This window comes from Hydrogenophaga sp., assembly GCF_019635465.1.
Taxonomy (GTDB): Bacteria; Pseudomonadota; Gammaproteobacteria; order Burkholderiales; family Burkholderiaceae_C; genus Hydrogenophaga.
The window spans coordinates 1-57522 of the sequence record NZ_JAHBZK010000020.1 but is presented as its reverse complement, the minus strand read 5'-3'; the positions used below and the strand labels follow the sequence as shown (position 1 = coordinate 57522).

Genomic DNA, 57522 nt, shown 5'->3' with positions numbered 1-57522 from the left:
TCAATGGTATTGCCCTTGAATCCGCGTGCGCGCAGAGCCTCGATGTCGGATAGGTGCGACAGCCACTTCGGCGTCGATCTCAATCGATCTGGAAGTGTCAGCGATGTGATTGGGTGGCCCTCAAATGCTCGGTAAACGGCGAATGCTTTGATTACCTCCGCAGGCATATACGCATTGAGGTGGGTGAGTGCGCTCAGGTCCATATCGGAGGTGTCATCGCTGGCCTTTTTGCTGAGCCAACTCCTCATCTCAGGTGTCAGCCGGGGCGCGTCAAACAAGGACTGCTGAAATTTCGAAACCACGTCGAGTCGAGCGCGTCGAGTGGCAATTGTTGATTCGTCATTCGGTCCTTGCGCGGCGCGCGCCGAATTACGGGGTCCTCTGGATTTCCTTCCATAGATGGGTCCTGATGAGCGATTCATTGAGTTGTTGGGTACTTCGACAGGTGTTTGAACCTGTCAGTGGGAGGGCGTCCTCTCACTTCTTGTCGTTGCCGAATGAATGATGGTCGCTTGATGGCAAGGATGTCGAGCCGCAGCCAAGACACATTCGAGATCAGACGATGATGAAAGAACCAATAGATCGGTTCATCGTTTGCTCCGCGCACGGTCTCGCATCAATGAGCACCTCTGAAGGGCAAACCATGGGCGGTGGGGGCGGCGGTGAGTGCGTGTGGCCGACCGCCTGAGTGCTCTGACCGAGGAAAGGGGAGGGCCTACTCCAGCGCGAGTAGGTCATCCGTTCTTGCCCGTCTACCAGACGAATTAGGGCTCGGTACCTAAAAACTTTCGTGTCCTGCGACCCGATGGCTTGCACGTTTGATCCGAATCTGGCTCAAAATAGCACGACCGTTCGTTTCTTTCCTCGTTTGCACCGAACCGATCACACCCGCATGACCGAACCGCTTGCCCATCGCCGACGCTCCGCCGCCACGCGCACCGCGCCGGGCACCAGCGCTCGCCAGGCTCCCAAGGGCCAGCAGACCAAGGCCGCCATCGTGGACGCCGCTCTCGGCCTGGCCACGCAGATCGGACTTGAAGGCCTGTCCATCGGAGCGTTGGCCGAGGTGATGCAGATGAGCAAGTCGGGCGTGTTCGCCCACTTCGGTTCGCGCGAAGAACTGCAGATCTCGGTGGTGCGTGAGTACCACACGCGGTTCGAAGACGAGGTCTTCTACCCCGCCATGAGCGCACCGCGCGGCCTGCCCCGACTGCGCGCCATGTTCGACAACTGGATGAAGCGCACCTCGGTCGAGATCGATTCGGGCTGCATCTACATCAGCGGTGCGGTCGAGTTCGATGACCGCCCCGGGCCCGTGCGCGACGCCCTGGCCAGTTCGGTCACCACCTGGCAGGACGCTTTGCGCCGCGCCATCGAGATCACAGTGGAAGAAGGTCACCTGCACGCCGACACGGACGCGTCACAAGCGGCCTTCGAAATCCACGGATTGATTCTGGCCTTGCACTACGAGGCCCGCTTCCTGCGCAGCCCTGGCTGCATCCAGCGCGCCCTGCGCGGCTTCGACGCCATCCTCGAGCGCTGCGGCGCGCAGACGGCGGTGCCGCGCAAGCGCTGACCCCTTTCCCCCTCTTTGCCGAAACCACAGGAGAGCATCCATGCCCGTCTACAACCCCCCGCTGCGCGACATGCAGTTCGTCATGCACGAGGTCTTCAACGTCGTTGACGAGCTCAAGGCCTGCCCGAACCACGCCGACATCGATGCCGACACCATCAATGCGGTGCTCGAAGAGGGTGGCAAGTTCGCCGCAGGAGTGACCTTCCCGCTCAACATCAGCGGCGACGAAGCGGGTTGCACGCTGGACAAGACCACCCATGAAGTGACCGCGCCCAAAGGCTTCAAGGAAGCCTACGCGCAGTACGTGGAAGGCGGCTGGCCCGCACTCTCGTGCGACCCGGAATACGGTGGTCAGGGTCTGCCCTTCATCGTCAACCAGTGTTTCTACGAGATGCTCAATAGCGCCAACCAGGCCTGGACGATGTACCCCGGCCTGTCGCACGGCGCCTACGAATGCCTGCACGCGCACGGCTCGCCAGAGCAGAAAGCGCTGTACCTGCCCAGGCTCACCAGCGGCGAATGGACCGGCACCATGTGCCTGACCGAGCCGCACTGCGGCACCGACCTGGGCATGCTGCGCACCAAGGCCGAGCCGCAGGCCGACGGCACCTACAAACTCACGGGTCAGAAGATCTTCATCAGCGCCGGTGAGCACGACCTGGCCGCCAACATCGTCCACCTGGTGCTGGCCCGCCTGCCCGACGCGCCCGTGGGCAGCAAGGGCATCAGCCTGTTCCTGGTGCCCAAGTTCAACGTCAAGGCCGATGGCTCGCTGGGCGATCGCAACGGCATCTACTGCGGCGGCCTGGAGCACAAGATGGGCATCCACGCCAACGCGACTTGCCAGATGGTGCTCGACGGCGCCGTGGGCACGCTCGTGGGTGAACCCAACAAGGGCCTGAGCGCGATGTTCGTGATGATGAACGCCGCGCGCCTGGGCGTGGGCAACCAGAGCCTGGGCCTGACCGAGGTGGCGTTCCAGAACGCGCTGGCCTACGCCAAGGACCGCATCCAGATGCGCAGCCTCTCGGGCGTGAAGGCCAAGGACAAGCCGGCCGATCCGATCATCGTGCACCCCGACGTGCGCAAGATGCTCTTGACGGCCAAGGCCTACGCCGAAGGCGGCCGTGCGCTGCTGATGTTCTGCACCATCCTGCTCGACAAGGAACTCACGCACCCCGACGAGAAGGTGCGCAAGGACTGCGCCGACTTGGCCGCACTGCTCACGCCCATCGCCAAGGCCTTCCTGACCGACAACGGATTCGAGGCCACCAACCACGCCATGCAGGTGTTCGGTGGCCACGGCTACATCAAGGAATGGGGCATGGAGCAGTTCGTGCGCGATGCCCGCATCAACATGATTTACGAAGGCACCAACACGGTCCAGAGCCTGGACCTGCTGGGCCGCAAGGTGCTGGGCAACAACGGTGCATCGCTCAAGAAGTTCGGCAAGCTGGTCGCCAAGCTGGTGGAAGAAGAGGGCGTCAACGAACAGATGGCCGAGTTCATCAACCCGCTGGGCTACCTGGGCGAGCAGATGACCAAGTTCACCACCGAGTTGGGCTTCAAGGGGCTGCAGAACCCCGACGAAGTGGGCGCGGCAGCGGTGCCTTACCTGCGCGTGGCCGGCCACCTGGTGTTCTCGTATTTCTTCGCACGCATGGCGCAGGCCGCGCTGCGCGCCATCAACGCCGGCAGTGACGATCCGTTCTACACCGCCAAGCTGCAGACCGCGCGCTTCTACTTCGCCAAGCTCTACCCCGAGACGGCCACGCTCATGCGTCTGGCGCGCTCGGGCAGCAAGGTGCTGATGGACACCGAAGCAGCGCTGGCCTGAACGTTCCCACCTGTCTCCTGGAGACCACCATGTTGCTCAAGACGACGTTTGCGACTTCCCTGTTGGCGCTGGCGGGCCTGGCTCACGCGCAGATGACGCCCGCGGGCGTGTGGAAGACCATCGACGACGACTCGAAAAAGGAGAAGTCGCTGGTGCGCATCACCGAGAGTGGCGGGGTCTTCAGTGGTCGCATCGAGAAGCTGCTCGACCCGGCCAGCGACTCCAAGGGCGTGTGCGACAAATGCAGCGACGACCGCAAGGACAAGCCCGTTCTGGGCCTGGAGATCCTGCGTGGCATTCAGCAGAGTGAGAGCGACAAGGCTGTTTACGAGGGCGGCACCATCGTCGACCCGAACAATGGCAAGAGCTACCGCGCGCGCCTGAAGCCGGTCAACGGCGGCGCTCAGCTCGAGATGCGCGGCTATCTCGGCCCCTTCTACCGCACGCAGATCTGGCACCGTGTCGAATGACACCCCGCCAGCTATTCACGGAAAACACATGAACCGATTCAACGTCAGAAAAGTCGCCGTGCTCGGCGCCGGCGTGATGGGCGCGCAGATCGCGGCCCACCTCGTCAACGTCAAGGTGCCCGTCGTTTTGTTCGACCTCCCGGCCAAGGAAGGCCCGAAGAACGGCATCGTCACCCGCGCGATCGAGAACCTCAAGAAGCTCAAGCCTTCGCCCATCGGCGTGGCGGCCGACGCCGACCTCATCGCCGCGGCCAACTACGAAGAGCACATGGACCTGCTGGGCGAATGCGATCTCGTGATCGAGGCCATCGCCGAACGCATGGACTGGAAGCTCGACCTGTACGGCAAGATCGCGCCGCACGTGGCCGCGCACGCCATCGTCGCGTCCAACACCTCGGGGCTGTCGATCACGAAGCTGAGCGAGGCGCTGCCCGAATCCATCAAGCCGCGCTTTTGCGGCATCCACTTCTTCAACCCGCCGCGCTACATGACGCTGGTGGAGCTGATCCCCACGCCCACCACGCAGCCCGAGATCCTCGACCAGCTCGAAACCTTCGTGACCAGCGGCCTGGGCAAGGGCGTGGTGCGCGCCAAGGACACGCCCAACTTCATCGCCAACCGCATCGGCATCGCCGGCATGCTGGCCACGATGAAAGAGGTGGAGAACTTCGGCCTCACCTTCGACGTGGTGGACGACCTCACCGGCAAGCGACTGGGTCGCGCCAGCAGCGGCACCTTCCGCACCGCCGACGTGGTGGGCCTGGACACCATGGACCACGTCATCAAGACGCTGCAGGACAACCTCAGCGCCGAGACCGACCCGTTCTACGCCAGCTTCGGCACGCCGCCCGTGCTCAAGGCCCTGCTGGAGAAGGGCCACCTGGGTCAGAAGACCAAGGCCGGCTTCTACAAGAAGGTCGGCCGCGACGTGATGCGCTTCGAGCTGGAGAGCGGCGACTATGTGCCCGCCGGCCAGAAGGCCGACGAGGTGTACGGCCGCATGCTCAAAAAGCCCGCCGGCGAGCGGCTCAAGCTGCTGCGCAACAGCACCGGGGCGCAAGGGCAGTTCCTGTGGGCCATCCTGCGCAACAGCTTCCACTACGCCGCCGTGCACCTGGCCACCATCGCCGACACCGCGCGCGACGTCGATCAGGCCATGCGCTGGGGCTTTGGCATGAAGCAAGGTCCGTTCGAGCTCTGGCAGGAAGCGGGCTGGCTCGAGGTGGCGAAGATGATTCAAGAGGACATCGACGCCGGCAAGGCGCTGAGCAAGGCGCCGCTGCCCGAGTGGGTGTTCAAGGGCCCGGTGGTGGAATCGAATGGTGGTGCGGGCGGCGTGCACACCGCGCAGGGTTCGTGGAACCCGGCCAAGGGCGTGTTCGAGCCGCGCCGCGAACTGCCGGTGTACCAGCGGCAGGCATTCCCCGAGCTGCTGCTCGGCGAAGCCGGTCCGCGCTTTGCCGACGCCGGCACCACCATCGAGGAAACCGATTCCATCCGCCTCTGGACGCTGGACAACGAGGTGCTGATCGCCAGCATCAAGACCAAGATGCACGCCATCAGCCCCGAGGTGTGTGAAGGCCTGATGCAGGCGGTGGAACTGGCCGAATCGCAGTACCAGGGTCTGGTGATCTGGTCGGGCGACGAGCCTTTCAGCGTGGGCGCCGACCTGCAGGCCATGCTGCCGGCCTTCATGGCGGTGGGCGTGGTCGCCATCGAAGACGCCGAGGGCTTCATGCAGCAGACCATGCTGCGCCTGCGCTACGCCAGCGTGCCGGTGATCTCCGCGATCCGCGGCATGGCGCTGGGCGGTGGTTGCGAGCTCGCGGTCTACAGCAGCAAGCGCGTCGCCCACATGGAGAGCTACATCGGCCTGGTGGAAGTCGGCGTTGGCCTGATCCCTGGCGCCGGCGGCCTCACCTACATATCGCGCCGCGCGGCCGAGAACGCCGCCACGTCGACGGGCAAGGACCTGCTGCCCTTCCTCACCGAAGGCTTCACCGCCGCGGCCATGGCCAAGGTGGGCACCAGCGCCATCGAGTCGCGCAGCATCGGTTATCTGCTCGAGTCCGACCTGATCGTGCCGCACAAGGACGAGCTGCTGTTCGTGGCGCTCAACGAAGCCAAGGCCATGTTCCGCGCCGGCTACCGCCCGCCGCACAAGCGCCTGTTCCCGGTGGCCGGTCGCGACGGCAAGGCCACCGTCATGGGCCAGCTGGTCAACATGCGCGATGGCGGCTTCATCAGTCAGCACGACTTCCACATCGCCAGCCTGATCGCCAACGTGGTCACCGGTGGCGACGTCGACCCGGGCACCCTGGTCAACGAGGACTACCTGATGACGCTGGAGCGTCAGGCCTTCTGCGCGCTGATCACGCACCCGAAAACGCAGGAGCGCATCCTCGGCATGCTCAATACCGGCAAGCCCGTGCGCAACTGAGGAGCCTCACCATGAGCAAACAAATTCAAGACGCCTACATCGTTGCGGCCACGCGTACGCCCATCGGCCGTTCGCACAAGGGCTCGTTCAAACACCTGCGCCCCGACGATCTGCTGGCCATTGCGCTGCGCTCGGCGCTGGCGCAGGCGCCCGGGCTGGACCCGAAGGCCATCGAAGACGTGATCTGCGGTTGTGCGATCCCCGAAGCGCAGCAGGGCCTGAACGTGGCGCGCATCGGCGCCATCCTGGCCGGCCTGCCCAACAGCGTGGGCGGGATCACGGTCAACCGCTTCTGCGCCTCGGGTCTGTCGGCCGTGGCCATGGCGGCCGACCGCATCCGCGTGGGCGAAGCCGACGTGATGATCGCTGCCGGTACCGAGAGCATGAGCATGGTGCCCATGATGGGCAACTCGCCCAGCCTGTCGCCCGCCATCTTTGCCAACACGCAGGACGTCGAGCAGTACGGCATCGCCTACGGCATGGGCCTCACCGCCGAGAAGGTGGCGCAGCAGTGGAAGGTCTCGCGCGATGCGCAGGACGCCTTTGCTCTGCAGTCGCACCAGCGTGCCGTCATCGCCATGAAGAACGGCGAGTTCAGCAACGAGATCACGCCGGTGGAGGTCACCGAGCGCAGCGTCGACCTAGCCAGCGCCGAGGTGAGCACGAGCCAGCGCACCGTGAGCCTGGACGAAGGCGCGCGCCCCGACACCAGCATCGAAGGCCTGGCGAAGCTGCGCACCGTGTTCGCCGCGCGCGGTTCGGTCACCGCGGGCAACAGCTCGCAGACCAGCGATGGCGCGGGCGCGCTGATCCTGGCCAGCGAGGCTGCCGTCAAGCGCTTCGGCCTCAAACCGCTGGCGCGCTTCGTGAGCTACGCCAGCCGCGGCGTGCCGCCGCACATCATGGGCATTGGCCCGGTCGAGGCGATTCCCGCGGCGCTCAAGTACGCCGGCCTCAATCAGGACGACATGGACTGGATCGAGCTCAACGAGGCCTTCGCGGCGCAATCGCTGGCGGTCATGAACACGCTCGGCCTCGACCCCGCCAAGGTCAACCCCATGGGCGGCGCCATCGCGCTGGGGCACCCGCTGGGCGCCACGGGTGCCATCCGCTCGGCCACGGTGGTGCATGCACTGCAACGTCACCAGAAGAAGTACGGCATGGTCACCATGTGCGTCGGCATGGGGCAGGGCGCAGCGGGTATCTTCGAGCGCGTCTGAACACCTCGCCTTTACCGCCATGAGCCATCCCTTCGACCAGGCCGTCGCCCTGCATCCGCTGGGCGAACACCGTTACGGCGGCGCCACCTCGGCGGCCTACGCCAACATGGTGGGCCCGTTCGGCGGTGTCACCGCGGCGGCGGCCCTGCAAGGGGTGCTCGACCACCCGGCGCGCCTGGGCGATCCGGTGTCGCTCACGGTGAATTTCTGCGCGGCACTCAACGACGGCGCCTACGAGCTCACCGCGCGGCCCGTTCGCACCAACCGCTCGACCCAGCACTGGGTGCTCGAGATCGTGCAGGGCGGCGAGACGGTGCTCACCGGCACCGCTCTGACTGCTGTGCGACGCGACACCTGGGGTGCGCAGGACGATCCCGCCCCGCGCGTGCTCTCACCCAACGCGCTGGGCAAGCCCAACATGGCGGCACCGGTCGAGTGGGTCAGGCGCTACGACATCCGCATCACCGACGGCGCCATTCCGCGCGTGTGGGACGGCGCCGGCGAGCACAGCCGCACCACGCTGTGGGTGCGCGACGAGCCGCCGCGTGCGCTCGATTTCGCCAGCCTGGCGGCCTTGTGCGATGTGTTTTTTCCGCGGGTGTGGTTGCGCCGCGCCACACGCGTGCCCGCGGGCACGGTGTCCATGACTTCGTACTTCCATGTCGGCCAGGCCGAACTGGCCGCGGTGGGCGAGGGCTGGCTGGTGGGGCGTGCCGAGTCGAGCGTGATGCGCAACGGCTACTTCGACCAGCGCGGTCAGCTCTGGAGCCAGGCCGGCGCCTTGCTGGCCACGACGCACCAGGTCGTCTACTACAAGGAATGACGATCCTGCGGCGCCGCCGCTTCAGGGGCGCCCGAGGAACAGGTACAGACCGGTGTAGCCCCTGGGCGCACTCACCACGCTCAGGTAGAGCGGGCCGAGCCCGGTGTCTGCGCCAATGAACAGGCTGCTGCCGGCCAGCAGGTTCCCCAGCGAAATATCCTTGCGGTCCAGCCAGGCGTTGCCGGCTTCGATCGAGCCACCCACGAACATGGCGCGGGCAAATCCGGGGTCCCAGTCGAACTTGCGGTAGTAGGTGAGGCGACCGAACACCAGATAGCTGCCCACCACCTGCCCGGTGCGAAAGCCCGAGAGGTTCTGGAAACCTCCCAGCGAGTACTCGTCGATCGCGCCGACGGGAATGCGGTTGGCGTGCGCCAGCCGGGCGCCGACGTTGAAGGTGTGTTGGCCGAACGACTTCACGCCGGTGAAGCTGCCCTCGATCCGCGCAAAGCTGTCGCGCTCACCGCCACGAACTTCGCGTTGACCCACCACCACTTCGCCCAGGGCCCGGTAGCCACGCGAGGGGAAGTTGGCGTAGTCGAGCTGGTCGGTGATGACCGCCGAGCGCACCCCCACCTCGCTCCAGTGCACATCGAGCACACCGGTGTTCAGGTTGAAGCCCGGTTGCACCAGCTCCAGTTGCGAGCGACGCGAGCTGGCCACGACGCCCACCCGCAACTCGCCAATGGCACCACGCAGGCCAATGGGCCAGCCCAGGTCGGCGCCGGCGCGAATCGTTTCGCGGCGGATGCGCACCAAGGGGCGGGTGGCTTCGTCGTAGAGATCGACCTTGCGCACCGTCAGGTCGGCGTAGGCCGATGCGAAGGTGCTGCCGGCCAGGCCCAGCGGCTGGTAGATCTCTGAGAACAGGCCCAGGGTCTCGCCCAGCTGGATGCGGTTGCGCCACTCGGTGCCGCTGTCGGTGAGCCAGTGCCGGTTGTGGCTCAGCCGCAGATTGAACGCGCCTTCGCCCCGAAAGTCGGTGCGCAGGTCCAGACCCACGCGCAGGTAGTTGGGGCCCCAGTTGTTGTCGCGCAGACCGACCACCAGGTCTTCGCCGCCGCTGTCCGGGTCGCGCACCAGCCGGTAGTCGATGCGCTCGTAGTCGCCACTGGCCGCCAGGTGCTGCAGGCTGTCTTCGATGCGCGTGATGTCGGCGCGCTCACCTTCGAGCTTGTCCAGACCCACCGCCAGGCGCTCGGCGCGGCGCTCGTTCACGCCCTCGAAGCGGATGCTGGCGATCTTGCCGACGCGCGAGGCATTGAGCTCGGCCTGCGTGGTGCGCGCCTGGGTCCAGGCCTGGTACTGCGCCGCAGGCACGGTAAAGCGCGCCAGCGAGTTGCCGACGGTCCGTGCATAGGTGTTGCCCAGTCGCACCAGCTCGGGTGCCTGGGCGAAATCGGCCGAGGTCAGCTTGCCCAGCGGCGGTGTGAGCAGCAGATCGCGTGGGGTCAGGGTGGCGATGCTGGCCTGCACGTTCTGCTCGGTCAGGATGTTCACCATCTGGGTGGTGATGCCCAGCAGCGAGTCCAGGGTGTCGCGCTTGGCCAGCGGTGTGCCGATGTTGACCGCGATGATCACCTCGGCCCCCAGTTCGCGCGCCACGTTGACCGGCAGGTTGTTGACCAGGCCGCCGTCGCCCAGGATGCGCCCGTTGATCTCCAACGGCGAGAACACGCCCGGCACCGACATGCTGGCGCGCAGCGCCGCCGCCAGGTCGCCGCGGTCCATCACCACCGCCTGGCCGGTCTCCATGTCGGTGGCCACCGCCCGAAAGCGCGTGGGCAGGCCGTCGAAGCTGGGCAGGTGGCGCGTGGGCAGGGTGTAGCGGCGCAGCAGCATCTCCAGCGAGCGGCTGGACACCGCCCCGGTCGGCAGGCGGAACTCGCCGTCGCGAAAACCCAGCAGCAGCACCGGCGACAGCTCGAAGTCTTCTTCCTTGCGCCGCTGCGACAGCATCTGGCGCGGCTGGCGGGTGCTGAACAGGCCGTTCCAGTCGACCGCGAGGATCTCGCGTTCCAGCTCGTCGGCGGACATGCCGCTGGCGTAGAGCCCACCGACGATGGCGCCCATCGAGGTGCCCACGATCAGGTCGACCGGCACCCGGGCCGCTTCCAGCGCCTTGAGCACGCCCACGTGGGCAAAACCGCGCGCACCCCCCCCGGACAACACCAGCGCCACCCGCGGCCGTGGCTGGGCCGGCAAGGCGGGCGCGGCCGAGGGGTCGACCGCAACGGGTTGCTGCGCCGAAGCGGGCGCGATCAGCAGGCTCAGACAGAGCCACAGCAAGGGCAGACGACGGGCCATGAGAGGGGTGGGGGAGTGACGCCGGCAAGTGTAGGTGCCGATCGGCGTCACACAAGCCGCGAATGGGGGCGATACAGGCTGTCACGAACCGGTCAGTCCCTGGGGTGTCCACCCCAACGCCTGGCACGCGCTTCGTGATACCTTGCCCGGCTGTTTCCACCCTCACCGCGCCCCGCGCCCACCCCATGAGCGACATCCTCGTCCACACCGAAGCCGGCATCCGCACCATCACGCTCAACCGCGTCGACAAGAAGAACTCCATCACCGCCGCCATGTACGGCGCCATGGCCGATGCGCTGACCTCCGCGGTCGACGACGCGTCGGTGCGGGTGGTGTTGTTCCAGGGGCACGAAACGGTGTTCTCGGCCGGCAACGACATCGGCGACTTCCTCAACCAGCCGCCCGCGGGCATGGACTCACCGGTGTTTCGCTTTCTGCGCGGCATCGCCACCTTCCCCAAGCCCTTGCTGGCTGCGGTCTGCGGGCCAGCCGTGGGCGTGGGCACCACCCTGCTGTTCCACTGCGACCTGGTCTACGCGGGCGACAACGCCGCCTTCTCCATGCCCTTCGTGAACCTGGGTCTGTGCCCCGAGGCGGCCAGCAGCCTGCTGGTGCCGCAGATGCTGGGCTACCACCGCGCGGCCGAAGCGCTGCTGCTGGGCGAGCCCTTCATGGCCGAGGCCGCACTCGAAGTGGGCCTGGTCAACCGTGTGGTGCCGCCCACCGAGGCCAACGGCATTGCGCAAGGCGTGGCCAGGAAGCTCGCCGCCAAGCCGCTGAGCTCGCTGATCGAGACCAAGCGCCTCATGAAAAAGGGCCAGACCGAGCTGGTGCTGGCCACCATGGGCGAAGAGGGCGCCAGCTTCGGGCGCATGCTGCGCGAGCCGGCCGCCAAGGAGGCGTTCACCGCCTTCATGGAGCGCCGCAAGCCCGACTTCTCGGCGCTCTGAGGAGCGCGCCGTGGCCGACGCCGTCGAGCAAGCCAAAGCCCACTTCTTTGCGGGCAACGCGCATTTCGAGGCCGGTCGGTTCGACGCGGCGCGCACCGACTACGAAGCGGCGCTGGCCCATGTGCCGGGGCGGCCGTCGGTGCTGGCCAACCTGGGCATCACCCTGTGCCGCCTGGGCCACTGGCGCGAGGCCCTCGTGCAACTGCAAGCCGCCGTGCAGGCGGACGACGCCCACGTGGACGCCTGGGCCGCGCTGGGGCTGGCGCGCGAAGCGCTCGACGACTTCGCGGGCGCCGCTCAGGCCTTGCGTCGGGCCATGGCGCTGGGCGCGCCACAGGCCGGTCTTCGCCTGTCGCTGGCCATGTGTGAACTGCAGCTGGCGCATGCGCGCGAAGCCCTGCAGGCGCTGGACGAGGCCTTGCAGATCGATCCGGGGCTGGCCGAGGCCTGGACCCAGCGCGGCCACATGATGCGCCACGGCGGGCAGCTGGACGAAGCCGCGCGCTGCTTTCGCCAGGCCATGGCGCACGGCTCGGACGACGAACTGCACCGCTTCTTTCTGGCCGCGGTCAGCGATGTGCGCGAGCCGCCACCGCCGCCGGCCTTGTACGCGCGGGCGCTGTTCGACCGCTACGCCGACGATTTCCAGGACCACCTGCTCGCGCAACTGCGCTACACCGCACCGCAGACGCTGCTGAACCCGCTGGTGGCGGCGGGTGTGCGCTGGCAGCGCGTGCTCGACCTCGGCTGCGGCACCGGGCTGTGCGCGCGGGTGCTGGCGCCGAATGCCGATGCCATCGATGGCGTGGACGTGGCCGAGGAGATGGTGCAGCGCGCGCAGGACAGCGGGCTGTACCGGCAGGTGGTGCGCGCCGACCTGCTCGACGCCCTGCGCGATGCGAATGGGCACTTCGACCTGATCGTGGCGGCCGATGTGTTCATCTACGTGGGCGCGCTGGACGCGGTGTTTGCCGCGGTGACCGATCGGCTGGCGCCGGGGAGCACATTCGCCTTTTGCGTGGAACAGGCCGACGAAGGGCGCGCGCTGCAGCTGCGCCCCAGCCTTCGCTACGCCCACGGGCGTGCCGCCATTGAGGCCCTGGCGAAGGCCGGCGGACTGAACGTCGAGGCATTGTGGTCGGCCCCCATCCGCGAGGACCAGCGCCAGCCCGTGATGGGCTGGTACGTGCATCTGCGCCGGCCTCTGTCGCCTTGAGCGGTCGCCGCCGGGCTCAGTCCGCGTTCTTGCGCGCCACCCAGTACGCCGCACCCTGCGAGCCGTAGCGCTCGGCGTGCGGCACGTCTCGCGCCAGTGTGAAGGTGTCGCCGGGTCGCAGGTGCCGTGTGTGCGCATCCACGGTGAGCCACATCTCGCCCTCGGTGACCACGGCCTTCACCGAGAAGGGGTGGGTGTGGGTGTCCAGCACAGTGTCCGGGTTCCAGCGCCGCTCCAGCACCTCGTCAAAGCCCTCGATCAAGGCCTGATCGCGAAAGGTCTCGAAATGCAACGTGTCCATGGCATCGCATTCTCGGCCTACCATGCGCGCCTGTCATGCGAGTGTTCTGTCCCGCAAATAACGGGCATTTCGCTGCGCCAAATCGGGGCGCAGGCTAGGCGTGGGCGCAGGTCAAGCCTGGGCGGCTTGACCTGTGGCCGCAACGACGCATGCGCCCCGATTCGGCGCAGCCCGAAGGGTTCGGCGCCTGCGGGGCTCTCGCCGGGCGCCCAAAGGGGGTCAAGACATCCAGTCTTGACCCCCTTTGGGCACCCACCGATAGCTCCCCCATCCATCGAACGAAATGCCCGTTATTTGCGGGACAGAACACTAGGAGAACTTGTTGTGTCGTACATGCTGCTCATCGTCGAACCCGTCGGCCAGCGCGCCGAGCGCACCGAAGCCCAGGGCCGCGAGGCCTATGCCCGCATGAAGGCCTTTGGCGATCGTCTGCAGGCCGAAGGCAAGCTGCGTGCGGTGGAGTCGCTGGCCGGGCTGGGCGACGCGGTGCGGGTGAGTGCCGCGCCGGGCGCGCAGCGCCGCATCGACGGCCCCTTTGCCGAGGCCAAGGAAATGGTGGGCGGCTTCTACCTGCTCGATGGCGTCTCGCGCGACGAGGCCATCGCCCTGGCGCAGCAATGCCCGGCCGCGCAATGGGCCACGGTCGAGGTGCGTTCGCTCGCGCCCTGCTACGACGAAAGCCAGGCCTGAGGCGTCACCAACGCTCAAGCGACCAACGGTCTGTCGAAATCCGGGCAGTCCGTCCGTCGTGACAGGACAAGGCGACGGAATCGGCCGCCGCCCACAGGAGAACGCCGTGATGAATCCCGTCGTGCACTTCGAGATGCCCTACCGCGACCGCGACCGCGCCGCCCGCTTCTACGCCAGCGCGTTTGGCTGGAAGACCCAGGCGCTCGGCCCCGAGATGGGCGAATACCTCTTGCTCACCACCACCGAAACCGATGCCAAACCCGGCGCGCCGGCGGGTGCCATCGGTGGCGGCATGTTCCCCTTCAAGCCCGACTGGCCGGCGCAACACCCCTCGGTCGTGGTGGGCGTGGAAAGCGTCGATGCCGCCATGCAGCGTGTGCGCGCCGCCGGTGGCCAGGTTCTGGGCGAGCCCATGATGATCCCGGGCGTGGGGCGCTACGTGGTTTTCGTTGACACCGAAGGCAACCACAACAGCATGATCGAGCCGCTCATGGGCGAAGGGGGCTGACATGCGCTTCATGCTTATCGTGCGTTCACAGCCCGAGTTCGAGGCCGAGACCTCGCCCGATCCGGACCCGGCGGTGTTCGAGGCCATGGCGCGTTTTCACGAGGAACTCGCGCGTGCGGGTGTGTTGCTCGACGCGGCTGGCCTGCACCCCAGTCGCAAGGGCTGGCGTGTGGTGCACGGCGCGGGCGCGCCACGCATCGTCGACGGCCCGTTTGCCGAAGCCAAGGAACTGATCGCCGGCTACACGCTGATCCAGGCGCGCAGCCGCGACGAGGCCCTCGAATGGTCGCGGCGTTTTCCCAATCCGGCCAGCGCCGGGCGCGAAGCGGTGGTCGAGGTGCGTCAGCTGATCGACCTGGATGAATTCACGCCGGGCGACACGGTCGAGAGCTTTCGCCGCCTGCTGCAACCCTGAGTGCCCGACAAGGAATCACCATGCCTTCCAAACTCTTCGTCAACCTGCCCGTCGCTGACCTGCCGCGGTCGGTGGCCTTCTACACCGGGCTGGGCTTCACGCTCAACCCACGCTTCACCAACGAGCAGGCGGCCTGCATCGTGGTCAGCGAGCACATCTACGTGATGCTGCTGGTCAAACCGTTTTTTCAGGGCTTCACCCACCTGCCGGTGGCCGACCCCTCCAAGGCCACGGCGGTGCTCAACGCACTCGACTGCGCCAGCCGCGAGGAGGTGAAAGCCCTGGTGGCCAAGGCACTGGCCGCCGGCGGCACGACCCCCAACCCGGTGCAGGACCACGGCTTCATGCTGCAACACGGCTTTGCCGACCCCGATGGCCACCAGTGGGAGGTCTTCTACATGGACGAAGCCGCTGCGCCGCAGCAGTTCTGACCCGGCGCACACACCCAGGCACGCATGCACAGTGCGGTTCACCAACGCATCGCCGCCACCTGGCGGCTCGAATCGGCCGCCGTGGTGGCGGCCGTGGCGCGCCGCGTGCGCGACCTGGGGCTGGCCGAAGACATTGCGCAGGACGCGCTGGTGGCCGCGCTCGAACACTGGCCGGTGGACGGCATGCCCGACAAACCCGGCGCCTGGTTGATGCGCGTGGCGCTCAACCGCGCGCTGGACCACCTGCGCCAGCGCGCCACCCGCGAGGGGCACGAGGCCGACATCGCGGCCGACCTGCAGGCCATGGAAGCCGACCGCGTGCCCGATGTGGCCGACACGGTGGATGCCGCGCGCCAGAACGTCATCGGCGACGACATGCTGCGCCTGATGTTCACCGCCTGCCACCCGGTGCTGTCGGCCGATGCGCGCGTGGCGCTCACGCTCAAGCTGCTGGGGGGCCTCACCACCGGCGAGATCGCGCGCGCCATGCTGCAGACCGAGAGCACGGTGGCGCAGCGCATCGTGCGGGCGCAGCGCAGCCTGCGCGACGCGGGTGTGCCCTTCGAGGTGCCCCGTGGCGACGCCATGACCGAGCGCCTGGGCTCGGTGCTGGAGGTGATCTACCTCGTGTTCAACGAGGGCTACACCGCCACCCGCGGTGACGACTGGATGCGCCCTGCCTTGTGCGACGAAGCGCTGCGACTGGCGCGCCTTCTGGTGGGCCTGATGCCCGAGGAGCCCGAGGTGCTGGGCCTGCTGTCGCTGCTGGAAATCCAGGCCTCGCGCCAGGCAGCCCGCACCGACGCCGAGGGCCGGCCGGTGCTGCTGGAGCGGCAGGACCGCAGCCGTTGGGACCGCCTCCTGATCCGCCGTGGCCTGGCGGCCCTGGACCGCGCCGAGTCGATCGCACCGGCCCCCGGCCCCTACCAGTTGCAGGCCGCCATCGCTGCCTGCCACGCCCGCGCCGTGCGCGCCGAAGACACCGACTGGGCGCACATGGCGGCGTTGTACGCCGACCTTGCCCAGCGGCAGCCGTCGCCGGTGGTCGAGCTCAATCGGGCGGTGGCTGTGTCGCGGCACGCGGGCGCCGCCGCTGGCCTGCAAGTGCTCGCGCCGTTGCTGAACGAGCCCGCGCTGGCGCGTTACCCCTGGTTGGCCGCGGTGCATGGTGATCTGCTCGAACAGCTGGGCCAGCGCGCCGAAGCGCGCGCCGCTTTCGAGCGCGCCGCCGCACTCACCGAGAACGCGCAGGACCGCTTGCTCATGCAGGCGCGCGCCCAGGGGCTTGCCGCCAAGGGCTGAGCCGGCACCGGGGTGAGCACCGATGCGCGCGGCCCGCACGCTCGGCACACTCGGTGCCACCATGGCCGACCCCTCCACTTCCACCACCACCTCTGCCGCCACCACTCCCGTTCTCATCGTGGGCGCCGGCCCGGCCGGCCTGGCGGTGGCGGGTTGCCTGCAGCAGCGCGGCGTTCGCGCAACGGTGCTCGAACAGGCCTGCGGGGTGGGCAACGCCTGGCGCAACCACTACCAGCGTCTGCACCTGCACACGGTCAAGACGCATTCGGCCTTGCCGGGTCTGCCATTCCCGGACGACGCGCCGCGCTATGTGCCGCGCCAGGGGGTGGTGGACTACCTGGAGGCCTATGCAAAGCACCACGGCATCGAGCCGGTGTGTGGCGAGACCGTGGTGAGCGTTGAGCGCGAGGGTGGGCAGTGGTTGGCCCACACCGCAGGGGGTCGCCGATTCAGCGCGCCGGTGCTGGTCGTGGCCACCGGTGCCAACCGCGAGCCGGTGGCGCCCACCTTGCCCGGGCAGGACGCCTTCGCCGGCCGCGTGATGCACAGCCGCAGTTATCGCAATGCCGAGCCATTCGCCGGTCAACGCGTGCTGGTGGTGGGCATTGGCAACACCGGGGCCGAGATCGCGCTCGACCTGGCCGAACACGGCGTGGTAGTGGCCTTGTCGGTGCGCTCACCGGTCAACATCGTCAAGCGCGACGTGATGGGTCGGCCCACCCAGCTCTCCAGCATTGCGCTGAGCAAGCTGCCCGAGCCCCTGGGCAATGCCCTGGGTTCGCTGCTGCGCAACCTCACGGTCGGCGACCTTTCCCGCTGGGGCTTGAAGACGCCCTCCGTCTCGCCGTTGCACCAGCTGCGCCACGACGGCAAGACACCCATGATCGACATCGGCACCGTCGATCGCATCAAGCGGGGCGACATCGGCGTGTTCCCCGGCATCGCCATGCTCACGCGCGACGGTGCGCGCTTCACCGATGGCCGTGAACAGGCCTTTGACGTGGTGCTGCTGGCCACCGGCTACCAGGCCGCGCTGCAACCCCTGTTTGGCAGCGTGCCGCTGCCGCTGGACGCGCGCGGCCTGCCGACGGTGCTGCACGGCGACGGCGCATTGCAAGGCGTGCACTTCGTGGGCTTCGACATCCGCCAGGCCGGTGGCCTGCTGCGCACGATCGCGCAACAGGCCGAGCGGGTGGCCGCGCGCATCGCTGCCTGAGCCATCTTGCGTGCGTGTGACGCTCGCCGGTCGTCTGGCCATTTGCCCCTTCGGTTGCAGGGCGTAAGAAATCCGACCAGCATGCGACCCACGACGTGCACAACACACAGGAGACCGCATGAAGGCCATCTGGAACGGCGTGGTCATTGCCGAGAGCGATGACATCGTCCTGGTCGAGGGCAATTCGTACTTCCCGGCCAGCGCCTTGCGCGCCGAGTACCTGCAGCCCAGCAACCACCACACCTTCTGCCCCTGGAAGGGCGAAGCCAGCTACCACAGCCTGTTGATCGACGGCGAGCTCAACCGCGATGCCGTCTGGTACTACCCCGACCCCAAACCCGAGGCCGAGATGGTGCGCGATCGGGTGGCCTTCTGGCGCGGCGTGCAGGTGACGCCCTGATGCAGCGCGACGGCCCGGGCGAGCTCGCCCTGCGCTTTGCCGAAGTGCGCGCGCGCAGCGTGGCGCTGTGCGCACCCCTGACCATCGAAGACCATGTGGTGCAACCCGTGGTCGACGTCAGCCCGCCCAAGTGGCACCTGGCGCACACCACCTGGTTCTTCGAGGCCCTGCTGCTGGCACAGGCCGACAAGCATCACCGCCCGTTTCACCCCGCCTATGGCTACCTGTTCAACAGCTACTACGAAAGCGCGGGTGACCGGGTGCCCAGGGCGCAGCGCGGGCACCTGAGCCGGCCCACGGTGGCCGAGGTGATGGCCTACCGCACGCACGTGGACGCCGCGGTACAGGCCTGGCTGGGCACGCAGCCCGAGTCGCGCTGGCTTGAGCGGCTCGAATTGGGGCTGCAACACGAGCAGCAGCACCAGGAGCTGCTGCTCACCGACATCAAATACATCCTCGGCCACAACCCCTTGCGCCCGGCGTATGCCGACACCGACACCTCGGCCGTGGCGGTCGGGCACGAACACCCCCACGCGCACGCCGCGCAGGCGCAGCCCCTGGCGTGGCGTGCCCACGCCGGTGGTGTGGTGCGCATCGGCCACGCAGGTCAGGGCTTCGCGTTCGACAACGAAGGCGCACGCCACGAAGTGCTGCTGCAGCCGCACGCGCTCGCCGATCGCCTGGTCAGCAACGCCGAGTACCTGGCCTTCATGGTGGCGGGGGGCTACGACAGTGCGCGCCACTGGCATGCCGACGGCTGGGACTGGCGCCACAGCAGCGGCGCCTGTGCGCCCATGTACTGGTTTCTCGGCGACGACGGCCAGTGGTGGCACCAAACCCTGCGAGGGCCGCAAGCGCTGCCGATGTCCGCACCGGTCACGCACATCAATTGGTACGAGGCCAGCGCCTACGCCGACTGGGCCGGTGCGCGATTGCCGACCGAGGCCGAGTGGGAAACCGCGGCCGGCAACGGCATGGCCTGGGGCGAGCGCTGGGAATGGACCAGCAGCGCCTACACGCCGTACCCTGGCTTCGCGCGCGACGAAGGCGCGGTTGGCGAATACAACGGCAAGTTCATGGTGGGGCAGCAGGTGCTGCGCGGGGCTTCGTTTGCCACGCCGCCGGGCCACGCGCGCCTGACCTACCGCAATTTCTTCCAGCCGCCCCTGCGCTGGCAATACACCGGCATTCGCCTCGCACGATGAGCAAACGACGCCCCATGCTGGCCTGTGAGCCCGCACCCTCACCCGAAGAGGAACGACCCCAACCCGGCACCCTGGCCGGCGATGTGTTGGCGGGCCTGAGCGCCACGCCCAAGCGGCTGTCGTCCAAGTACTTCTATGACGCGCAGGGGTCGCGGTTGTTCGAGCGCATCATGCGCTTGCCCAGCTACTACCCAACGCGCGTCGAGGCCCGCATGCTGCGCCGCCATGCGCGCGATCTGTTGCACGCACTGGCCCCGACGGGTGCCGCCGTCGAGCTGCTCGAGCTTGGCAGTGGCGACGGGCGCAAGACGTTGGCGCTGTGCCGTGCCTGGCTCAAGGCCGGGGCGAGCCTGAGCTACCGGCCAATGGACATTTCGGCGCAGGCACTGGACCGGCTTGGCCAGCGCATGGCCAAGCAGCTGCCGGATCTGGCGGTGCATCCCTTGTGTGGCGACTACTTCCAGACCTGGCCGATTCCGCGCGCCGGGCGCCACCAGGTGGCGCTGTTTCTGGGCAGTAACCTCGGCAACTTCGCCGAGACCGAGGCGGTGCGGTTTCTGCGGCGCGTGCGCGCCCACCTGCGCGCGGGCGACAGCCTGCTGCTGGGCCTGGACCTGCGCAAAGACCCGCACACCGTGCTGGCTGCCTACAACGACCCCGAGGGCGTGACCGCGGCCTTCAACCTGAACCTGCTGCGCCGCCTCAACCGCGAGCTGGGCATGGACTTCGCGCTCGACGCCTTCCGGCACTACGCCAGCTACTGCCCCTTGCAGGGCGTGGCGCGCAGCTTTCTGGTGAGCCAGGCGGCACAGGCCGTGCACAGCACGGTGCTGGGCACCGGCTTTCACTTTGCGCGCGGCGAGGTGATCTACACCGAGCAGTCCCAGAAGTACGACCAGGCCGCGGTGCAGTCGCTCACCGCGCAGAGCGGCTTTGCCGTGCACAGCTGGTTCGAGGACCCTGAGCTGCCTTACGCCCTGGTGGCCTGCCGCGCCCTGGGCTGAGGCCTGCCCCCGGCGTTGTCGCACCCGCTACAGGCGGTCTGATAATTTCACCAAGCAACCGCTTGCTATAAATAGCCGCCACTGCTAAGGTCGCGCGCATGCACGCCATCGCCGACCCCGCCACCGCCGCGCCCGAGCGGCGCACCCGTGGCCGCCCCCGCAAGACCGCCGACGAACGCGACGACGGCAACCGCCGCCAGGCGCTGCTGCGCGCGGCGGCGCGGCTGTTTCGCCAACAGGGCTTTGCGGCCACCAGCACGCGCGACATTGCGGCGGCGGTGGGCATGCGCTCGGGCTCGCCCTTCTATCACTTCGACAACAAAGAGGCGCTGCTGGCCGCGGTCATGGAAGAGGGCATGGCGCGCGCGCTGCAACACCAGGGCGAGCAGATGGCCGCCGCGGTGGCCGCATCGGCCACGCCGCTGACCGCGCGTCAGTGTCTGCGTGTGCTGGTGCGGGCGCACTTCGACAACCTGCTCGGCCCTGAGAGCGATCACATCCCGGTGATGCTCTACGAATGGCGCGTGCTGTCGGACGAGCAGAAGCGCGCCGTCAACCGCCTCAAGGACGACTACGAAGCGGTGTGGGTGCCGGTGCTGCAGGCGCTTCGGCGCGACGGCGCACTCGGTGGCGACCCACGCCTGGCGCGGCTCATGCTGTTCGGTGCGCTCAACTGGGCGGCCCAGTGGTACCTGCCCGACGGCCGCGCCTCGCTCGACGACCTGACCGACACCACGCTGCAACTGTTTCTCAAGGACGTGCCATGAGCCAGGGCTACCGCTCCGTCTTTCGCCCCGGCCTGCTGGCGGGTCAGGTGATCGTGGTGACCGGCGGCGGCTCGGGCATCGGGCGTTGCACCGCGCACGAACTGGCCGCCCTGGGCGCGCACGTGGTGCTGGTGGGCCGCAAGCTGGACAAGCTGCAGACCGTGGCCGAGGAGATCGTGGTCGACGGCGGCCACGTCAGCTTTCACGCGGCCGACATCCGCGACGAAGCGGCGGTGCAGGCCCTGGTGACCGCCATCGTCGTCTCGCACGGGCGCATTCACGGCCTGGTCAACAACGCCGGCGGCCAATACATCAGCCCGCTCGAGAAGATCGGCGCCAAGGGTTGGCAGGCCGTGCTCGACACCAACCTCATGGGCGGCTTTCTGGTCGCGCGCGAGTGCTATCTGCAAAGCATGCAGGCCCATGGTGGCGCGATCGTCAACATCGTGGCCGACATGTGGGGCAGCATGCCGGGCATGGGCCACAGCGGTGCCGCCCGCGCCGGCATGGTCAGCTTCACCGAGACCGCGGCCATGGAATGGGCCCGCAGCGGCGTGCGCGTGAACGCGGTGGCGCCGGGCTACATCGCCTCCAGCGGCATGGATCACTACCCGCCCGAGGCCGGTCCCATGCTGCGCGAGATGCGCGAGACCGTGCCGCTGGGCCGCTTTGGCAACGAGGCCGAGACCAGCGCGACGATCGTGTTCCTGCTCTCGCCCGCGGCCAGCTTCGTCAGCGGCAGCGTGCTGCGTGTCGATGGCGCCCGCCCGCAGGTGCGCATGGGTTGGGGCCAGGTGGCCGCGCCTGAGGATGTGCAACAGCGCGATGCGGTGAAGCCCTTTGATGGCTTTCATCGCTACGTGACCCCGAAGGTGTTCCAGTGACGGCGTTTGCCACCGCCTTCAACCCCCACAGAGAAGCCGCGCAGTTGCGCCGCACGGCGATGCTTGAGCGCATCGGGCAACTGCGCGCCATCGAAGCGCGCGCGGCGGCCACCTCGGCGCAGAGCAAACCGGTGTTCGACAAGCGTGGGCAGCTGTTGCCGCGCGAGCGCATCGCGCTGCTGCTCAACCCCGGCGCACCCTGGTTGCCGCTGTGCTCGCTGGCGGGTTTTCTGCAAGACACCCGCGACCCTGCAAAGTCGGTTGCGGGTGGCGGCATCCTCGCCGGCATCGGCTTTGTGGCGGGCGTGCGCTGCATGGTGGTGGCCAGCGATTCGGGCATCGAGGCCGGTGCCATTCAGCCGCGCGGGCTGGAGAAGATCCTGCGTGTGCAGGAGATGGCGCTGGAGAACCGGCTGCCCTTCGTGCACCTGGTCGAGAGCGCAGGCGCCAACCTCACCAAGTACAAGGTCGAGGGCTTCGTCCATGGTGGCGCGCTGTTTCGCAACCTGGCGCGCCTGTCGGCCGCCGGCCTGCCGGTGATCACCGTGCAGCACGGCTCGGGCACCGCGGGGGGTGCCTACATGCCAGGCCTGTCCGACATCGTGGTGATGGTGCGCGGCCGATCGCGTGCCTTCCTGGCCGGACCGCCGCTGCTCAAGGCCGCCACCGGCGAGGTGGCCACCGAAGAGGAGCTGGGCGGCGCCGAGATGCACACCAGCGTGTCGGGCCTGGGCGAGTACCTGGCCGAAGACGACCGCGAGGCACTGGGTCTGGCGCGGCGCGTGGTGGAACAGTTGCGCGACGGCTTCGCGCGCGCCCCGGCAACGGCCTTCGCCGAACCGATGCTGCCCGCCGATGACCTGCTCGCCCTCATGCCGACGCATCACCGCGAGCCGGTCGACATGCACGAGATCATGGCGCGCATCGCCGATGGCTCGGACCTGCTGCCGTTCAAGCCACTGTTCGGCGCCGCCACGCTGTGCGTGCAGGCCCGCATCGGCGGGCATGCGGTAGGGCTCATCAGCAACAACGGCCCCATCGACGTGGCCGGCGCGAACAAGGCCACGCACTTCATCCAGTGGATGTGCCAGCTCGGCCACCCCATCGTGTACCTGCAGAACTCCACCGGCTACATGGTCGGCAAGGACAGCGAGCAGGGCGGCATGATCAAGCACGGCAGCAAGATGATCCAGGCGGTGACCGGCGCCACGGTGCCGCAGATCACCATCCAGTGCGGCGCGTCCTTCGGCGCCGGCAACTACGGCATGTGCGGCCGCGGCTTCGCGCCGCGCTTCCTGTTCAGCTGGCCCAACGCACGTACTGCGGTCATGGGCGGCGAGCAGGCGGCGCGCACCATGCAGATCGTGGCCGAGGCCGGCATGGCGCGCAAAGGCATCACACCCGACCCGGTGCAGATGCAGCAACAGTTCGATCAGATCGTGCAGGTCTTCGAGAGCCAGGCCGACGCCTTTCACACCAGCGGCCTGGTGCTCGACGACGGTGTGATCGACCCGCGCGACACCCGCGCCGTGCTGATGTTCTGCCTCGACACCTGCGCCGAGGCCTCGCAACGCAATCTGCGGCCACTGCCCTTCGGCGTGGCCCGCATGTAGCGCAGACACCCCAGAGAGGAGACAAGCCATGCAGTTCACACACGAACACCGCGAGATTCAGAAGACGCTCAAGCGTTTCATCGACGACCACATCAACCCGCACGTGGACGAATGGGAGGCCGCCGAGATGTTTCCGGCGCACGAGGTCTTCAAGGGCCTGGGTGATCTGGGGCTGCTCGGCCTGTGCAAGCCCGAGGCCCAGGGCGGAGCCGGGCTCGACTACAGCTACAGCGTGGCCATGGCCGAGACGCTGGGCCACATCCACTGTGGTGGCGTGCCCATGGCGATTGGCGTGCAGACCGACATGGCCACGCCCGCGCTGGCGCGCTTTGGCAGCGAAGAACTCAAGGACCAGTTCCTCGCGCCGGCCATCCGCGGTGAGACCGTGGGCGCCATTGGCGTGAGCGAGCCCGGCGCCGGCAGCGACGTGGCGGGCATCAAGACCTACGCGAGGAAGGACGGCGACGACTACGTCATCTCGGGTCAGAAGATGTGGATCACCAACAGCCTGCAGGCCGACTGGATCTGCCTGCTGGTCAACACCAGCGACGGCCCGCAGCACAAGAACAAGAGCCTGGTCATGGTGCCGCTGCGCGAGAACGGCAAGACGGTCAAGGGCTTCGAGGTCGGCAAGAAGATCCGCAAGATCGGCATGCACAGCAGCGACACCGGCCTGCTGTACTTCGACGAAGTGCGTGTGCCGCAGCGTTACCGCATCGGGCAGGAGGGCGCGGGCTTCATCTACCAGATGCAGCAGTTCCAGGAGGAGCGGCTGTGGTGCGCGGCCAGCACGCTGCAGAGCCTGAACAACTGCATCGAATGGACCATCGAATGGGCGCAGGAGCGCAAGCTCTTCGGCAGCAACCTGGCCGATCAGCAGTGGGTGCAGTTCAAGCTGGCCGAACTCAAGACCGAGGTCGAGGCCCTGCGCGCACTGACCTACCTCTCGTGCGACCGCTACGTGGCCGGCGAAGACGTGACCGAGTGGGCCACCATGGCCAAGCTCAAGGCGGGCCGCCTCAACCGCCTGGTGCCCGACACCTGCCTGCAGTTCTGGGGTGGCATGGGCTTCACGCTGGAGAACAAGGTGGCGCGCATGTACCGCGATGGGCGCCTGGCCTCCATCGGCGGTGGTGCCGATGAGGTCATGCTGGGCATCCTCACCAAGATCATGGGGATCGCCAAGCGTCCGGTGCGATGACGGCCGCAGCGATGAACAACGCCCTGATCATCGAACGCGACGGCGCCATCGAGCGCTGGACGCTCAACGACCCCGCGTCGCGCAACGCGCTCAGCGATGCGATGGTGGTGGCGCTGTTTGCGGCCTGCCTGCGCGTGCGCGACGACACCTCCGTGCGGGGTGTTGTGCTCACCGGCGCGGGCGGCGCCTTCTGTGCCGGCGGCAGCCTGGGCAGTTTTGCCAGCGCCATCGGCCAGCCGCTGCAGCCCGGCGAGACCGATCCGCTGATTGGCATGAACCGGGCCTTTGGTGACTTGCTGCACGCCCTGAGCGCATTGCCGCAGTGGCTGGTGTGCGCCGTCGACGGACCGGCCATGGGCGGCGGCTTTGGTCTGGTGTGCTGTGCCGATGTGGTGATCGCCACCGAGCGCGCCAGCTTTGCCACACCCGAGGTGACGCTGGGCCTGCCACCGGCGCAGATTGCGCCCTTCGTCTGGCAGCGCCTGGGCGACGCCACCGCGCGCCAGTGCCTACTGAGTGGTGTGCGCTTGAGCGCACGCGAGGCGCAGGCGGCCGGCCTCGTCAACACGGTGGTGGCCGATGGTTCGCTCGATGCCGCGACGGCGGACACCACGCAGACCTTGTTGCGCGCCGCGCCCGGCGCCGTGGCCGCCACCAAGGAATTGCTGCAGCGCCTGCGTGGCGATGTGCCCGACCTGCGTGACGAGGCGGCCATTGCCTTCGCCAGTGCATTGCGCGGGCCGGAGGCCGCCGCGGGCCTGGCCGCTTTCGCGAAGAAGCAACCCGCACCATGGGCGGGCAAGGCATGAAGCGATTGCTGATCGCCAACCGCGGCGAGATTGCCCGGCGGATCATCCGCACCGCGCACGCCATGGGCATCGAGACGGTGGCCGTGTTCAGCGAGCCCGATGCCTCTGCCATGCACGTGCGCGAAGCCACCACGGCGGTGGCGCTGGGCGGGGCGAGCTCGGCCGAGTCCTACCTGCGCATCGACAAGCTGCTGGCCGCTGCACGCACTGCGGGCGCCGATGCGGTCCACCCCGGCTATGGCTTCCTGAGCGAGAACGCCGACTTCGCACAGGCGGTGATCGACGCCGGCCTGACCTGGGTCGGTCCGCCGCCCGCGGCCATCCGTGCACTGGGCAGCAAGTCGGCCGCCAAGGCGCTGGCGCAACAACACGGCGTGCCGGTGCTGCCGGGCTACTTCGGCAGCGACCAGGCCGACGCCACCTTCGCCGCCGAGGCGCAGCGCATCGGCTACCCGGTGATGGTGAAGGCGGTGGCCGGCGGTGGCGGCCGCGGCATGCGGCTGGTGACCGACGCGGCGCTATTGCCCGCCGCGCTGGCCAGCGCGCGCGCCGAAGCCCTGGCCGGTTTCGGCAACGCCGATCTGCTGATCGAGCGCGCCGTGCTGCGACCGCGCCATGTGGAGGTGCAGGTGTTTGCCGACGCGCACGGCGCCTGCGTCCACCTGGGCGAGCGCGACTGCTCGGTGCAACGGCGCCACCAGAAGATCATCGAAGAGTCGCCCAGCCCGGCGGTGTCGCCGGCACTGCGCGAGCGCCTGGGCGCCGCCGCCGTGGCGCTGGCCCAGGCGGCCGGCTACGTGGGCGCGGGCACGGTGGAGTTTCTGCTCGATGGTGAGACGGACGCCGCCGCCGGGTCGCCCCAAGGCGGCGCGTGGGGGCCACAGTTCTTCCTGATGGAGATGAACACGCGGCTGCAGGTCGAGCACCCGGTCACCGAAATGCTCACCGGCCTCGACCTCGTCGAATGGCAGATCCACGTGGCGCGCGGTGAGTCTTTGCCGCTGACCCAGCCAGAGGTGCGGCTCAGTGGCCACGCCATCGAGGTGCGCCTGTGCGCGGAAGACGCGCACTTCACGCCGCACACCGGTACCGTGCGCGCCTTCTCCGAGCCTGCCCTGACCGAAGGCTTGCGCTTCGATCACGCCATCGAAGCCGGCACCGAGGTCACACCGCACTACGACGCCATGCTGGGCAAGCTCATCGCCCATGCACCCAGCCGCGAGCAGGCCATTGCGCGCCTGGCCCATGCGCTGGACACCACTGTGCTGCTGGGCCTGCCGGTCAACCGCGACTTTCTTGCGGCCTGCCTGCGCCACCCGGTGTTCGGCGCGGGCGAGGCGCTGATCCCCTTTCTGGCCGAGCACGGCGACGGTCTGCGCCAGTCGTTGGCGCCGTCGGCCGATGTGGTGCTCGCAGGCGTGATCGCAGCGGTCTATGGCCACGCGGCCATGGCGTCGTTGCCGTGCCCGTTTGCGCGCCCCTTGCGCTGGCGCCACGGCGATGCGGTGCTCGACCTGGCGACGCTTGAGCTGGGGCAGGGCGCCTTGCAGATCGTGCACGGGGAGCAAACGCACCAGGCGCTGGTGTCATCGGGTCGGATCGCCATCGATGGCTTGACCCATGCGGCGCAGGCGGTGGCATTGGGCGACGGCCACTGGCAGGTGCAGGTCGGTGCGCACACGCTGGCCCTGCAGGACCTGAGCCTGGCACCGCGCGAGCGCGCCGGCGGCGCCAGTGCGGCGCGCGAGCTGCGTGCGCCCTTCAACGGCAAGCTGGTGGCGGTGCACACGCAGGCCGGCGCGCGGGTGACCAAGGGCGATGCCTTGCTGGCCATCGAGAGCATGAAGATCGAGCACCAGATCGTGGCCCCGCGCGACGGCGTGGTGGACGCGCTTCAGGTGGCTGCAGGCCAGCAGGTCGCACCCGGGCAGTTGCTGCTCAGCTTTGCCGTTGAGGTACCCGCATGAACTGGACTGCGCAAGACACCACAGCCCTGCTCGACACGGTGGAGCGCTTTGCGCGCGAGGCCCTGGTGCCCCATGTGAACGACTGGGACGCAGCGGCCGGCTTTCCGCGCGCGCTGTACCAACAGGCCGCCCACATCGGCCTGCTGGGCCTGGGCTACCCCGAACACCTGGGCGGCACGCCCGCGCCCTGGCGCGCGCGCAACGCGGTGTCGCAGTTGCTGGCGCGGCGCACCGCCAGCGGTGGTCTGCTGGCCAGCCTGTTCAGCCACAACATCGGCCTGCCGCCCATCCTCAAACACGGCTCGCCCGAGGTGCAGGCGCAGGTCATCCCCCCGGTGCTGGCGGGCGAGCAGATCGCCGCACTGGGCATTACCGAACCCGGCGGCGGCAGCGACGTGGCCAACCTGCGCACCACGGCGCGCCGCGACGGCGCCGACTACGTGATCGACGGCGAGAAGACCTTCATCACCTCGGGCGTGCGCTGCGACTGGATCACGCTGGCGGTCAGAACCGATGCGGTCAACAAGGGCGCCGGTGGCATCAGCCTCATCGCCGTGCCTTGCGACGCGAAAGGCATCGAGCGCACGGCGCTGCACAAGATGGGCTGGCACGCCAGCGACACCGCGCACATCCGCTTCGACGGCGTGCGTGTGCCCGCGCGGCACCTGCTGGGCGAGGAGCACAAGGGCTTTCGCATGATCATGGGCAACTTCAACGGCGAGCGCCTGGCCATGAGTGCATTGGCCCTGGGTTTTGCCGAGGCCTGCCACGACGAAGCCCTGGCCTGGGCGCGCGAGCGCAAGACATTTGGCCAGGCGCTGGTGGAACACCAGGTGGTGCGCCACAAGCTCATGGACATGCGCATGCGCATCGCGTCCACCCAGCACTGGCTGGACGCGCTGGGCGATCACATCGACGCTGGCGACGAGGGGGCGGACTGGGTGGCCAACGTGTGCCTGCTCAAGAACCACAGCACACAGGCCATGCAGGCCAACGCGGATGCGGCGGTGCAGATCCTCGGCGGCATGGGCTTCATGCGCGGCACCGCCTGCGAACGCATCTACCGCGAGGTCAAGGTCATGATGATCGGCGGTGGCGCCGAAGAGATCATGAAAGAACTCGCGGCCCGACAATCCGGCCTATGAGCACCCCCAAAGCCCCTCCCGCCACCTTCGAGCCCGAGTTCGTGCAGATGCTGACGCAGCTGTTCGAAGAAAGGATCGTCTTCAACAGCGTCATCGGCCTCAAGGTCACCGACATCCTGCCCGAGGGCATCGTGCGCGGCCGCGTCGACATGCGCAACGAACTCGTGGGCCACTACAGCCACAACCGCATCCACGGCGGCGTCATCAGCGCCAGCCTCGACGCCATGGGCGGCCTGGCCGCCATGGCCGCCATCGGCGCCCGCCACATGGATGAAGCCCCCGAGCAGCGCCTGATGCGCTTCAGCAAGCTCGGCACCATCGACCTGCGCATCGACTACCTGCGTCCCGGCATCGGCACCCATTTCGACATGCAGGCCGAAGTGCTGCGCCTGGGCTCGCGCGTGGCCAGCACACGCATGGAGTTCCGTGGGCCGGACGGCAAGCTGATGGCGACGGGCTCGGGCGCCTACATCGTGAGCTGACATGCGCGCACGCCTGCTGTCCATCCTTGCTTGGGCGACGGCCAGCCTGCTGGCACCGGTGTCCGCGCACGCCGTGTCGGTGCGCTTCGATCCCGTGGCCGATGGCGTGTACGCCTTCGTTGGGGAAACCGGTGGCCGCACGGCATCGAACGAAGGCCTCAACGCCAACATCGGTCTGGTGGTCACGCGCGACGGCGCGGTGCTGATCGACAGCGGTGCCACCTGGCAGGGCGCGCGCCAGATCCACGAGGCGGTGCGCCGCGTGACCCAGCAGCCGGTGAGGTGGGTCATCAACACCGGCGGCCAGGACCACCGCTGGCTGGGCAACGCCTATTTCGCGGCGCAAGGCGCCGAACTCATCGGTCACGCGGACGGCCGTGCCGACATGCTCAGTCGCGGCGGCGAACAGTTGGCGGCGCTCAAACAGGTCTTGGGCCCCAAGGCCGACGGCACCTCACCCATGTTGCCCACCCGCTGGATCGAAGGCGAAGACGCGCGCCTTGAACTCGGTGGCGTGGTGCTTGAGTTGCGACTCCGCGGCGGCGCCCACACCCCCGGCGACATGATGGTCTGGCTGCCAGACCGGCAGGTGCTGTTCAGTGGCGACGTGGTCTACGTCGACCGCATGCTGGGCGTGCTGCCCTTCAGTCGCACCCGGCAGTGGCTGGCCAGCTTTGCCGAGATCGAACGCCTGGCACCCAAACGCATCGTGCCCGGCCACGGCCGGATCACCACACTCGCTCAGGCGCAGGCGGACACGCGCGACTACCTGCTCGCCCTGCGCGAGCACATGCGCAAAGCCGTGGACGACGGCACCGACATCAGCGCCGCCATCAAGTCGTTTGACGGCGCCCGTTTTCAGCGCCTGGCCAATTCGGCGGAGCTGATGCCCGGGAATGGGAGCCGGGTGTATCTGGAGATGGAACGGGAGTGAGGGCTTCAGCGCACGCGCACCACATGCTTGCGCGTGCTTTGTAGTCGTTCGACCTTGGCCTCGCGAAGCAGCAAGCCAAGCACGCTGTACGAGAGATAGTCCTTGGCGCCACCGCCGTAGTCACTTCGCAAGCCAAGCAAACTGGCCACCTCAGCGTTGCTCACCCCTTTGGGGTTGGCTTGTGCCTGCGCTACCGCCCAATGTTTGTAGCGCGTAGGTCTAGAGTCCGATCAACCCGAGAAGGAGGTCGGACCGATGAACCAGCGATACACCGATGGACCGATCATTGGCTTCCTGCGCGAAGCCGATGGCGGGCTGCCGGTCAAGGAGTCGTGGAGTGACCTGCTCAGGGCCGGGAGCAGACACAGACGCGTTCGCCTCACGCGGAGCGCGATGTATCAGGTCGCAGGCCCCAGCAGGGCCGTCGGCCACGCCGAGGGATCCACGCGCGAGCACTGAACACGGGTCAGGCGTCCATCCGCCTTCAGAAGACCGTCGCCCTTTCCATTGAGGTTCTCGGCGCCCGCCTCATCGATCACCACCCGACTCTCGGTGGCGCTCTTGACGCGCAGAGCGAGCTGGGCGGGCAGGTTGCTTCGCAAGTTGGTGCTGATGACCTCGGCGCTTGGCTTCTGAGTCGCAATGATGACGTGGATACCCGCAGCGCGTGCCTTCTGGGCGAGCCTCTTCAGCTCTGCCTCAATTTCCTTCTTTGCCTGCGGATCATGCGTGAGGTCGGCGTACTCATCGAGAACCACTACCCACCAGGGAAGACGATCCTGTGCGCGTGCTGCCGCGTTGAACTCGGCAAGGTTGCGCTTGGCGGTAGATCGAAAAAGTCGGTATCTGAGCTCCATCTCCTCGACGGCAGCCTTCAATAGCGCAACCGAATCCGCGTCATCCCAGCCAATGTTTCCTTCGAGATATTCAGATCCGTCAAAAGGCGCGAGCTCTGTTCCCTTGGGATCCACCAGCATCAGACGGAGCTCTGATGGACTGTAGTGGCGTGTCATGCCGAACAGGATGGTGTTGAGCGCCTCCGACTTGCCGCTCCCGGTCGTCCCCGCGACGAGGAGGTGCGGACTGTTGGAGGACGAAAAATTCAGCTCAACGATGTGTCCAATGCGATCCTCTCCGATAGGCACCGCGAGCGCGGCTGGGGGACGGCTCCACCTTGACCATGTATGCACTGCGTCCACGTAGTAGCGCTGTTCAGGCTTCTTCGGCACATCGATGGTCACGAAGCCTCGGTCGATGTTGAAGGTTACGTTTTGCTCCTGCTCCAGCTGAAGAACCAGCTTCAGGGCTGCTGCCTTTTCCGAAACCTTGCGAGGGTCTACCCCTGGACCCGGCCGAACCTTGAAGAGAATTGAGGCCGGCCCTTCGATGTACGGCTCGTCCTCCTCTTGCGCTGCCGATACCGCGATTCCATGCATGGCGAAGCAGCCAAGGATGTCTTCATAGGAACGACGCAACGCTTCGCGTGGGAGACCCCTCCTCGTGGTTGGCAGCGATGAAGCGGGCGACATTGCTGATTGGGTCTCAGGTGCCTTCTCTGGAATGACTGTTCCGTCCGGAAGTGCTGGTTCGCCCGGCGCAGACGGGGCAACAGGGGACGTTTGGGCCTGCACTCCCGCGACTTGCTCCGGAAGTCCGTGATCGGGCAACCTCTCGATGCCAGTCTGGGGAGTTGCTGTCTCAACCGGAGTCAATGCCTGCGAAGGCCCACTTCGCGTCGTTTGCTCTACCTCGCGGGAGATCCTGCCTTCCCGGAGCTGCACGTAGTCAACGAGGTGGAACTTCGTCGATCTGAGCACGGTGACTCCGTCGCTGTCCGAACGCTCCAGATTCTCGCCCTCGCTATCCCAGAGGCATGCGGAGTACACACCATTGATGGCCCGCAGACGAATCGAACCAGAACGGAAGTCTGAGATTGTGCGGTGTATGAGTTCAGCTTCAGCGTCTGGATCTCCGCTGCCCTCGGCATTCACGATCTGGACTGCATCCGCTGGGAGGTTCTCCACCGCCATCGCGATCTGCTCCCGCCACATGCCTTCGTCGACATTGCGTGCGCCTTCGTGGCCCGGTCCGCCGAGTACGGAACGGAAGAAATCGCAGGTTCGCTGCACCTGCAAAACACCGTGGCCGTCGTACAGCTGGCGCAACTTGCCTTCGAGCACGAGGACATCGATGTGCACGAGACCATCCTCGGCTCGCTCCAGCACCAAGCGGCACATGTCTGCGCGTACCTGGGCATGCCCGCCGAACCAGTCGGTGTGCTCGTCCAGACTGATCCACGCCACCAGCCCGCTCCCAAGTCTGGCTGGGTAGAGCTCTTCGGCAAGATTGCGCGCAACCGTTAGTCCGATAATTTCCTCGGTCACTCGAGCGACGCCCAGAGCCTGCAGCGCAAGTCTCGGTGACAGCCGCCTCGTGGACTCGTAGATTCCGTCAGCGAGCCCCGCCAGCAGTTCACTTCTATTTCCCGACTGCCTCCGCTGCGGTATCAGTCTCTGCAGCTTTCTGACAAGTCGTGCCTGTATCAGATCGCGGCCAGATCGCGACGAAACGACGAGCGTATTGAGATGATTCGCACCGACTCCGTTTTCGATGCTCAAGACATCGGGCGATCCGGCCTCGACGGACTCGATTTGCTCACGAGAAATGTGTCGCTCGAGCGTGATCACCCAGTGGCAATGTTCATGCAGATCTTTGAACAGCCTCGCAGAGTCCTGGAAGTTGACTCGCAACTCGACCAAGTCTGTGTTCTCCGGTTGACTGGGGGCCACGGGTCTGGATCTGTTCGCGCGTACCGCGAGCGTGCTCCAGGACTCAAGCACAGGGTCTGGATACTTCGGCAGCATTACCAGGGAAATTGCGCCGCCACCGCCCCCGGACTCCATCCTTAGCGGCCGGTGCTGCAGGGGATCAAAGGAGCCGGGACGCTCGATAGGTGCCTCAGTGTTCTGCTGACTGACAATCTGCTCCTGCAACGCATGGGTCACGACTGCTATGTCGAGCTGCAGATCCGATAGCACTTCAGCGAGGCTGTCGCCGGCCCGGTAGTCGATCAAAGCCAGATCCCTGTCTGGGAACAGGCGCGCGCGCGGACCCCTGTCGACGGTTTCCGAAAGTCTCTCGACCGACCTCGCAATAGCCTCCCATCGACTCTTGGGCGCCGCCACGTGCATCGAGATGCGCAGCGAACGATTTGCCTTGGCGGTGATCCGGCGCAGGATCTCTGCCGGCGTCGAGTCACTTGTGGGTAGGACTACCAGCAGCGAAAGGCCGTCGCGCTTGTACGGATGTGCATCCAGATAGCTGACTATGCGGGCCGCTATGGAGCCGATAGCCTCCGCGTCAAACGAGACGTCTCCAGTGTCGGTAGTGAGCGGGGAGAAGTCCTCCCACCATCCTGACTCGGAGCGTGAGTACAACAGCTGGCCCGCGTTCCCGACAGCAATAGGAGGTGATTCCCGGGGGGTCAGCTTCTCCAGCCAGTCGAGATAGAACTCACCCTTTCCATCGGCAAAGCCGGCAATACCGGAAAGGAACTCCTGGGCGAGCCGCCGCGTCTGCTCCAAATAGCCGCAGATCCAGCGGAGGCGAATCGGATGCAGCGGCAGCATCAGTCGCCGTTCGGAGCCGATGACAGCGACAAGATCGGTGCCGAGGAAAGCGTCGAGCTCCTTGCTGCGAACACCGTCTGGAACAAGGCGCTCGCGTGCGCGCCGCAGAAGCTGTTGCCATCCATCTAGATACGACTGGACGCGTTCCAACTCCAAACCGGAGACTCGGAATGAGTCACGGAGTCCGCGCCGCAACTCCACCAACTCATTCAGCAAAGGGCTGACTGCGTCAGGCTGGTGGGTCGGATCAGGGGTCAGGCAATCAAGGCCGGACTCCCGGTAGGCAAGTGGCGTCTGCCAATCGTCGCCATCCGTAGGCGGGCTGACGCGCAATACTCCGGCTGTGTCGAGAGAGGGAGACTCAAGCGCCGCTGCCAGGAACCAGAAGAGCGCGAACTGCTCCACGGGAGATGGCAGCCACTCAATCTGGTCCATGACCTCGAGGACTTTGTGGTCGCGGTCGCGTAGCGTGAAGCGCAGCGGAAGGGGGTCCCACGTGTACTCCCGGATCTGGTCATCTGAGTCTTCGCTCTGATCTTCGAGCACTTGCGGTACCGGCAACGGCGAAATCAGCTCCGCAGATGGCTTCAGCAGGCAGGCATCAGGGAGACCCTCGAGGCCAGCGGAGATGGAGCGTAGAGTGTCGCCGAAGAGAAACGTAAAGAGTCCTTGCGTCGGGGTTCCTGCGGCTTCATCGTTGCCTAGCTCCAGGGCAATGCTCGCGACGCTTGAAGTGGTGGTGTCGAGGCGGACTCGCTGCACCAGTCGCACGATCTCAATGGCCGGATTGAAGAACTGCCTCCGCGGAGGGACAGCCAGTCGCTCAACTGATTTCCTGGTCGCAGCTGTGACGATGTCGGCAAGAGGGGCCATGCCTTGCGGAGGGACAGCCTCAAGCAGGCGGTTTGCATCATGGCTATTCCTGGCGTTGAGTCCCGCAGCGACATCAAGGGCATCGAACTCAGCCACTCGGTCGGGAGCAACGTCATCGACCTCGGCGCGCACTCTGTCGCCAAGACGTAGCCCCGCCGTGTCCTTCACAAACAGCTGGCTGAAGATCTCGTAGGGAATCTGCCGGCGAAGCTCGTCCGTCGGCGAGAGTCCGTATTCGGAGCAGAGCCTGCGCCATCGGTCCGCATCGGAACCGGGCATCGGGCTGCCATCGGGGAGTCTGAAGCGCGCCGCCTGCACCCTTGCGAGGAAATCCTCACTGGTGAGTTCGGCACTTCCGTCCATCAGATCTGCGTGCCTCGCATTCATTTCGAGCCTTCGGCGGCATCGCGCTTCTGCTCCACCCTCGTTCCAGCGCTCATCCGGAAACATATCCATGGCCCAGAGCGTGCGGCCAACTATCCGATCCGCCTCCACTTCATCGATCAAACGCTCATGGCTTACCCAATTGCTGCAGGCGAGTTCGATGAACGCGATAAACCGCCTTACCGGCACGGGCTCGATCTCCGGATGAACGAGACTGATCACAAGCAGAAGGCGCTCCAGCAGAAGCTGCGGAACGCTGGCCACCCCCCCAGCGCTTCGCCACGCTTCTTCGACCAAGAGCCCTGGAACGCCGCGGTTTGCTTTTGCGTAGTCATCGAAGCTTTCGTCGAGGAAGTTGCTGTCGCGAAGACTGAAGATGTTCTGCAGGCCCTGCTCGTCACTCTGGACACTTATCTCTACGTAGACGAGGCCCGCGCGGTTGTGATTCCGGTAGTGCGTGATCGAATGGCCTGGTTCAGCCACAAACTGCGGCGGTACAGCGCCGCCAAGGCTATCGGCCACAACAAGTCGGACCTGCTCCAGATCAGCAGCGCGAGCTGCGTCCGCCCATTCGCTGACAAGCTGCGCCACTTCGTCAGCATGGAGGTTCTTAATCCGGAAGCACTGATGGGCCGCTTGGCGATCACGCGTCAACGCGAGAGTGGCGATCCTTGTGGCCACCCGTGCGAGAGTCCTTGACATCAATTGCGCCCTCCCGGAGAGACCATTCTTGTCGCGTCTGAAAATACCTTCAGCAAACCAGAAGCACGCATCTGTTCAGCAAGTTGTCGCTCGTTCTCTTCAAAGATGGTCCCGTCAAATGCCATCAGCATTCCTGCTCTCGCAGCACCTTCCCGCCCGGCGACGATCCGGCATCGTTCGAAGAGCCATTGCGTCAGGAACCGCTCATACTCCAACTCTGTGCCCGCAGGAACCGCAGCCAACACAAGCGACTCGATTGCAGGGAGTCTGAACGTGAAGTGGCGTCGTCCCTTCCATGCGTTGAGCAGACCACCGGCCGCGGCCGTATTTCCGAAGAACGCTCGGATCTTGCCAAGCTGCTGTGCACTGAGCTGCCCTTGGCGCGCGCCTTCTTCGCGTGACACCTGCTCGATCATGCTGACGAGATCCTTCAAACAGCGCTGAGCAGCGCGTCGCAGTTGCGAGTGTGTGCCAGCACAATCAACAACGATTGCCATCGCAGAGTCAGACTGGATCGCAAGGGCGCGGGCAGCCTCCGCCAGTACAAGCCAGATTGACGTCCAGTTCATCACAGCCCTGACCCGCTGCACCGCTGGCAAGCCGAGGTGGCTGAGGATGTTTCTCGTTCCGTCCCTGAACAGTTCTTCCCACGCGTCATTGCGGACCTGTGATGCCGCTTCGACCTGATCCAGTGATGGGGCGTGGACCGGATCGCACTTCCCCTTGGCGCGAAGAGTTGATGCCAGAAGCTCGAGTGGAGAGCTCCGATCCCGGGGATACAGCGCTTCAAAGCCTGCCCGGGTCTCCTCAAGCCGCTGCTGGTTGCCGTCCCGTCGCAGAACGGCAAATGCGTAGGCCCCGGCCCCCCTCAGGTATCTCCGCTCGATCTGTACATCGACCCCAGCCTGACGACCCTTTCGAGCGTCCCAATGCACCAGTGATCGTGTGTACGGAAAGAAGTGCGTGCGCTCCCATCCCTTGGCCTTGACAACGTTGGGCACCTCCAGCTCTAGGCAGCGTAGCAAATGGGCAACCGCCAGCGACGTGTGTTCATTTAGAAGCACGGCGGCTTTGCGATGTTCATCCAGCTGCTCAGTTATCAGCTGCCGGGCGAAATCGTGCGCGGCCCGATGGACGTGAACCTCGTCCGTTTTAGGTAGGGTGCCTTCCTCACAGCAGACAACGAGATTTATGAGCTCGAGACCCGGGTAGTGTCCTGACCCGTCTACATCGAAGATGCCGCCAAAGAGCTTCTTGGTAACGTCTGGAGCGGAGACGGTTGCCATCATTCGCCTCCTACTTGAATGACGCCCTGATCGAGAGAAACGTTTTGTAGCTGACCGCGCATGAAAACGGTGATCTGCGCCGAGTCCTCGGTCGCGCCTTCCGCAAGCTGGCCAAGGAAGGTCCTCACCCGACGAATCTCGTTAGCGTAGAACTCCTCGCTGACATAGCCCGACGCTGCGCGTGCGACGCACTCAAACGAGAGAAGATCAAGCGGAAGATCCTTCAGAACACCGAGTCGCTCATCAACGCGAAGAATGACACTCCTGTCGATCCAGTCGACCGAGCGTGGCATGAACCATCGGGAATCCGGACCACCAAGCCATGCTGAGCTCGCTGGCTGGAGATTCACACGGCTGCTGGGGATCTGGCGAGCAACGATGGCTGCGTCGGCGCTTGCCTTCCCGAAGGCTGGATCCACCAGATACAGCATGGTCTCTGTCCTTCCGATTCGCAATCCCTGAATGGCGTGTAGCCCAGCAATGATGATGTTCTTGATCCGGACGCGCTCGTGCGGCTGCAGCTGACCCTCAAGTAGCTTGAGGAACACATCGCCGTACTTGAATCCAAGCTTGACCATTACGCTTTCAACTCCCTCGATATCGTCAAAGAATGCGCGACGCCTCAGCGCAGCAACTGCAAGACCAGTTGCTTCTGCCTCGCGATTCATCTCGGCGCGGGTCTGGGGATTCCCGTTGAAGTCGTCGATCCCAAGCGCCGCATCTACGACAGTAACGCGGCTTCCGACGCCGGCAAGGAACTGCAGATCCTGCTGCCCGGGTTCGAAGACCTCGCCGCGATTGAGGATCTTTTCGTCCACTCGCCGGACGGCAATGGCACCAGGATCCAGGCGCCTGAGCGCGGCGAGCACCGGAATGCCCTTGTCGGTCCGATCCGCTGGCAAGTTTGGTGGGGATTGGAATAGGAGGTTGTAGAAGGTCCACGCGTGCTGCCAGCCAGTCCTTTGTCCGCCGCCGGCCAATCGCTTGTCCACATCAGTGCAGGTCATGCCGCCAGTGATCAGGTAGGACACCAGCATCAGCATCTCGCGGATAGTCACGACGTTGCCCAACCGCTCTAGCACCAAGAAGATCTCTTCCAAGCGATTGAGGCGGCTTTCGGATTCAGCACCATGCTCAGCCAGCAGTGCTCGGTTGCGACGTATTGGACAGTCGAGTTCGTGAACACATGTGCCGCATGAACGTTCTCCCCACCTACGCCCATCTCCGACCCAGCTAGCCAGCACTCTTCTCAGAAGACTCCCGCGACGGGCGTCCGAATGCGCAGCCACCGATTGATAGTTGAGATTGACAATGTGAATCCTGCTGTCGCTACTCGCCGTAACTCCGCGCTCTATGGACTCGTTGAATAGTTCAGCAATTGACCTGCAAGCCGGGCCAGCGCCGTCTGAGCTGATTATTGCCCTCAACCTTCCTTCGTTCGCACAGACCACTAGCGCTTCACTTGTAATGGCGCCTGATGCTTCAATGAGTTGCGCGGCCCTAGAAGGTGGCTGGATTTCAGATAGATCCTTGTGGATTCGAAGCGCCACGCAATCCACGCCGCTTGCTGGGGGAATTGCGGTGCTGCCGTCACAGCTTTCCAAAAGGTACCGCCTAGCCCGTTCCGGATGGTGGCCCAAGAGATCAGTTTCGACCAGCCTGCGACACATGTGAGTCTTTCCGTGGCCAGCGTCCCCGGTGAGAACGATGCAACGAGCGCCTGCTTTGATCGCCTCCGCGGCATACTGAATTGCAACGGTAGCGAGATCGAGGTTGTCTTCACCGGTTTGGTATTCCTCATAGATCTGGTCATGTGCTGCACTGAACGGCAGGAATCTATGCAAACGAGTGACGTGACTATTGATACTGGCTGGCATCTGCCACCTCCTTGTCCGAGCGTTTTATCAAATCGCGCCAGATCTGGCTGGAGCAATCCCGATGCCAAATCGCGTTTGCATGCTGGTGATAGGCTCGTGAACCATCATGAGCTTTCGTTGAGTATTCGCTTTACCGCGGCAGCTATCTGGCTGGCCAAAAGCGACGGAACAGCGTTCCCCACTTGGTGATATTGCTGTGTCCGGTTCCCCTGGAAAAAGTAGTTGTCCGGAAAGCTCTGGAGTCTCGCTGCCTCTCTCACGGTGAGACTTCGGCACTGGGACCCATCCGGATGCACGAAGTAGTGCCCGTCTTTGGCGATATGGCTGGTGACGGTCGTGCTCGGCTCATTCGCAAGCTGCACCCGGAACCGATCGATGAAATGTCCCGATTCCCAGTTCTTGTGATTGGGGGCAAGTCCATCCAGCGTGAAGCTCTGATGGCCTTTGGGCGTGCGTCCGTGGGCTTTGCCGAAGCTGGCCACGTAGAAGTACCTGGCCAGATCGCTTGCCATATGCGAACGGGCCTCATGGTTCAGCCAGACGTCAAGGCGGGAGTCTGCAATCCAGCCGTGATACCGATCTTTGGCTTTCGGGTTATGTCTTGGGCCGTACCGCAGGCTACCGGTCTCCAGCGAACCGCCCAGGTTGAGCGCTTCCCCTCGCATTGCCAGCGCCACCTGATCCATGCCTTTCCTGATCGCGTCCTTCTGCAGGCGCTCGGCCATGGCATGAACCTCTTCACGCCAGATATCGTCGCCATCGCCCTTGCTGAGACGGCTTCTTAGAGGGGGCAGGTCAGAAATTGCGTCCTGTAGCGTGATTCGTTGTGCCGGTGTCAGATGATGGCCCCCGCTGTACATCAGGTCTTCACGTACCCCTAGCAGAATCACCCGGTGCCGGCATTGCGGAATGCCGTACTTCTCAGACTCAATGATGAATCGAGCAACGTCAATCTCCTGAGGATTCATATCCTTCTCGAAAACGTCGTTGTTCACCAGAGAATGAATCCGGTAACGTGGCCCTCGCGACTTGCCCAAAGCTTCACTGGGTGCCGCCATGTCCCGCAGGATGTCGTGGAACACCAAGCGATCGTTCACCTTGGCAGTCAGGATCCCTTTGACGTTCTCCATCACGAAAACTGCGGGGCGGATCTTCTGAACGACGCGGAGGTACTCCCGGTAAAGAAAGTGGCGGTGATCCTCTTCTGCCACGTAGTCTTTCTTGCCTCGGTTGCGAGACCGTCCAACGAGTGAGTAGGCCTGGCACGGAGGCCCGCCGATCAAGACGGTGCGGTCGTTTTCGCGAACCTTTGCCTTGCGCAGTAAGTGATCGAGCTTTGCGTTGTCCTGTTCCTCGCCGAGGGTCAGGCGCTGAGCCTCGTATTGCGCCACGGCCCACGCTGTTGGCATTGCCGCAGACGGATGCGGTGCGGAAGCCGAGTGGCAGAAGTCGTAGTAGGCCTTCAGCCCTTTCTCGTCCCCTGCATTGCGAACATGGCGAAAGAAGGCGCGCAAAGACAGCGTTCTGTGCGCGCTCTCTTCCATTTCCGCCGAGACGGCGATCTTGAACGCCTTCCCCCCGTTCAAGGAGGCGAAACCTTCGCCGAGTCCCCCTGGACCGGCAAACAGGTCAATCACTGGGTAAGTCATTTGCGATGGCTTGTCTTTCTAGGTGGTGCGTGCTCAAGCGTCGAGCCTGACATTTCTTCCGCCACGGGCTCACGCAACTCCCCTGTCTGCTGGGGACCCTCGATCCAGTCGCGCAATGCTCGCGCGAGGTCCGGGCTCTGCGGTGAACGTAGAAAACATTCCCAGACCACGAGTGTTCGCCAGCCCGCTACGCGCAGCGATTCGAGATCACGTTGGTCGCGCAGTCGGTTGCCAGCCAGCTTGGCTGTCCAGAACTCGGTTCGCGTGGAAGGTGTCCTGGCGTATCGGCAGTTCGCGTGCCCATGCCAGAAACAGCCGTGCACGAGGATGGCGATTCGCCGCCTCGGCAGGACGATATCGGGGCGTCCCGGAAGGTCCTTGCGGTGAAGGCGGAACCGGTAGCCCATCCCGAACAGGGCTTTGCGAACCTGCAACTCGGGAAGCGTGTTCTTGCCCCGGATGCCCGACATCATTTCGCTGCGCTTCTGAGCAGATACGAAATCGGTCACAAAGGGTCCTCCGGCTAATGGCGGCGATCGTACCAGGTCTCGTGTCGAAACCTGCCAGTCACTTCAGGAGTCGACTTTCGCCTTCAGCGATCCCGCATGTTCCGGCGAAAACACCGCAAACACCCCCGTCGCCCGCGCCACCTCGCGCCCGTCCACGCTCAGCACCGCTTCCACGTGCGCCACCGGCCCCTCGCGGTGCACCAGTCGGCCCACACACACCACTTCGCCCTCGCGCACGGGCAGCAGGTAGCCGATGCGTGCGTCCACCGTGGCGCAGCGTTCGTGCGGGGCCAGGGCGGTGTGCACGGCCATGCCCATGGCGGTGTCGGCCAGGGTGAAGAGGGCGCCGCCATGCACCACGCCGTTGGTGTTGAGGTGGTGCGCTTCGACGCGCATGCGCAATTCGCTGGCCTCGCGTGGGCCGGCCACGGTGCGCAGGCCAACGTGCTGCATGAAGGGGGCTTTCAACGCGAGGTCCTTTCGGTTGGTGGCCGTGGGGCTGCGGTGGGCCGTACCCACCACCAGGTCAGCACCACCAGCATCGCAAAAGCGGTGTAGGCCGCAACGAACACCCACCATGGTGCCTGCCAGTACAGCAAGCGCGACAGCCAGTGTTCAATGAAGCTGTCGGTGTAGCCCGCCTGGCCGGCGCGTTCGCGCAGCTGTTGCTCCCAAACGGTCAGCGGGCAGAGCTGGCCGAGCCAGCTTTGTACGGCGATGAACACGATCAAAACCAGGTGGGTGAGGCGCAGGCCGCGGTGCTGCACCCAGCGCCAGCCACGAACGCCGCCGATCAGCACCAGTGGCAGCAAGCCAACCACGGACACCACCACGGCCACGTGCAGCGTGAGCAAGCCGTCGGCCAACAGTTGAGCGGTGTCGGGGTGCATGGGCCCATTGTGCAAGCGCATGCCTGCGCTTAAAGACAAAGGCCGCCGGCGATGCCGGGCGGCCTTGGGTCAAAACGGGGTTGGATCGACCGAGCGTTCAGCGCTTGCCGCCACCGCCGCCGTTGCCTCCCCCATTGCCACCGCCGTTGCCTCCACCCTTGCCGCCGCCTTTGCCACCCGAATTGCCTTTGCCGGCGCCACCCGCAGCGCCGGTGCTGGTGGCGGCAAAACCCGACGCCTTGCTTTGTGCTTTGGCGGTGGGCGAGGTGGTGGACTTGTCTTTGGACTTGGCGGTGGTCTTTGCGCTGGTCTTGCTGGCCGTCCTGGTCCGCGATTCGGTGGTGGCATCGTCGCCCACTTTGTTCTTCGCGGCCTTGGCCTTGTTGGCGGCGCTGACCACCGCGCCCAGGCGGATGCCCAGGCTGTTGGCGATGGCGCCCCAGCCCATGCCGTCGTCGCGCATGGACTGCACTTTGTCGGTTTCGTCGGCCAGTTGATCGGGGGTGGGATCGGTGATGCCCGATTTGCTCAGGCTTTCGGCCGCGATCAGGCCGGCGAAATCCTGCCCACGGGGTGCGCTGGTGTTGTCGTCGGCATAAGACAAGCTGCCCAGGCAACTCAGGGCGATGACCAGGGGCAGCAGATGGCGCAAGGTGGGGGCGGGCATGGTGTCTCCTCGGAGGGGCGTGTGTCGGTCCATCATTGTTTCCGGCGTCTCCCGCGTTGAGCGTGACCGTGTGTAAACGGTGCCCAAGGGCGACCAAAGGCAAGTGAGCGGCTGTGCGCTTTTTGGCAGTACACGGTCCCCTGGGTGCGTCAAGCGGCGCCATCCCTATTGCACCCCTGTTGGCATGGGCGACACTGCGCGCTGTTGCGGCACGGGGTGCGGATGGGCTGGATCAACGTTTTCGGTGATTTGCGGGTAATGACGGGCATGTCGGTGGCCTTGCTGGGGGCCATCTTCCTGCTCTATGCCCACCGCGGGTCCTGGCCCTATGTGCGCTGGATGGCGGGCTCGGCCCTGGTGTTCGGGCTGCTGCAGATGCTCTATCGCGCAGCCGAACTGCTGGGCGCCGTGCGCGCGGCCGCTGGCGAGGTGGGCCCGTTCCTGGTGATGCCTTGCCTCGCGGCGCTGGTGGTGGGGCTTCACACTTACCTCAGCCCCAAGGCACGGCGCCAGGGTTTGCGCTTTCTGCTGATCACGGCAGTGGGCTTCGTGCTGTCGGCGCTGGTGGTCATCGGCTTTGCGGGCGAGCCACTGCGTGGGCCGCTGGCCACGGCCGTGGCGCTGATCGCCACCTCGGGCTGGCTGGTGTGGCGCTGGTGGCGGCGCGAGCGCTGGTTTGGCCAGTTGGTGCTGGCGGCCAGCTTTCTGTTGCACCCGGCGTTGCTGTGGGCCGCGCACCGCGCCGGCATGGATGCGCTGGCGTTTCGGCAGATCACGCCCATGCCCATCGTGGTGATCTACTTTTTGCTCATGACGCTGATCCTGCAGCGCGACGCGCGCCAGCTGGCGGCCGAGCTGCGCGAGCGCGAGCTTGCCGAGGGCCGGCTGCAGCAGCTGGCCGGCCAGCTCGACAACCAAGTGCGCGCACGCACCGGTCAGCTCGAAGAGATCAACCAGGGCCTGCGTTCGTTCTCCGGCATGGTGTCGCACGACCTGCGCGGACCGCTGCGCAACATCCATGGTCTGGCCGAAGTGGCCTGCGAATCCATCGAGGAAGGGCAGCCTGCGCTGGCCACGCCGCTGGTGCGCAAGATGGGCCAGGAGGCGCTGCGCGCCAGCCGCATGGTGGGCGATCTGCTGAGCCTGGCGCAGGCAGACCAGCAACCGGCGCAAAAGTCGCCGGTGGACTTTGCCGAGCTGACCCAGCAGTGCGTGGCACGCCTGGCGCAGGAGTACCCGGGAGCTGACCGCCTGGTGCGGCTCGGGCCGCTGCCGGTGTTGCCCGCCGATCGCGGCCTCATGGAGCACGTGCTGATCAACCTTATCGGCAATGCGCTCAAGTACGGCCAGGCCGTGCGCGAGCTGCAGGTGACGGTGCAGGCCGAGTCGCAGGGCCCGGTGTGGCGCTTCAGCGTGGCCGACAACGGGCCGGGCTTCGACGGGGATCGCGCGGGCGAACTGTTTCGCCCCTTCAGCCGGCTGGCCGAGCACGCCGTGCCGGGCACCGGCCTGGGCCTGACCGTGGTGCGCCGTGCGGTGCAACAGCACGGTGGCGAGGTGGGGGCGGCAGGTGAACCCGGGCGCGGCGCCACCTTCTGGTGGACGCTGCCGGCAACCTGAGGCCTTTGCGGCCGAGAGCGGCCAACAAAAAAGCCGCCTGACCGGGGTCGGGGCGGCTTGGGCGCCGGGCGCGGGCCGGACGGCCCGCTCAGGTGCACATCACTTCGCAGCGTCGATCTTCATGTACTCGGACACCACCTTCCAGCGGTTGTCCTGCAGTTGCGACAGGCGCGTGGCGTTGCTGCCCAGGCGCTTGGTGGGCGAGAAGGTCATCTCGGCGCTGCCGAAGATGTCGGGCGGAATGGTCATGGTGTCCATGGCCTTGATGAAGCCGTCGGTGGTCAGGTTCTTGCCGGCCTTGGTGGCGGCGCGGATGAAGGCGTCCATCGCGCTGTAGCCATAGACCGAAAACACGGTGGGGTCCTCGTTGAACTTGGTCTGGTACTTGGTGGCCCAGAAGCGCACCGGTTGCGAGGTGGAATCGAGGTAGGGGTGCTGCACCGTCATGGTGGCGTACAGGCCGTTCATGGCCGGGCCGCCCAGCTTGTGAATCAGGTCGGTGTAGGCCGCGCTGGAGCCGATGAAGGTGGGATTGAAGCCCAGCCGCCGCGCGGTGGCGATGCCGCCAATGGTCTCGCGGATGATGGTGCCCAGCACCACCATGTCGCACTGCTCGGAGGCGAGCTTCTGCATCTGCGACGAGAAGTCGGTGGCGCCGCGCTTGTAGCTGGTCTCCACCGCCATGCTCATGCCAATGCCCTTGAGGCCTTCTTCGGCGCCGCGCTTGACTTCCAGACCGAACTCGTCGTCCTGGTACATGGTGCAGACCTTCTTGGCGCCCTTTTCCTTGACCAGTTTGGGCACGGCAATGCGCATCTGGTCGTAGTAGGTGGCGGCGAAGCTGTACTTGAGCTTGTGGAAGGGCTCGAACATTTCGCGCGCGGCCGTCACCGGGAAGAAGTTGATCACGTTCTTCTGGAACTGCACCGGCATGGCGGCCATGTTCTGCGCCGTGCCGATGTGGCCGATCATGGCGAAGATCTTGTCCTGGTTGACCAGCTTCTGCGCGGCCAGCACGGCGTTGCGTGGGTCGTACTTGGAGTCTTCGACGATGAGTTTGATCTTGCGACCGTTGACGCCGCCTTGCTCGTTGGCCTCGTCCACGCGAAGCAGCATGCCCAGGCGCACCTGTTTGCCGAAACCCGCGATCGGGCCCGACAAGTCCTGGATGGAACCGAGGACGAGTTCGTCCTTGTTCACGCCCTGGGATTGCGCCATCGCGGCGCCGGCGCTCAGCGCGACGGCCGCGCCAATCAGGCTCAGTGTCATCTTCATCGCTCGTGTCTCCTGTGGTGAGGTGGAAGGGGCAGGGGTCAGTGGTACATCGCTTCGATCTGCTCGGCGTACTTCTTCTGCACGAGCTTTCGCTTGAGCTTCATCGTCGGCGTGAGTTCTTCGTCTTCGGCGGTGAGCTGGGTGTCGAGCAGGAAGAACTTCTTGATCTGCTCGACGCGTGCGAATTTCTTGTTGACCCGGTCGATTTCGCTCTGGATGAGCTGCTGCACTTCGGGGGCGCGGGTGAGGCTGGCGTAATTGGAGAAGGGCACGTCGCTGTCCTGCGCAAACTTCTCGACGTTCTCCTGGTCGATCATGATGATCACCGTGAGGTAAGGCCGCTGGTCGCCAATGACCACTGCGTCGGTGACGTAGGGCGAGAACTTGAGTTCGTTCTCGATCTCGCTGGGCGTGACGTTCTTGCCCCCTGCGGTGATGATGATGTCTTTCATGCGGTCGGTGATTCGGAAAAACCCTTCCTCATCCACCGTGCCCACATCACCCGTGTGCAGCCAGCCATCGGCGTCGATGGTCTCGGCGGTCTTCTCGGGCAGGTTCAGGTAACCCATGAAGACGTTCGGACCGCGCACCAGGATTTCGTTGGTGGCAGGGTCGAGCTTCACCTCGTTGTATTGCGCGGCCGGCCCGATGCTGCCGGGCTTGATGCGTTGCGCCGGAATGCCGGTCGATGCACCGCAGGTCTCCGTCATGCCCCAGACCTCGAGCATGGGCACGCCCAGCGCCAGGTACCAACGCACCAGATCGGGCGAGATGGGCGCGGCGCCGGTGACCAGGAAGCGGGATCGGTGAATGCCGATGACCTTGCGCACGTTGTCGAGCACCAGTACGCGCGCCAGGCGGAACTGCAGGCGCAGCGCACCGGGAACGGTCTCGCCCTTGAGCACGTGGTCGGCCACGCGCTGCCCCACGCCGATGGCCCAGGCGTAGGCGGCCTGCTGCAGCTTGCCCGCTTCCTTGAGCGTGATCATCACACCCGAATAGAACTTCTCCCACACGCGGGGCACGGCGGTGAACACGGTGGGCGCGATCTCGCGCACGTTCTCGGGCACCGTTTCGGGGTTCTCGACGAAGTTGAGCTTGGCGCCGGTGTAGAGCGAGAAGTACTCGCCACCCATGCGCTCGGCAATGTGGCACAGCGGCAGAAAGCACATGCATTCGTCGTTCTCGTCGCGCGCGATCAGTGTGTTGTAGCCGCGCACGGTATAGACCAGCCCCTTGTGGGAATGCATTGCGCCCTTGGGCTTGCCCGTGGTGCCCGATGTGTAGACCAGGATGGCCAGGTCGTCGGGCTGCACGGCGGCCACGCGCTGTTCAACCAGGCCAGGGTGTTGACGCAGGTGATCGCGACCCAGTTGGCGCAAGGCGTCCAGGCTCATCACCTGCTCGTCGCGGAACTCGCGCAGGCCTTCCATGTCGATCACGACGATCTTGCGCAGCAGGGGCAGCGATGCGCGTGCTTCCAGCGCCTTGTCGAGCTGTTCTTCGTCTTCGACGAACAGCACCGTGGTACGCGAGTCCTCGCACAGGAACTGCACCTGCTCGGGCGCGTCGGTCGGGTAGATGCCATTGGCCACGCCGCCGGCGCTGAGCACCGCCAGGTCGCACAGCACCCACTCGATGGTGGTGTTGGACAGGATCGATGCCGTCTCGCGTGCTTCGAAGCCCAGTGCCATCAGGCCGTGGGCGATTTCGCGCACCGCGTCGCCGGTCTGCTGCCAGGTCCAGCTGCGCCAGATGCCGAAGTCCTTCTGGCGCATCCAGACCTTGTCGCCACGGGCAGCCACCCCGTTCCAGAACAGCGCGGGAATGGTCTCGCCATCGAGCACGGTGCGTGTCTCGGGCTGGATGTGGGCGAGGTTCCAGAGTTCACTCATCGCTCATCTCCAGTTCTTCTTTTTCTTCCATCGGCGGTCGGCGCGCACGCCTTGTTCCTTCATGCCGAGGTAGAACTCCTTGATGTCGTCCTTCTCGCGCAGGCGGGCACAGGTGTCTTCCATCACGATGCGGCCGTTCTCAAGCACGTAGCCGTAGTCGGATGCATTGAGTGCCATGTTGGCGTTCTGCTCCACCAGCAAGATGGTGGTTCCGCGCTCGCGGTTGATGCGCACCACGATCTCGAAGATCTCCTTGGTGAGCTTCGGGCTCAGGCCCAGGCTGGGCTCGTCGAGCAGGATCAGATCCGGGTTGGCCATGAGTGCGCGGCTGATTGCCAGCATCTGCTGCTGACCGCCGGAGAGCAGGCCGGCGTCCTGCGTGGCGCGCTCCTTGAGGATGGGGAAGTAGCGGTACACCAGCGCCATGTCGTTGGCCACGCCGTCGCGATCGCGGCGGGTGTAGGCGCCCATGAGCAGGTTGTCGTGCACGCTCAGCAGCGGAAACACCTCGCGCCCTTCGGGCACGTGCAGCAGGCCCTGCTGCACGATGAAGGCCGGGTCCTGCGCGGTGATGTTCTCGCCCTTGAATTCGACCGTGCCCTTGCGCGGGTCGATGATGCCGCTGATGGTCTTGAGGATGGTGGTCTTGCCGGCGCCGTTGGAGCCCAGCACGGTGGCGATCTCGCCACGGCGAACCTGCAGGCTCACACCGCGAATGGCCTTGATGGGCCCGTAGGCGCTCTCGACGTTGGAGAGCTTGAGCACCGGTGCGTCGCTGGTCGGAACCGTCATTGGTTGACCCCCACGCTGGTCACTTCGTGTACGGCGCTGCCCCCCAGGGGGGCGTTCGCAATCTGGGGCGGACCGGCATTGCTCATCAGTACACCTTCGTGTTCTCGCGGCGCAGGCTGGACACGTCGTCCACGCTGCCCAGGTAGGCTTCGATCACGCCCGCGTCGGCCTGCACCTCGGCCGGCGTACCGGTGGCCAGTTCGGTGCCCATGCTCATGGCCAGCACGCGGTCGGACACCTTGGAGACCAGGCTCATGTCGTGCTCGACCATCAGCACCGTGATGCCGAGCTCGTTCTTGATGTCGGTGATCCAGAACGCCATGTCTTCGGTCTCTTCGACGTTCAGGCCCGAAGACGGCTCGTCCAGCAGCAGCAGCTTGGGCTCGGTACACAGCGCGCGCGCCAGTTCGACCACCTTGCGCACGCCATAAGGCAGGCCGGCCACCATGCTCTCGCGGTGGTGCTGCAGGTCAAGCAGGTCGATCACATGCTCCACCCGCTCGCGCGCCTCGATCTCGGCCGCACGCGTCTTGCCGGTGAAGAAGATCTCGCGCCACAAGCCGGTTCTCCGGTGGGTGTGGCGCCCGATGAGCAGGTTCTGCAGCACAGTGGCGTGCTCGAACAGTTCGATGTTCTGGAAGGTGCGCGCAATGCCCAGCGCGGCGATGGCGTGCGGGGGTTGCTCGGTCAGGCGCAGCGTGCCATTGGGGCCGGCAAAGTCGATGGTGCCGGTGGTGGGGGTGTAGATGCGGCTGATGAGGTTGAACACCGTGGTCTTGCCCGCACCGTTGGGGCCGATGAGGGTGAACACCTCGCCCTTGCGCACGTCGAAGCTCACGTCGTTGACCGCGAGCACGCCGCCAAAGCGCACGCTCAGGTTCTTGGCGGACAGCAGGATGTCGTCGTTCATGGCGCTCATTTCAGACGGTCCGATTTCTGGAACGACTTCTGCCGCTTGAACATGCCTTTGCGATAGAAGGGGAACAGCTGGAAGTAGGTGCGCACCTTGAGCCAGCGGCCGTACAGGCCCAGGGGTTCGAACAGCACGAAGGCGATCAGCACCAGGCCGTAGACCGTGCCTTGCAGGCCGGCCGCCTGCCCGATGGCGTCGGGCAGAAAGTCCTTGCCCAGCGCGATGAGCTGCGGCATCACGATCAGGAAGATCGCGCCGAGGAAGGCGCCGTGGATGGAGCCCAGGCCGCCGATGACGACCAGCAACAGCAGGTCGATCGACTGGATGATGGAGAACTGCTCGGGCGAGAGGAACTGGATCTTGTGTGCGTACAGCGCACCGCCCAGGCCCGCCAGCGCGGCCGACAGGGCGAACGACAGCGTCTTGTAGCGCGCAAGGTGGATGCCCATGCTCTGTGCCGAGATCTCCGAGTCGCGGATGGCCACGAAGGCCCGGCCGGTGGACGAGCGCATCAGGTTGACGATGGCCAGTGTGCTGAGCACTGCCACCACCAGACACAGAAAGTAGAAGCTCTCGGTGGAGGTGAACTCGAAGCCGAAGAGCGACGGCGGGTTGACCAGCAAACCCTTGTTGCCGCCGGTGACCGACTCCCAGCGCGCCAGGCCCTCTTCGACGATGAAGCCGAACGCCAGCGTGGCCATGCCCAGGTAGATGCCTTTGACACGCAGCGCGGGCAGGCCCACCACCACACCCACCGCGGCCGCCAGCAGACCGGCACACGCCAGCGCGATGGGGAAGGGTACGCCAGCGTTGACCATCACCGCCTGGGTGTAGGCGCCCACGCCCAGGAAGGCCGCGTGGCCGAGCGAGAACAGACCGGTGAAGCCGGCCAGCAGCATCAGCCCCAGGCCGACGACGCCGTAGATCAGCACAAAGGTGAGTTGCGCGAGCCAGTACTCGTCGATGCTCCAGGGCGCCGTGGCGAGGAACAGGCACAGCAGCCCGTACCAGAAGACGTGGCCGCCATGCTTGGCGAGACGGATGTCCTGGTCGTAGTTGGTCTTGAACAAGAAACGCATGTCAGACCTTCTTGCGCAGCTTTTCGCCGAACAGCCCATTGGGCTTGAGCACCAGCATCAGCAGCACCACGATGTAGGGCGCGATGTCCTTGAAACCTTCGGGCAGGTAGAAGCCGGCGATGGCCTCGACGATGCCGATCACCAGGCCGCCCACGATGGCGCCGGGCAGGCTGCCAAAGCCCCCCACCACCGCGGCCGGGAAGGCCTTGAGGCCGATGAAGCCCATGTTGGCGTGCACGAAGGTGATGGGCGCCAGCAGCAGGCCGGCGATGGCGGCCACGCCCGCGGCCAGCCCCCACACCAGGCCGTTGAGGCGCTTGACCGGAATGCCCATGTAGTAGGCCGCGAGCTGGTTCTGCGACGCCGCCTGCATGGCGATGCCGATCTTGCTGTAGCGGAACATGGCAAACAGCACAACGCACAACACGGCGGTGGCGCCGATCACCACCATCTGCTCGGCCGAGATCACCAGGGCACCGAGCTTGAGCACCTGGCCGGCGTACGGCACCGGCAGGGTGTGCGTGTCGGTGCCGATGTTGGGGATCATGGTGATGAGCCCGCGCAGCACATACCCCACGCCGATGGTGAGCATCACGATCGAGAAGGCCGGCTGGCCCAGGATGGGGCGGATGACCAGGCGCTCGATCGCGATGCCGAACAGACCCATGCCGACGATGGCCGCCGGCACCGACACCCAGAACGGAAAGCCCAGCAGCTCCATGGTGAGCAGGCCACCGAAGGCGCCCACCATCATCAGATCGCCCTGCGCAAAGCTCACCGTTTCGGTGGCCTTGTAGATGAGCACGAAGCCGAGCGCGATGAGGCCGTAGATACAGCCTTGCGCCGCTCCGCTGATGAGCAATTGCAGCAGTTGCAAGCACGGTCTCCTGTGTTGTGGTGGACGGTGTGCGCTGCAATCCGGAAGGCGCGTGTCCAACTGTTGTGCGGGTTTTATATCGGGCCTGCTGCAAACGCAGGCTAGGGTAGACCCGAGCCTGCGTCGCGCAGGTGCCAGCCGATGCGGCACGCTATTTTTAGCAAGCAGTTGCTTGGCAAAAATAGGGAATACGCCTATGCTGCCGCCATGAATTCGATCCGCATCGGGGCCGGGCTTGGCTTTTATGGCGACGCATGGGAGCCCATCGCGGCCAGCATCGAACGCGGCGGCGTGCAGTTCATTGCCAGCGATCACCTGGCCGAACTCACGCTGGCCATCCTGCAGAAAGACCGCCAACGCGACGCGTTGCTGGGCTATGCGCGCGACGTGGTGCCGCTGCTGTTGCGCCTGTGGCCGCTGATGCAGCGCCACGGCGTGCGCTTCGTCTGCAACGCGGGCGGCCTCAACCCGCGCGGCGCCGCGACGGCAGTGACGGCGGCACTGGCGGCCAAGGGCCTGAAGGCGCGCGTGGCGGTGGTGAGTGGCGACGACGTGTTGCCCCGCTTGCAGGATGCGGGCGCGGGTTTTCCCCATCTCTTCACCGGAGCGAGTGCGGACGCGGTGCGCGAGCGGCTGGTGTTTGCCAACGCCTACCTGGGCGCAGCGCCCATCGCGCGCGCACTCGATGAGGGCGCGGACATCGTCATCACCGGCCGTGTGGCTGATGCGGCCCTGTTCCTTGGGCCGATCGCGCACGCGCACGGCTGGCGAATCGAAGGGGCAAGCGAGGGCGCCGAGCTCGATCGCCTTGCGCAGGGCCTCACCGTGGGGCACCTGCTCGAATGCTCGGGCCAGGGCAGCGGCGGCAACTTCGGCGCGCAAGGCATGTGGCAAAGCATTCCGGACCTGGCCCACATTGGCTACCCGATTGCGGAGGTGTGGGCCGATGGCAGCGCGCTCATCACCAAGGCGCCCGGCACCGGAGGGCGGGTCAACTTCGACACCGTGCGTCAGCAATTGCTCTACGAGGTGCACAACCCGCATGCCTACCGCAGCCCCGACGTGGTGCTCGACATGGGCGGCATCCGCCTCGACGACGAAGGCCAGGACCGCGTGCGCCTCACGGGTGCGCGCGGCAGCGCCCCGGGCGATCAACTCAAGGTGGTGGCCGGATTTCGCGATGGGTACAAGGCCGAGGTCACCTGGGGCTTCTCATGGCCCGACGCCTGGGACAAATCGCAGCAGGCGCAGGCCACCATTCGCACCCTGTTGCGCGAGAAGCGGATACCGCACGACGAGCTCTACGTGGAGTACCCGGGCTTGAACTCCGCGCACGGGCCCCTGGCGCCCTTGCCCGCACCCGATGCGCTCAACCAGCTCAACGAGGTGTGGACGCGCCTGGTGCTGCGCACACCCGACAAGGCGGCCGCCGATGGCTTTGGCCGGTTGTTCCCCTGGATGGGGCTGAGCGGGCCGGCCTACACCTGCGGCTTCACCGGGCTTCACAACGTGAGCGAGTTGCTGGGCATCTGGCCCACCCTGGTGGATCGGCGCGAGGTCGAAGCGGGTGTGACGGTCGAGTGGATGGAGGTGGCATCGTGAGCGTGGTTCGCATTCCGCTGGCGCGCATTGCCCACGCGCGCAGTGGCGACAAGGCCGACTGGGTGGACTTCGGCCTGTTCGCCTGGAACGAAGCGGGCTACGCCCTGCTGCAGCGCGAGGTGAGCGCCGCGCGCGTGCAGCAGCACTTTGCGCCCTGGCTGCCCGGTGAGGTCGACGCCTGGCCCTTGCCCAACATCCTGGCCCTCAAGTTCGTGCTCAAGGGCGCGCTGCAAGGGGGAGGGGCGCGCAACTTGCGGCTGGACAACCTGGGCAAGGCGATGGCCGCGGCCTTGTTGCGGCTGGAGATCGATGTCGATGCGGCCGAGCTCGATGCGGTGCTCGCCGCACCGCGGGTGGGCTGGTGGGGAGATGCGCCATGAGCGACAGCGACGCCAAGCGGGCGGTGCAGGTCGAGGTCCTCGACACGCTGCATGTGATCACCCTCGACCGACCCGAGGTGCGCAACGCGGTGGACACCGCCACCGCGCACGCGCTGCACACGGCCTTTCTGGCGTTCGAGGACGACCCGCAGGCCAGGGTGGCGGTGTTCCATGGCGCACACGGCCACTTCTGCGCCGGCTGGGACTTGCAGTTCGGCGCCCGCGCCGCGCAGCAGGGGCGCAGCGATGCCCTGGGCGACCTTGAGTTCGCCACCGACGATGCGCGCGCCATCGGCCCCATGGGCCCGTCGCGGCTGCGTTTGTCCAAACCGGTGATCGCGGCCGTCAGCGGCGCGGCCGTGGCCGGCGGCATGGAGCTCGCGCTGTGGTGCGATCTGCGCGTGATGGAGGCAGACGCCTACTTCGGCGTCTATTGCCGCCGCTTCGGCGTGCCGCTGATTGACGGCGGCACCGTGCGCCTGCCGCGCCTGATCGGCATGGGGCACGCCATGGACCTGATCCTCACCGGGCGCAAGGTCGAGGCCGCCGAGGCCCTGCAAATGGGGCTGGCCAACCGCGTGGTGCCGCGCGGGCAGGCGCGCGAGGCCGCCATCGCACTGGCGCAGCAACTGGCGGCCTTTCCGCAAGCGACGATGCGGGCCGACCGCGAGAGTGCCTACGCGCAGTGGGACCTGCCCATGGGCGATGCGCTGCAGCAGGAATGGCAGCGCGGCAAGGCCCGCATCCCCGATGCGCTGGAGGGCGCACAGCGCTTCGCGTCGGGGCAGGGGCGTCACGGGCGCTTCTGAAAGCGGATGCGGGCCCGGTGACTCTCAAATGGGGGTCGATGGACGGGCGGGTGGTCGTTAGGGTTGGCGCATCCGTACCCACACCCTGGCCTGCGCGCAGACCGCGCAGGCCCTAGCTTGAACCGGGAGGTGCCGCCGATGCCGTGGAATCGTTGTGTGTTGATCGCCTGCCTGGCCTGGGCCGCAGGTGCGAATGCCTTCGCCGGCGAACAGGACCTGGCCGGTCTCAAGCTGGGCATGACGCCCGAGCAGGCAAAGGCGGCACTGGTGGCCTTCGGTGTTGAGCGCGCCAGCATCCAGGAAATCCAGAGCAGCTTTCGCTACGGGGACGGCGTCAAGTCGTTCAGCACGGAGCCTTTTCTGGACCGCATGACCGGCGGCAAGCGAGTACGCAAAGGCAGCCTCTGGGTGGAAGACCAGTTCGAACTGAGCTTTGCACCGCCGCCCAAGGGCGGGCAGCTCGTGCTCGTGCGTCGCACCATCAAGAACCCGGTGGACCCGCCCACGGTGGCCGACTACCGGGCCGCGATTCTCGACAAGCACGGCAAGCCCGACATGGAAACCCCGGGCAGCCTGAGCTGGTTCGACCCCGCGGGTGCCGTCCACTGCGTGCGCGACGTGACGGATGTGAGTGGCGTCATGTCCAGCATCTACATGGGCAACGACAAGTACGGCTGGCGGCTCAACCACCTGCGCAACGCCAACAAAGTGCGCAACCCCAGCGAGTGCGCGCGGGTGCTGAGTTACCACATGCTGGCCTCACCCAAGTCGCCGGCCAAGCAGGTGCGCGCGACGCTGGCCGATGTGCCGGGCTGGGGCACCGCCTACCTGGCCACCCTGGAGTGGGTCGAGGCGCAACGCCAGGCGGCCATCAAGCGCCGTGAGGGCAGCGCCAGCAAGCCCAGGCTCTGAGTTGTCGGGCCGCGCGGGCGGTCATCGGTTCCGCAACGGTGGCAGCGATTGGCCCCGACAGGGCAAGCCTTGCTGCCTAGCATCGTTGGCATGCCTTCTGACGTTTCGCCAATCACCCACGACGTGCTGGTGCTGCAGCACACCCTCGAAGACAACCCGGGCTACCTGGGTCAGTGGCTCGACGCCCGGCAGGCCCGGTGGCAGGTGTTCTGTGCCGAGGCCGGCCAGGCCTACCCGGCCAGCGTGGCGCCCTACCGCGCGCTGGCCGTGCTGGGTGGCGAGTGGGGTGCCAACGACGACCGCCCCAGCCTGCGCCATGTCGAGGCGCTGATCCGCGAGGCCGACGCGCTGGGGGTGCCTGTGATCGGCCACTGCCTGGGCGGGCAGTTGATCGCACGGGCCTTTGGCGCGCGGGTAGCGCGCCTGCCGCAGCCCGAGGTGGGTTGGCTGCCGATCGCCGTGCGCGACACGCCGGCCGCACGGGATTGGCTGGGCGACGCGCGCCTGCCCACCGTGTACCAATGGCACTACGACAGCTTTGTCGAATTGCCGGCAGGCGCGGAACTGCTGGCGGGTTCGCCGGCCTGTGCGCACCAGGCCTTCGCGCTGGGGCGGCACCTGGCGATGCAGTTCCACATCGAGATCACGCCGCAGAAGATCCGCACCTGGCTGGGCGATCCGGGGCCCGTCTATCCGGATGCGGTTGGCCGCCATCCGGACACGGTGCAGTCGCCCGAGGTCATGCTGGCCGCCACCGATCGGCACCAAGCAGGCAGCGAGGCCCTGGCCGAGGTGATCTACGCCACCTGGCGCCGCCGCTGGCGCATCTGATCTGGCCCGTCTGATCTGGCTCAAGCTGCGCCAGGGGCCGAACGCCCACAATGGCCCGATGCCCTTGTTCTCCTCTCTCTGGCAACGCCGCGACTGCCTGCTGGCGGCCGCCGCCTGGATGACCTGGCGGGTGGCCGGCGCCGCCTGGCTCGAAGGCAGCACATCAGACAACCAGGTGGCGCTGCGCTGGTCGCCCGCGCAAGCTCAGCAGGCGGTTGGCTTGCTGGCCCAGGCCAACCAACATGGTCTGCACCCGGACGACTACCTGGCGTCGTCGCTGGCCGATCGCTTGCCGGCGGCCCTGGCTCACCCCGACGCACCCATGGCGCACCAGTTCGCCGACGACCTGGGCCGTGCGATGCGGCAGTTTCTGCACGACCTGGCATTCGGGCGGGTGGATCCGCGCCAGGTGCACCAGCAGGTCAGCGTCGCGCCGCGGGCCGGTTTCGATCCCGGCCAGGCGTTGGTCGCTGCGCTGGCGAACGGGCGCCTGGCCGACGCGGTCCAGGCCGCCGTGCCACCGTTGCCCATTTACGGGCAGTACCAGGCGGTGCTGATGGCCATGCAGGCGCTTGCTGGCGACGCGGCCTGGGCACAACCCCTGCCCGCCTTGCCCAAGCCTGCCCACGCGCGCCTGCCCCGGCTCGACCCGGGCGCCACCTGGTCGGGCACCGAGCGCATGGCATTGCGGCTGCAGCGCCTGGGCGACCTGGCCGCCGACGGCCCGGTACCAGCGCGTTACGAAGGCGAACTGGTCGAGGCGGTGCGGCGCTTTCAGGCGCGCCATGGGCTGGGCGCCGACGGCGTGGTGGGCGCCTCGACCCGCGCAGCACTCGAGGTCACGCCGGTGGCGCGTGCGCGGCAGGTGGCGCTGGCCATGGAGCGGCTGCGCTGGACGCCGCTGTTCCTGGGGCCACGCATGATCGTGGTGAACATTCCCGAGTTCGTGCTGCGGGCCTACGAGGTGGTGGACGGGCAGATCCAGGTGCGGCTGACCATGCGCGTCATCGTGGGCGAGGCGCTGGACCACGAGACACCCTTGTTCGATGAGCGCATGCGCAGCATCGAGTTCAGCCCCTACTGGAACGTGCCGCCCTCGATCGCCAAGGCCGAGACCGTGCCCCGTCTTCGACGCGACCCCGCCTACTGGGACCGGCAGGGCTTCGAGTTCGTGGGCGGTGACGGCTCGGTCGACACCGTCCTGACGCCGTCCAAGCTGGACGCCGTGCTGGCCGCTCGCCTGCGCATCCGCCAGCGCCCGGGGCCGACAAACGCGCTGGGCGACATCAAGTTCGTATTCCCCAACCGGGACAACATCTACCTGCACCACACGCCGTCGCCGCGGCTGTTCGCGCGCCAGCGACGCGACTTCAGCCACGGCTGCATCCGGGTCGAGGCGCCGGTCGCGCTGGCGCGTTTCGTGCTGCAGGACGATCCGCGCTGGAACCATGAACGCATCGAGGAGGCGATGAACGCCGGCGTGTCGCGCACGATACGGCTGCGCGAGACGCTGCCGGTGCTGATCGCCTACAGCACGGTCGTGGTCAAGCACGGGCAGGTGTATTTCCACGACGACCTGTACGGCCACGACCGCCTGCTGGACGAAGCCTTGCGCGCCCGATCGGCCGCGCTGGCGCGCGCACCGACGCCGTGGTCCGGCTCGTGACGGGCGCCATGGTAATCTCTCGCGCATGCCTATCGACCTGCTTCACCAGGAGCGCCGCTGGTTTCTTCGGCGCAGCACCCGGATCACATTGGCCGGTTCCGCCCTGGCCGCCCTCGCTCCAGCCGCCTGGGCATCGACCGCCGCCTCGCGTACCCTGGCGTTCAGCCACACCCACACCGGTGAATCGATCGAACTGACCTACGCCAGCGGCGCACGCTACCTGCCGCAGGCGCTGGAACAGGCCAACCACTTCCTGCGCGACCACTATTCCGGCGAGGTCGGAACCATCGAT

The 57522-nt window shown here is 66.2% G+C and carries 52 protein-coding genes (1 of these 52 only partly in view); 34 read left to right on the top strand and 18 right to left on the bottom strand.

Annotation, left to right across the window (positions count from 1 at the left end; translation table 11 throughout):
• On the bottom strand, positions 1-278 hold the beginning of the coding sequence (locus tag KF871_RS16860) for a ShET2/EspL2 family type III secretion system effector toxin (RefSeq protein ID WP_291145182.1). Its footprint begins 1441 nt before the window's first position; the window shows 278 of its 1719 coding nt (coding positions 1-278); it begins with the start codon at positions 276-278; its stop codon lies beyond the left edge, outside the window.
• Positions 279-892: 614 nt separating this feature from the next.
• Between KF871_RS16860 and KF871_RS16855 the strand changes: the two genes are divergently transcribed.
• The 6 genes from KF871_RS16855 to KF871_RS16830 are packed head-to-tail and all read left to right on the top strand — an operon-like array spanning position 893 to position 8366.
• Positions 893-1576 carry a TetR/AcrR family transcriptional regulator gene (locus tag KF871_RS16855; protein WP_291145179.1) on the top strand — a complete coding sequence of 228 codons (684 nt, stop codon included), beginning with the start codon at positions 893-895 and terminating at the stop codon, positions 1574-1576.
• Between the two features lie 40 nt (positions 1577-1616).
• The gene (locus KF871_RS16850) at positions 1617-3413 is read left to right on the top strand and encodes an acyl-CoA dehydrogenase C-terminal domain-containing protein (protein ID WP_291145177.1); all 1797 of its coding nucleotides are present in this window, start codon (positions 1617-1619) and stop codon (positions 3411-3413) included.
• Positions 3414-3442: 29 nt separating this feature from the next.
• Positions 3443-3883 carry a DUF2147 domain-containing protein gene (locus KF871_RS16845; RefSeq protein ID WP_291145175.1) on the top strand — a complete coding sequence of 147 codons (441 nt, stop codon included), beginning with the start codon at positions 3443-3445 and terminating at the stop codon, positions 3881-3883.
• Positions 3884-3911: 28 nt separating this feature from the next.
• On the top strand, positions 3912-6323 hold the full coding sequence (locus KF871_RS16840) for a 3-hydroxyacyl-CoA dehydrogenase/enoyl-CoA hydratase family protein (protein ID WP_291145172.1): 2412 nt from the start codon (positions 3912-3914) through the stop codon (positions 6321-6323).
• A gap of 11 nt (positions 6324-6334) precedes the next feature.
• Complete coding sequence (locus KF871_RS16835) at positions 6335-7543, top strand: acetyl-CoA C-acyltransferase (RefSeq protein WP_291145169.1); 1209 nt, start codon at positions 6335-6337, stop codon at positions 7541-7543.
• 19 nt (positions 7544-7562) lie between these two features.
• On the top strand, positions 7563-8366 hold the full coding sequence (locus tag KF871_RS16830) for a thioesterase family protein (protein ID WP_291145167.1): 804 nt from the start codon (positions 7563-7565) through the stop codon (positions 8364-8366).
• A gap of 21 nt (positions 8367-8387) precedes the next feature.
• Here KF871_RS16830 and KF871_RS16825 read toward each other — a convergent pair whose 3' ends face one another.
• A complete protein-coding gene (locus KF871_RS16825) occupies positions 8388-10673 on the bottom strand; it encodes a patatin-like phospholipase family protein (RefSeq protein ID WP_291145164.1) in 2286 nt (761 codons plus the stop codon).
• Positions 10674-10858: 185 nt separating this feature from the next.
• Here KF871_RS16825 and KF871_RS16820 point away from each other — a divergent pair, with 185 nt between their 5' ends.
• Positions 10859-11623, top strand: a complete 765-nt coding sequence (locus KF871_RS16820) for an enoyl-CoA hydratase (protein WP_291145161.1) — start codon at positions 10859-10861, stop codon at positions 11621-11623.
• A 10-nt stretch (positions 11624-11633) separates the two neighbouring features.
• Complete coding sequence (locus KF871_RS16815) at positions 11634-12839, top strand: tetratricopeptide repeat protein (protein ID WP_291145159.1); 1206 nt, start codon at positions 11634-11636, stop codon at positions 12837-12839.
• A 16-nt stretch (positions 12840-12855) separates the two neighbouring features.
• Here KF871_RS16815 and KF871_RS16810 read toward each other — a convergent pair whose 3' ends face one another.
• On the bottom strand, positions 12856-13140 hold the full coding sequence (locus tag KF871_RS16810) for a cupin domain-containing protein (protein ID WP_291145157.1): 285 nt from the start codon (positions 13138-13140) through the stop codon (positions 12856-12858).
• 324 nt (positions 13141-13464) lie between these two features.
• On the opposite strand from KF871_RS16810, the gene KF871_RS16805 reads away from it, so the two are divergent.
• The 18 genes from KF871_RS16805 to KF871_RS16720 all read left to right on the top strand — a co-directional run bounded on the left by KF871_RS16805 (position 13465) and on the right by KF871_RS16720 (position 30113).
• Positions 13465-13830: a YciI family protein gene (locus KF871_RS16805; protein ID WP_291145154.1), complete on the top strand. Its 366-nt coding sequence runs from the start codon at positions 13465-13467 to the stop codon at positions 13828-13830.
• 109 nt (positions 13831-13939) lie between these two features.
• Entirely contained in the window at positions 13940-14338 is a 399-nt protein-coding gene (locus KF871_RS16800; protein ID WP_291145261.1) for a VOC family protein, read from the top strand.
• Between the two features lies 1 nt (position 14339).
• On the top strand, positions 14340-14753 hold the full coding sequence (locus tag KF871_RS16795) for a YciI family protein (protein ID WP_291145151.1): 414 nt from the start codon (positions 14340-14342) through the stop codon (positions 14751-14753).
• Positions 14754-14773: 20 nt separating this feature from the next.
• Complete coding sequence (locus KF871_RS16790; protein ID WP_291145149.1) at positions 14774-15184, top strand: VOC family protein; 411 nt, start codon at positions 14774-14776, stop codon at positions 15182-15184.
• A gap of 24 nt (positions 15185-15208) precedes the next feature.
• Positions 15209-16486 carry a sigma-70 family RNA polymerase sigma factor gene (locus tag KF871_RS16785; RefSeq protein ID WP_291145146.1) on the top strand — a complete coding sequence of 426 codons (1278 nt, stop codon included), beginning with the start codon at positions 15209-15211 and terminating at the stop codon, positions 16484-16486.
• Positions 16487-16547: 61 nt separating this feature from the next.
• On the top strand, positions 16548-17702 hold the full coding sequence (locus KF871_RS16780; protein WP_291145144.1) for an NAD(P)/FAD-dependent oxidoreductase: 1155 nt from the start codon (positions 16548-16550) through the stop codon (positions 17700-17702).
• A gap of 118 nt (positions 17703-17820) precedes the next feature.
• A complete protein-coding gene (locus KF871_RS16775; RefSeq protein ID WP_291145141.1) occupies positions 17821-18102 on the top strand; it encodes a DUF427 domain-containing protein in 282 nt (93 codons plus the stop codon).
• Complete coding sequence (gene egtB / locus KF871_RS16770) at positions 18102-19307, top strand: ergothioneine biosynthesis protein EgtB (protein ID WP_291145139.1); 1206 nt, start codon at positions 18102-18104, stop codon at positions 19305-19307. The genes KF871_RS16775 and egtB overlap by 1 nt, the downstream gene beginning before the upstream one ends.
• Positions 19304-20311 (top strand): L-histidine N(alpha)-methyltransferase, encoded by a 1008-nt coding sequence (gene egtD / locus KF871_RS16765; protein WP_291145136.1) that lies wholly within the window; start codon positions 19304-19306, stop codon positions 20309-20311. Before egtB ends, egtD begins: the two co-directional genes overlap by 4 nt.
• A 98-nt stretch (positions 20312-20409) precedes the next feature.
• A complete protein-coding gene (locus KF871_RS16760) occupies positions 20410-21078 on the top strand; it encodes a TetR/AcrR family transcriptional regulator (protein ID WP_291145133.1) in 669 nt (222 codons plus the stop codon).
• A complete protein-coding gene (locus KF871_RS16755) occupies positions 21075-21962 on the top strand; it encodes an SDR family oxidoreductase (protein WP_291145131.1) in 888 nt (295 codons plus the stop codon). The genes KF871_RS16760 and KF871_RS16755 overlap by 4 nt, the downstream gene beginning before the upstream one ends.
• Positions 21959-23575 (top strand): acyl-CoA carboxylase subunit beta, encoded by a 1617-nt coding sequence (locus KF871_RS16750; protein ID WP_291145128.1) that lies wholly within the window; start codon positions 21959-21961, stop codon positions 23573-23575. The genes KF871_RS16755 and KF871_RS16750 overlap by 4 nt, the downstream gene beginning before the upstream one ends.
• 28 nt (positions 23576-23603) lie before the next feature.
• The gene (locus KF871_RS16745; RefSeq protein ID WP_291145125.1) at positions 23604-24776 is read left to right on the top strand and encodes an acyl-CoA dehydrogenase family protein; all 1173 of its coding nucleotides are present in this window, start codon (positions 23604-23606) and stop codon (positions 24774-24776) included.
• A gap of 11 nt (positions 24777-24787) precedes the next feature.
• A complete protein-coding gene (locus KF871_RS16740) occupies positions 24788-25585 on the top strand; it encodes an enoyl-CoA hydratase-related protein (protein ID WP_291145122.1) in 798 nt (265 codons plus the stop codon).
• Entirely contained in the window at positions 25582-27552 is a 1971-nt protein-coding gene (locus tag KF871_RS16735) for a biotin carboxylase N-terminal domain-containing protein (RefSeq protein ID WP_291145119.1), read from the top strand. Before KF871_RS16740 ends, KF871_RS16735 begins: the two co-directional genes overlap by 4 nt.
• Positions 27549-28697: an acyl-CoA dehydrogenase family protein gene (locus KF871_RS16730; protein WP_291145116.1), complete on the top strand. Its 1149-nt coding sequence runs from the start codon at positions 27549-27551 to the stop codon at positions 28695-28697. Before KF871_RS16735 ends, KF871_RS16730 begins: the two co-directional genes overlap by 4 nt.
• Positions 28694-29179, top strand: a complete 486-nt coding sequence (locus KF871_RS16725; protein ID WP_291145113.1) for a thioesterase family protein — start codon at positions 28694-28696, stop codon at positions 29177-29179. Before KF871_RS16730 ends, KF871_RS16725 begins: the two co-directional genes overlap by 4 nt.
• Before the next feature lies 1 nt (position 29180).
• Positions 29181-30113 (top strand): MBL fold metallo-hydrolase, encoded by a 933-nt coding sequence (locus KF871_RS16720; protein WP_291145109.1) that lies wholly within the window; start codon positions 29181-29183, stop codon positions 30111-30113.
• Between the two features lie 5 nt (positions 30114-30118).
• Here KF871_RS16720 and KF871_RS16715 read toward each other — a convergent pair whose 3' ends face one another.
• The 9 genes from KF871_RS16715 to KF871_RS16675 form a co-directional block, all read right to left on the bottom strand.
• Complete coding sequence (locus KF871_RS16715) at positions 30119-30262, bottom strand: hypothetical protein (protein ID WP_291145107.1); 144 nt, start codon at positions 30260-30262, stop codon at positions 30119-30121.
• 249 nt (positions 30263-30511) lie between these two features.
• Positions 30512-35653, bottom strand: coding sequence for an FtsK/SpoIIIE domain-containing protein (locus tag KF871_RS16710; protein WP_291145106.1), 5142 nt, complete (start codon positions 35651-35653; stop codon positions 30512-30514).
• A 47-nt stretch (positions 35654-35700) separates the two neighbouring features.
• Positions 35701-36987, bottom strand: coding sequence for a hypothetical protein (locus tag KF871_RS16705; RefSeq protein ID WP_291145103.1), 1287 nt, complete (start codon positions 36985-36987; stop codon positions 35701-35703).
• A complete protein-coding gene (locus KF871_RS16700; protein WP_291145100.1) occupies positions 36987-38087 on the bottom strand; it encodes a hypothetical protein in 1101 nt (366 codons plus the stop codon). The genes KF871_RS16705 and KF871_RS16700 overlap by 1 nt, the downstream gene beginning before the upstream one ends.
• A gap of 881 nt (positions 38088-38968) precedes the next feature.
• On the bottom strand, positions 38969-40501 hold the full coding sequence (locus KF871_RS16695) for a DNA cytosine methyltransferase (protein ID WP_291145097.1): 1533 nt from the start codon (positions 40499-40501) through the stop codon (positions 38969-38971).
• An 8-nt stretch (positions 40502-40509) separates the two neighbouring features.
• Complete coding sequence (locus tag KF871_RS16690) at positions 40510-41022, bottom strand: very short patch repair endonuclease (protein WP_291145094.1); 513 nt, start codon at positions 41020-41022, stop codon at positions 40510-40512.
• A 63-nt stretch (positions 41023-41085) separates the two neighbouring features.
• Positions 41086-41490: a PaaI family thioesterase gene (locus KF871_RS16685; RefSeq protein ID WP_291145090.1), complete on the bottom strand. Its 405-nt coding sequence runs from the start codon at positions 41488-41490 to the stop codon at positions 41086-41088.
• On the bottom strand, positions 41487-41912 hold the full coding sequence (locus KF871_RS16680) for a DUF2784 domain-containing protein (RefSeq protein ID WP_291145088.1): 426 nt from the start codon (positions 41910-41912) through the stop codon (positions 41487-41489). Before KF871_RS16680 ends, KF871_RS16685 begins: the two co-directional genes overlap by 4 nt.
• 97 nt (positions 41913-42009) lie before the next feature.
• Positions 42010-42579: a hypothetical protein gene (locus tag KF871_RS16675; protein ID WP_291145085.1), complete on the bottom strand. Its 570-nt coding sequence runs from the start codon at positions 42577-42579 to the stop codon at positions 42010-42012.
• A gap of 258 nt (positions 42580-42837) precedes the next feature.
• Here KF871_RS16675 and KF871_RS16670 point away from each other — a divergent pair, with 258 nt between their 5' ends.
• Positions 42838-44199: a HAMP domain-containing sensor histidine kinase gene (locus KF871_RS16670; protein WP_291145083.1), complete on the top strand. Its 1362-nt coding sequence runs from the start codon at positions 42838-42840 to the stop codon at positions 44197-44199.
• Between the two features lie 99 nt (positions 44200-44298).
• Here KF871_RS16670 and KF871_RS16665 read toward each other — a convergent pair whose 3' ends face one another.
• The 6 genes from KF871_RS16665 to KF871_RS16640 all read right to left on the bottom strand — a co-directional run bounded on the left by KF871_RS16665 (position 44299) and on the right by KF871_RS16640 (position 51030).
• On the bottom strand, positions 44299-45474 hold the full coding sequence (locus KF871_RS16665; RefSeq protein WP_291145080.1) for an ABC transporter substrate-binding protein: 1176 nt from the start codon (positions 45472-45474) through the stop codon (positions 44299-44301).
• 38 nt (positions 45475-45512) lie between these two features.
• On the bottom strand, positions 45513-47369 hold the full coding sequence (locus KF871_RS16660) for a long-chain fatty acid--CoA ligase (RefSeq protein WP_291145077.1): 1857 nt from the start codon (positions 47367-47369) through the stop codon (positions 45513-45515).
• A 3-nt stretch (positions 47370-47372) separates the two neighbouring features.
• Positions 47373-48161, bottom strand: a complete 789-nt coding sequence (locus KF871_RS16655) for an ABC transporter ATP-binding protein (protein WP_291145073.1) — start codon at positions 48159-48161, stop codon at positions 47373-47375.
• Positions 48162-48246: 85 nt separating this feature from the next.
• Positions 48247-49071, bottom strand: coding sequence for an ABC transporter ATP-binding protein (locus KF871_RS16650; RefSeq protein ID WP_291145069.1), 825 nt, complete (start codon positions 49069-49071; stop codon positions 48247-48249).
• A gap of 5 nt (positions 49072-49076) precedes the next feature.
• A complete protein-coding gene (locus tag KF871_RS16645; RefSeq protein WP_291145067.1) occupies positions 49077-50153 on the bottom strand; it encodes a branched-chain amino acid ABC transporter permease in 1077 nt (358 codons plus the stop codon).
• Between the two features lies 1 nt (position 50154).
• On the bottom strand, positions 50155-51030 hold the full coding sequence (locus tag KF871_RS16640; RefSeq protein WP_291145064.1) for a branched-chain amino acid ABC transporter permease: 876 nt from the start codon (positions 51028-51030) through the stop codon (positions 50155-50157).
• Positions 51031-51237: 207 nt separating this feature from the next.
• Here KF871_RS16640 and KF871_RS16635 point away from each other — a divergent pair, with 207 nt between their 5' ends.
• The 7 genes from KF871_RS16635 to KF871_RS16605 all read left to right on the top strand — a co-directional run.
• Entirely contained in the window at positions 51238-52632 is a 1395-nt protein-coding gene (locus tag KF871_RS16635; RefSeq protein WP_291145061.1) for an acyclic terpene utilization AtuA family protein, read from the top strand.
• A complete protein-coding gene (locus tag KF871_RS16630; protein ID WP_291145058.1) occupies positions 52629-53012 on the top strand; it encodes a hypothetical protein in 384 nt (127 codons plus the stop codon). The genes KF871_RS16635 and KF871_RS16630 overlap by 4 nt, the downstream gene beginning before the upstream one ends.
• Positions 53009-53821, top strand: coding sequence for a crotonase/enoyl-CoA hydratase family protein (locus KF871_RS16625; protein ID WP_291145056.1), 813 nt, complete (start codon positions 53009-53011; stop codon positions 53819-53821). Before KF871_RS16630 ends, KF871_RS16625 begins: the two co-directional genes overlap by 4 nt.
• Positions 53822-53959: 138 nt before the next feature.
• Positions 53960-54733: a hypothetical protein gene (locus tag KF871_RS16620; RefSeq protein ID WP_291145054.1), complete on the top strand. Its 774-nt coding sequence runs from the start codon at positions 53960-53962 to the stop codon at positions 54731-54733.
• Between the two features lie 90 nt (positions 54734-54823).
• The gene (locus KF871_RS16615) at positions 54824-55564 is read left to right on the top strand and encodes a type 1 glutamine amidotransferase (RefSeq protein WP_291145051.1); all 741 of its coding nucleotides are present in this window, start codon (positions 54824-54826) and stop codon (positions 55562-55564) included.
• Between the two features lie 58 nt (positions 55565-55622).
• Positions 55623-57230 (top strand): L,D-transpeptidase family protein, encoded by a 1608-nt coding sequence (locus tag KF871_RS16610; protein WP_291145048.1) that lies wholly within the window; start codon positions 55623-55625, stop codon positions 57228-57230.
• Positions 57231-57255: 25 nt separating this feature from the next.
• Positions 57256-57522, top strand: a 267-nt coding sequence (locus KF871_RS16605; protein WP_291145045.1) for a DUF882 domain-containing protein, incomplete at its 3' end; no start/stop codon positions are given.

Excerpts from the sequence above, each read along its gene's own strand:
- KF871_RS16855 (WP_291145179.1), top strand. The coding sequence starts at position 893 with ATGACCGAACCGCTTGCCCATCGCCGACGCTCCGCCGCCACGCGCACC.
- KF871_RS16850 (WP_291145177.1), top strand. The coding sequence starts at position 1,617 with ATGCCCGTCTACAACCCCCCGCTGCGCGACATGCAGTTCGTCATGCAC.
- KF871_RS16845 (WP_291145175.1), top strand. The coding sequence starts at position 3,443 with ATGTTGCTCAAGACGACGTTTGCGACTTCCCTGTTGGCGCTGGCGGGC.
- KF871_RS16840 (WP_291145172.1), top strand. The coding sequence starts at position 3,912 with ATGAACCGATTCAACGTCAGAAAAGTCGCCGTGCTCGGCGCCGGCGTG.
- KF871_RS16835 (WP_291145169.1), top strand. The coding sequence starts at position 6,335 with ATGAGCAAACAAATTCAAGACGCCTACATCGTTGCGGCCACGCGTACG.
- KF871_RS16830 (WP_291145167.1), top strand. The coding sequence starts at position 7,563 with ATGAGCCATCCCTTCGACCAGGCCGTCGCCCTGCATCCGCTGGGCGAA.
- KF871_RS16825 (WP_291145164.1), bottom strand. The coding sequence starts at position 10,673 with ATGGCCCGTCGTCTGCCCTTGCTGTGGCTCTGTCTGAGCCTGCTGATC.
- KF871_RS16820 (WP_291145161.1), top strand. The coding sequence starts at position 10,859 with ATGAGCGACATCCTCGTCCACACCGAAGCCGGCATCCGCACCATCACG.
- KF871_RS16810 (WP_291145157.1), bottom strand. The coding sequence starts at position 13,140 with ATGGACACGTTGCATTTCGAGACCTTTCGCGATCAGGCCTTGATCGAG.
- KF871_RS16800 (WP_291145261.1), top strand. The coding sequence starts at position 13,940 with ATGAATCCCGTCGTGCACTTCGAGATGCCCTACCGCGACCGCGACCGC.
- KF871_RS16795 (WP_291145151.1), top strand. The coding sequence starts at position 14,340 with ATGCGCTTCATGCTTATCGTGCGTTCACAGCCCGAGTTCGAGGCCGAG.
- KF871_RS16790 (WP_291145149.1), top strand. The coding sequence starts at position 14,774 with ATGCCTTCCAAACTCTTCGTCAACCTGCCCGTCGCTGACCTGCCGCGG.
- KF871_RS16785 (WP_291145146.1), top strand. The coding sequence starts at position 15,209 with ATGCACAGTGCGGTTCACCAACGCATCGCCGCCACCTGGCGGCTCGAA.
- KF871_RS16780 (WP_291145144.1), top strand. The coding sequence starts at position 16,548 with ATGGCCGACCCCTCCACTTCCACCACCACCTCTGCCGCCACCACTCCC.
- KF871_RS16775 (WP_291145141.1), top strand. The coding sequence starts at position 17,821 with ATGAAGGCCATCTGGAACGGCGTGGTCATTGCCGAGAGCGATGACATC.
- egtB (WP_291145139.1), top strand. The coding sequence starts at position 18,102 with ATGCAGCGCGACGGCCCGGGCGAGCTCGCCCTGCGCTTTGCCGAAGTG.
- egtD (WP_291145136.1), top strand. The coding sequence starts at position 19,304 with ATGAGCAAACGACGCCCCATGCTGGCCTGTGAGCCCGCACCCTCACCC.
- KF871_RS16760 (WP_291145133.1), top strand. The coding sequence starts at position 20,410 with ATGCACGCCATCGCCGACCCCGCCACCGCCGCGCCCGAGCGGCGCACC.
- KF871_RS16755 (WP_291145131.1), top strand. The coding sequence starts at position 21,075 with ATGAGCCAGGGCTACCGCTCCGTCTTTCGCCCCGGCCTGCTGGCGGGT.
- KF871_RS16745 (WP_291145125.1), top strand. The coding sequence starts at position 23,604 with ATGCAGTTCACACACGAACACCGCGAGATTCAGAAGACGCTCAAGCGT.
- KF871_RS16740 (WP_291145122.1), top strand. The coding sequence starts at position 24,788 with ATGAACAACGCCCTGATCATCGAACGCGACGGCGCCATCGAGCGCTGG.
- KF871_RS16735 (WP_291145119.1), top strand. The coding sequence starts at position 25,582 with ATGAAGCGATTGCTGATCGCCAACCGCGGCGAGATTGCCCGGCGGATC.
- KF871_RS16730 (WP_291145116.1), top strand. The coding sequence starts at position 27,549 with ATGAACTGGACTGCGCAAGACACCACAGCCCTGCTCGACACGGTGGAG.
- KF871_RS16725 (WP_291145113.1), top strand. The coding sequence starts at position 28,694 with ATGAGCACCCCCAAAGCCCCTCCCGCCACCTTCGAGCCCGAGTTCGTG.
- KF871_RS16720 (WP_291145109.1), top strand. The coding sequence starts at position 29,181 with ATGCGCGCACGCCTGCTGTCCATCCTTGCTTGGGCGACGGCCAGCCTG.
- KF871_RS16705 (WP_291145103.1), bottom strand. The coding sequence starts at position 36,987 with ATGGCAACCGTCTCCGCTCCAGACGTTACCAAGAAGCTCTTTGGCGGC.
- KF871_RS16680 (WP_291145088.1), bottom strand. The coding sequence starts at position 41,912 with ATGCACCCCGACACCGCTCAACTGTTGGCCGACGGCTTGCTCACGCTG.
- KF871_RS16675 (WP_291145085.1), bottom strand. The coding sequence starts at position 42,579 with ATGCCCGCCCCCACCTTGCGCCATCTGCTGCCCCTGGTCATCGCCCTG.
- KF871_RS16670 (WP_291145083.1), top strand. The coding sequence starts at position 42,838 with ATGACGGGCATGTCGGTGGCCTTGCTGGGGGCCATCTTCCTGCTCTAT.
- KF871_RS16665 (WP_291145080.1), bottom strand. The coding sequence starts at position 45,474 with ATGAAGATGACACTGAGCCTGATTGGCGCGGCCGTCGCGCTGAGCGCC.
- KF871_RS16660 (WP_291145077.1), bottom strand. The coding sequence starts at position 47,369 with ATGAGTGAACTCTGGAACCTCGCCCACATCCAGCCCGAGACACGCACC.
- KF871_RS16655 (WP_291145073.1), bottom strand. The coding sequence starts at position 48,161 with ATGACGGTTCCGACCAGCGACGCACCGGTGCTCAAGCTCTCCAACGTC.
- KF871_RS16650 (WP_291145069.1), bottom strand. The coding sequence starts at position 49,071 with ATGAACGACGACATCCTGCTGTCCGCCAAGAACCTGAGCGTGCGCTTT.
- KF871_RS16645 (WP_291145067.1), bottom strand. The coding sequence starts at position 50,153 with ATGCGTTTCTTGTTCAAGACCAACTACGACCAGGACATCCGTCTCGCC.
- KF871_RS16635 (WP_291145061.1), top strand. The coding sequence starts at position 51,238 with ATGAATTCGATCCGCATCGGGGCCGGGCTTGGCTTTTATGGCGACGCA.
- KF871_RS16625 (WP_291145056.1), top strand. The coding sequence starts at position 53,009 with ATGAGCGACAGCGACGCCAAGCGGGCGGTGCAGGTCGAGGTCCTCGAC.
- KF871_RS16620 (WP_291145054.1), top strand. The coding sequence starts at position 53,960 with ATGCCGTGGAATCGTTGTGTGTTGATCGCCTGCCTGGCCTGGGCCGCA.
- KF871_RS16615 (WP_291145051.1), top strand. The coding sequence starts at position 54,824 with ATGCCTTCTGACGTTTCGCCAATCACCCACGACGTGCTGGTGCTGCAG.
- KF871_RS16610 (WP_291145048.1), top strand. The coding sequence starts at position 55,623 with ATGCCCTTGTTCTCCTCTCTCTGGCAACGCCGCGACTGCCTGCTGGCG.